This window comes from Paractinoplanes ferrugineus (genome assembly GCF_016862195.1).
Classification (GTDB): domain Bacteria; phylum Actinomycetota; class Actinomycetes; order Mycobacteriales; family Micromonosporaceae; genus Actinoplanes; species Actinoplanes ferrugineus.
This window is the reverse complement of sequence record NZ_BOMM01000067.1, coordinates 56766-114436: the sequence shown is the minus strand read 5'-3', so window position 1 is coordinate 114436 and position 57671 is coordinate 56766. Positions and strand designations below refer to the sequence as shown.

Sequence of the window (57671 nt, the reverse complement as noted above, 5' to 3'; positions counted from 1 at the left end):
TCCGGCCGATGTCCACGCGCGGCAGGGTCGCCGGCTGCGCGGTCTGCGTCTCCGGCCGCCAGCCCCAGGCGTCGATCAGCCAGGCCCGGCCCGATGCCGTACGGGGAATCAGCTCCAGGGTGGCGACCGTGCCCAGACCGCGCAGCGCGACCCGGACCTCCGGGCTCCAGAACGGGCTGTTGTCCGTGGTGGCCGGCATGCTCTCGACCGCGATGTCGTCCAGTACCGTTCGGCGACCGTCGGTGCCGGTCACCGCCACGCCGAAGCGGACCGGGCCGGTGCCCGGCGCGACGACCATGCGCAGCGCCAACGCGTCGTAGCCGGAGACCGTCGCCGCCTGCGCCGGGCGGAACTTGATCGGGGTTCCCGGGGCGTCCCAGGCCATCTTCACGGCGTAGCGGCCCGGTTCGTTCGGCACCCAGTCGAGCGGCGCGAAGTGCGGTGAGACGCCCGCGTCCAGACATGCCTCGGCCGTGGTGTCCACCTGCTTGCACAAGGTCGCGCCGGTCAGTCCCAGGGAGGTCGCCGGTTCGATCACCGGCTGACGGGCGCCGCCGATCGCCTGGTTGTAGACCCGCGCGGGGTCGGCCGACGGTGCCCGCCGGCCGGAGCCGTCGAGCAGTGGCCGCACGCGGTCGTCCCCCTGGATGAACAGCCGGGCGGCGGCGGCCGCGTACGTGGCGCCGACCTGCTGCTGCTGGGCCGCGGTCAACCGCGACGGGGCGGTCTTCTCACACACCGGGTCGGGGCTGTCCGGGCGGCTCGGCCAGTCGTCGCCGATCGGCTTGGCCTCCCAGACCGAGTTCCAGAAGTTGTGGTTGGCACCGACCACGTACAGGGAGCCGTGCAGGGCCCGGCCGTTGCTGACACCGCGGGTGCCGTCCACGTAGGTCTGGCCCTCGAGCCGGTAGACGTCGTAGTCGCAGCCGGGAAGGATCACCGCGGACGGCACGTCCGGCGCCGGGTTCTGCCCGTACGCGGTCGGTGCGATCAGCAGCATGCCCTGGATCTGCCAGCGCGTCGCGATCGGGTCGCCGGGCCCCGGGGCGAGGCTGTCGATCGCGGCGCGGTTGACGCCCTCGCCGCCGCGGGAGTGCCCGACCAGCAGGACCTTGCTGAGGTCGGCCCGCGGGGACTGCCGCACGATCGCGGGGGCGGTGCGGATGTCGGACATCCAGGCCGCCCACTGGGTCAGGTGCCGGCGGATCAGCGCCGACCGGGCCCGGGTGCCGTTGTCGAGGAGCCGGACGTCCTGGGCGCTGATCCCGTTCGCCGAGATCGAGACGGTGACGTAGCCCTGCGAGGCCAGCAGTTCCTGGGACCGCCGGAACCCGCGGTAGCTCGGGATCGGCTCGGTGCCCGCCGGGCACGGCCACTGCTGGACGCCCTTCTGGGCCACGAAACAGGTGTAGTACCGGCCGTGCAGGAACAGGGCGAGCGGCAGCTGACCGCTCGCGCCGGCGGGGGCCACCACGACGGCCTGCATCTCGACCTTGGTCTTGAGGTCGGGCAGCGTGACGTCGTCCAGGTGGTACTCGCCGGTGATGGTCGCGTACGGACCCTTGACGCCCGGGTCGACCGGGTTGGCCGGCAGGGTAGGGGTCACCGGGTCGGCGACCGCCCGCCGAGGCTCCTCGGCGTCGAGACGGCGGCCACCGGCGCGCGCCTGCAGGTCGTTCCGGCGGCTGTCGGCCAGCGCGGCCAGGTCCGCGCGGTCGGTGAGTCGCAGGCGGAACGTCCGCAGGTCCGCCGCGGCGTCGGGCCGGCCGAGCAGCCGGGCACCGGCGTAGAACTCGACCGCGGCGGGGCCGGCACCCGCCGGAGCCGGCGCGTGCCAGGTCAATTCGTTGCCCCGGAGCTGCCAGCCGACGGGCAGGGACCGACTCGAGGCGGGCGCGGGCTGCGGTGTCGCCGGCGCGGCCACGGCCGGAGAGGCCAGGGCACCGGAAAAGAGGACGCCCAGCACAGCGGATGTCAATGCTCTTCGCATGCCGCACTGTCTACCGGAGAATCGACGCGACAACCTATGGTTCAAATCTCATTCCCCGGCAGAAAAGAATTGCCGGTGCATTGACGTTCCTCGCAGCTCGCGCGATATCCGCTGTTACGTCTTTCGGCAAATTGTCAGTACGGGTGGCGGATTGTCAGTGTGGCCAGAACGCGCACTCCCGGCAGAACCGGCACGGCGTACACCGATGTTAGTTAATTGTTTCCACCGTGTTTTTTCGACGTGCTGTCCATCGCGCCTGGCGGGCTTCGGAACTGACCTCCGGCGGTTCCCGCGCACGGACAAGCACCGCGACGGCAACCTACAGAGAGAAGGTTCTAACCTAAAGGGTGTAGGCTGGCGTCATGGCACGTGCGAACCTCACCCCGGCGGCCGTCATCGCCGCGGCGGCCGAGCTGGCCGATCGCGAAGGCTTCGACGCTGTCTCCGTGTCCGCGCTGGCCCGCCGCTTCGGGGTGCAGACCGCCAGCCTCTACTCCCATGTGCGCGACCGCTCAGCCGTACTCGACGGGGTGCACGTGCTCGCCCTCGGCGAGCTCGCCGACCGGATCGCCGTGGCCATCGGCGGCCGCTCGGGGCGGGACGCGCTGGTCGCGCTGGCCGCCGCGCACCGCGCCTACGCCCGCGAGTGTCCCGGCCGGTGGGCGGCCCTGCAACGCCCGGCCGCGGCGTCGACCGTGCGCTCGGCGGCGGCCGCCCGGGTGGTGGCGCTCAACCTGGCGATGCTGCGCGGCTACCGGCTGCCGGAGACCGAACTCGTGCACGCGACCCGGCTGCTCGGCGCCACCGTCAACGGCTTCCTCGCTCTCGAGGCGAACGGCAGCTTCGGTCACCGCGACCCCGCAACCGACGACTCGTGGCACCGCGCGATCGACGCCCTCGACGTCGCGTTCCGCCACTGGCCCGCTGAGAGGAACTCCTGATGTCCGTGCCCGCCGAGCTCATTCACGGCGCCGCTGAGGTCGAGGTCACGCCGCGCGGCATCCGCCCGCACCGGCTGCCCGCCTGGGTGCGCGAACAGTTCCCGGACGGCCAGCTGCTCGCGATGGAGAGCCAGACCTCCGGCGTACGCGTCGTTTTCCACACCACCGCGACCCGCGTCGAAATGGTCACCTGCCCGACCTGGATCGCCTATCCCGGCGCCGATCGGCCGCGCGGGCGAATCGACGTCTACGCCGACGGTGAGCTGGCCGTCCGCGACGAGCTCTCCGGCGGCGACCGGATCGAGGTCGACCTCGCCACCGGCCGCAGCTCGTTGCACCCCGGCCCGCCCCACGCCACGACGATCGAGGGCCTGCCGGCCGGCCGCCACCGGATCGAGATCTGGCTGCCGCACAACGAGAGCGTCGAACTGCTCGATCTGCGCGCCGACGCCCCGATCGAGGTCGACGACGCCGACCAGCCGCTGTGGGTGCACCACGGCAGCTCGATCAGCCAGGGCTCGAACGCGCTCGCCCCCAGCGAGATCTGGCCGGCCGTCGCCGCCCGCCGGGCCGGGGTGCGCCTGCGCAACCTGGGTCTCGGCGGCAGCGCCCTCGTCGACCCGTTCCTGGCCCGGGTGATCCGGGATGTCCCGGCCGACGTCATCAGCGTCAAGCTCGGCATCAACGTGGTCAACCTCGACGGCATGCGGGTGCGGACGTTCGTGCCGGCGGTCCACGGCTTCCTCGACACCATCCGGGACGGCCACCCGGACGTTCCGCTGCTGCTCATCTCCCCGCTGTTCGCCGGCATCCACGAGCACACCCCCGGCCCGGGCGCGATCGACCCCGGCTCGATCGGCACCGGTCAGGTCCGCTTCCTCGCGACCGGCACGCCCGGCGACACCGCGCTGGGCCGCCTGACGCTCGAGGTGATCCGGCGCGAGCTGCGCTCGCTGGCCGAGCGGCGCGCGGCCGACAAGAACCTGCACTACCTGGACGGCACCGGACTGTACGGCCCGGCCGACGCCGCCGGGCTGCCGCTGCCCGACGGCCTGCACCCGAGCCCTGAGGCCCACCAGCTGATCGGCCGGCGGTTCGCCGAGTACGCGTTCACCAGCGACGGCCCGTTCGCCCCCGCCGGAACCGGCCCGCGTGGGGCGGATAACCCAGAAAGCGACCGCCGGGGCCGCACTGTCATTGAGCTGCGAGACATCCCTTAGAAGCTTTGAAGACTCCCACTTGCGCCGACAACGGTGGGGTTCGGTCGGGAAGGTAGGTCGCGAATTCCTCGGCTGTGAGGTCGTGTCCGATCGCTGTGCAGAGGTGGGCTACGGCGTCGCCGATGGTAGGGAGGTCGGTTGCCCACAGGCGGACGGTCTGGTCGCCGCCAACCGTGGCGAGCGTCTTGCCGTCCGGGCTGAATTTCAGCGACCAGACGAAGCTGGTGTGGCCGGTGTAGGTGACCTGGTTGATGCCGGTTTCGACATTCCATAGCCGCGCTGTGTAGTCGTTGGCGGCGGTGGCCAGGGTCTTGCCGTCGGGGCTGAAGGCCACCGTTCGGACCGCTTCGGTATGGCCGGTCAGGATGGTCGTGGTTTTACGGTCCTTCACGTTCCACAGCCGCACGGTTCGATCCTCGCTGGCAGTTGCCAGGATGGCGCCGTCCGGGCTGAACGCCACCGAGGTGATCGCCTCGGCTTGGCCGCGGAGGACGGATTCGATCGCCGCGTTGGCGACGTCCCATAACCGCACAGTGCGGTCTTGGCCGCCGGTGGCGAGTGTCTTGCCGTCCGGACTGAACGTCACCCACCAGACGGCGTCGGTGTGCCCTTTCAAGATCTTGGACGTACCGGTGTGGATGTCCCACAATTGCACCATGTGGTCGGTGTTGCCGGTGGCGAGCATCGTGCCGTCCGGGCTGAAGGCCGCCGAAGTCACGGTAATGCCGGTGCGGCCTGGGAGTACGGCCTTGGTGCGGCCGTCCGCGACGCTCAACAGCCGTACCGTGCCGTTCTCGGCGCCTACCGCGAGCATCGTTCCGTCCGGGCTGAAAACCACGGGCCTCACCCCGACGGATGGCCCCGGGAAACTGGCCTCGGGTTCGCCCGTCGCGGGATTCCACAGCTCTACCGCCCGGTTGGCGCCGTCGGTCCCGGCGGCCAGGGTCTTGCCGTCCGGGCTGAACGCCACCGACCAGGCATTGTGGGTACGGCTGAGAAGAATGGCCCGGGCGGGGCCGTCAGCGGCATTCCACAGTCGTGCCGTGCCGTCTTCGCCGGCGCTCGCGAGGGTCGCGCCCGCGTCGTCCGGACGGTAAGCCAGCGCCCAGACAGGTTTGGTGTGGCCGGTCAAGACAGACCGGGTGGCGCCGGTCGCCACGTCCCACAGGCGTACGGTCCGGTCAAGGGCCGCGCTTGCGAGTGTCTTGCCGTCCGGGCTGAACGCGACTGCCGTCACCGGTTGGGTGTGGCCCTGGAGAACGTTCGTCCTTCGCCTGAGTGCCACCTTCCACACCCATACACTCATGTCGTCGCTGCCGCTGGCCAGCGTCGTGCCGTCTGCGTTGAAGGCCAGCGATCGAATCATCTCGGCCTGGGCGGGCAGCGTCGCCTCGGGAACCCGGCTGGTGACGTTCCACAGCTGAACGATCTGGTCGTCGCCGCCGCTGGCCAGAGTCTTGCCGTCCGGGCTGAACGCCACCGACATCACCGCTCGGGTACGCCCGCGGAGAGTGACCACCTGCTTCCGGGTCGCGACGTCGAGCAAACGGATGGTGTGGTCCGTGCCGCCGGCCGCGAGCGTCGCGCTGTCCGGGCTGAATGCGAGCGAACAGGTGCTCTCCGGCAGCCCCGGGAAGTCGGTCAGCAGCGTCCCGGAAGCCAGGTCCCACAGTCGTACCTTCCAGTCGTCACCGGCGACAGCAAGGAACTTGCCGTTCGGGCTGAACGTCATGGCCGGGTTCGCCCCGACGTCACCGATGTCGAAAACGCTCCGGCTGGTTCCGGAGGCGACGTCCCATAACCGGACTGTGTGGTCCAGGCCTCCGGTGGCGAGCGTCCTTCGATCCGGGCTGAACGCCACCGCCGAGATGGCGCCGGTGTGGCCGATCAGCACCCGGCGCACCGCGCGCGAGGTCGATTCGGCGGCGTAGACGCTGGTCTGTGCCTCGCGGGTGGGGCTCACAAGGTAGGCGTGCAGGGCCAGTAGCGTGCTGCGGTCAAGGTCGGTTCCGGCGAGCAACTGGGACTGGACCGCCAGTCGCCGGGACACAGCGGCGTTTTTCTCGGCGACCGCGGCCCGTTTCTGCGTGAATGCTTGGGCCGTGGCCGCAAGGCTGATGATCGTAAGGAGGGCCATGACCGCGACGGCGGCCCGCGCGCGCCGGGTCCGGCGGGTGGCTGCCCGATGGCTTTTGTTCAGGTAAACGCTGATCGCAGTGGGAAGCCGGCGGCTGCGTGACCATTCGAGCCCGGCGGCGAGGTCGGTGCCACGCAGCAAGTCCGCGGCGTTGCCGTGCGAGATCCAATGCTGTTGCTGGTCCTCCGCGCGGCGCAGCCAGTCGTGAAAGCGGGAATCCTGGTCGACCCAGTTTCGCAGGGTCGACCAGTCCCGGATGAGCGCGTCGTGGATGAGTTCGGCGACCGGTGGCGCGTCAGGCTGGCCGGGTTGAGCGTGGGTGACGATCAGGGGCGTGGTCGTTGTCAGCGCTCTCAGCACGGCGTCGACCATCGGGACCGCCTGCGAAGTGTGGTCGGCCGCGAGGTCGCGTAGCTCGTCGAGAGGAACTTGACGGCGTACCGGCGCAATGTGTCGTGCGACGTCGGCGGGACGCACCAGCGCGGTCAGCATGCGGCGGGCGGTCGGGCGGTGAAGCGGGTCGAGCGCCGCCAGGCTCTGGTCGCATTGGCTGGTTAGGCCGCCGGTGACCCGGCCCATGCGTTGGTAACCGTCCAGGGTCAGCCGGCCGTCCACGCGCCGTTCCCACAGCTGCAGGAGCGCGAGTTCCAGCAACGGCAGCACGGTCACGGGGATCTGACGGGTCGCGGGGTCCGTGTCCACGGTCTCCAGGTCGGCAAGGATCTGCTGAGGGAGCCCGGCTTCGAGGCGAAGCCCGACGGACTCGGCCGGGCGGCAGATGATGGCTTGGGTCTCGGACCGGGTCAGCGTAGCCGGGATATTGATAAGCCCTCGGGTCATGGCTCTGAGCAGGTCCGGCGCGGCGGCCGCCAGCCGGGGGTAGAAGTCGTCGCGCATGACCAGCACGATCCGCAGTGTCGGGGCCGCACCGACCAGCGCGGCCAGGGCCGCCAGTCGCTCCGGCACGTTATCGCCGCCGGCGCCGGCGGCGGCCGGGCCGGTGAACAACTCCTCGAATTGGTCGATCACGAGCAGGAGCCCGCCGCGGGTGTCTTCCTGGGCCAGCCGGGCGTTGATCGCGGCTTCCAGTCCGACGGTGGCGGCGCCGGCGAGTCCGGCGTGGTCGAGCTCCGAGAGCAGATCCTGGCCCGGCCGCGCGGTGATCACCGTCCAGGTGTCCGAGCCGGGCAGGTCCGCCCCGGTGGCGATGGCCGGCAGGACGCCGGCGTGGATCAGCGAGGACTTGCCTGATCCGGAGGGACCCAGCAGCAGCACCGTCCGCCGAGACAGAGCGGCGATCACCTGCCGGACCACTTCGTCGCGGCCGTGGAACCAGGCTGCGTGCCGCTCGTCGAACGGGGCCAGTCCCCGATATGGGCACACCGCCAGCTCCTGCACCCCCGGGATCACCCGCCGCAACGCCTGCGTGGTGGTCGCGTAGGCGACGCCCGAGCCTCGCTGATATCCGTCGGCCTGGTCGATCGAGGTGACCATGCCGATCACCAGCCCGGTCATCTCGTCCATCACCGGCGCACCGCTGAAACCGACGGTGACATCGTTGGCCGCGGTCAGCTGTAGGAGGCCGCCTCGGTCGTGCGGGTCGGGCAGAAGATCACCGGCCTGGGCGTAACCGAACCGGCCGGGCAGCCGTCCGTCGGGCACTCCGAACACCGACACCTGATGCCCGCGGCACCCAGCCGCCGACCCGAGCGAGAGCACCGCGCCGCCGTCGGGGACCCGGTCCAGACGAAGTACCGCAATATCCTCCAGGTCATCCGGACGCCAGCCGGCAGGGTCGACCCGGGCAAGCACCCGCGGCGCCCCGGGCAGATGAGGAAAGGCCAGCTCGAGCTGGCCGCCCGGCGCACCACCGGCCCCGGCCACGACATGGGCGCAAGTGATCACGACGTCCGCAGCGGCCAGGAATCCTGCCCCGCAGGCCGAACCATCCTCGCCCAGCACGACGACCACCCCGGCGGTCCGATTATGGTTCTGATCTCCCGTGAGGGAACGCTCTGCGACGGTCACTGCGTCGGCTCTGCCGACAGCCCGCCTACGGCACCGCGCGACCAGGACAGCACAACCTTCAGGTGACAGGTGCCGTCGCCGCTGGCCAGAATGGCGCCCGCCCTTGCTGTCAGTTTCACCCCGAACTCGACGGTGAGCTCGTCAGGGCGAACCGCCCGCAGCCCGGCCGATATCTCACGGGACGCCTGCACCACCGGGACAAGCGCGGACGAAAGAGTGCCAGCAAACTGCTGGACAGTGGCGTCGATCCTGCCGGCCTTGACCGGACCGGCGAAGGTCGGCTCGGCGGACTCCACCAACAGCAGACCACCATCATCGAGAAGAATCTGCGCGACAGTTGACACAACTTGCCCCCGAGGCGAAGCGCGACATAGGTACGAATCAGATACCGGACTATCGTCGCGTGTCCGTCCGGAGCGAATGCCTCAAGATCAGAGTTGTCGTCCGACCGGGTGCGTCCTCAGTCGTTCGGCCGGCCGCCGAAAGTCGAACTGGGGGTTTCCAAGCGACGCGGCGGATACGGGCGACGAAGGCCGCGAGGTCGGCGGCGCTGTTCGTGCTGACGCGGGCCATGGACCTGCTCCATGGTCGCGCTCGACGGCCGGTCCGACAGCCGCACTCACCTATTCGGGCTACCGCAGGAGCGCAAGATCGAAGCGATGGGGTGACAATCTCGTCGGCACCGATGAGCGGCGCGTCGGACGGACGCAATTCCGCTCGAGACCCCACCAGGCGACGGCGATGGCGTACCCGGCCGAGCGAGCCGTCCGGAACGGTGCCGACCTCGACTTCCGCAACCGCGGTGGACTCGACCGGGACGACCGGTACCGGCGGGAAGGTGCCGGCCAAGTCCGCCGCATGCCGCCCGCAGCTGAAGAGTTCACCGCCGACGACCTGACCGCGCGGCCGATGTCGTCCGCCGCCATGACGGCCGCAAGCAACCTGATCACCGCCGCCGGCGCCGGCCCGTATCCCCTGATCGTATTGCCGGCCCCGCCGGTTCCCCGAAGTGTGCATTTCGCCTGCTCAGGCCGCCCTAGGCTCACCGAGACAACAATTGATCGGTCAGGAGGAACGATGTTCACAACTCGAGTGGCGCGGATCATCGCCGGGGTGGCCGTCGCTAGCGCGGCGTCGGCAGTGATGGTCGCCGGAGGCCCGGCGTCCGCCAGTCCGTCGACCGCTACCGTGGCGGTACGCGACCTCGGCGCACGACCTGACCTCGCCTGCGCCCGCGTGAAGTCGCCGACTCAACCTCAGGTCTACGTCATCGATCCAGAGGGATATCGGCGCTGGATCCCCAACCCGGCCACTTACGAATCCCTCTTCCGGTCATGGGAAGGGATCGTCGTCAGCCTCGAGACGAATCAGATTGCGGAACGGGCGCCGCTCGACGACGGCGCCTTCCTGGGCAAGGCCGAGTCACAACCCCACGTCTACCTGGTCAGCAACGGCATGAAGCGGTGGATCATCAACATGGGCGTCTTCGACAAGGGCTGGTTCACCGGGGCCAGGATGAAGACGCTGCCGGACGCGGCCATGGCGGCGATCCCCACCGGCCCGTACTGGAGCTGCTGATCGAGAGCGACGGCAGAGGGCTTTGCGTTGCCCGGCTCACGACCCGGAGGTGCCGCTCATGCCTGGGCGGCGCTGCCCGTAGCGCCGCCGCCGATATCCTTGCCGCACCGCGCCGCGAACGAGCCCGCGTCCGCAGCGAACGACAACAACGCCGGGGCCGGCCCCGGGCCAAGGCCGCCTGACGGATCAGACCCGGTGAACGTTCATGGACAACGCACTGACGGCGTGGCTTCGCGGCCTCAATCGGCGACGGTCGCGATGTAGACGGTGTTGGCGGAGGTGCCGCCGGTCAGCGGGTTCGCCAACGGCACGACCTCGGCCGTCGCCGCGGCGAAAATCTCCCGCAGAGAGCCCAGGAACGCCTTGTCCGGTGGGTCGTCGGACCAGAGCCCGAACACCCCGCCCGGGCGCAGAAAGCGGCCGAGCCGGCGCAGCCCGGCCGGAGTGTAGAGGTCGGCGTGCGCGGGGTTGAGAACGTTGACCGGGGAGTGGTCGATGTCGACCAGAACGGCGTCGAAGCGACGATCGGGGTCGGCCGGGTCGAACCCGGTGCCCTCGCGCACCAGCGCGAAAAAGTCGCCCTCGAGCAGTGTGGTGCGGGGGTCGCTGGTCAGGGCGTGCGCGCCCGGAACCAGGTCACGGCGATGCCAGTCGATCACCGGGGCCAGCGCCTCGACCACGATCAGCGAAGCGACCCGGTCGTCGGCCAGCGCCGCCCGGGCGGTGTAGCCGAGCCCCAGACCGCCGACCACGACGTCCAGCGGCGCGTCCCGCGCGGCGGCTGCCAGGCCGAGCCGGGCCAGTTCCTCCTCGGCCACGGTGAACAGGCTCGACATCAGATACTCATCACCGAGCTTGACCTCGTACACCTCGATCCGGGTCGTCGGATCGAGGCGCCGGCGCAGGCTGATCTCGCCGATGCGGGTGGGCGCCCAGTCCAATTCGGTGAAGCGTGGATGCATGCGAGCTGCCCTTCCGGCGTGGAGGCGAGAACCCTAGCGCCTGGCTTTGCCGGGGAAGCGCCTACCGAGCGTACGGCGGTGTGGTCCACCCGCCGGTGGTGTCGGGCGGTAGCCGCGGGCAGCCTCGGCCACCGTCTCGTCGGCGTCGTTCGCCAGCGCGTGCCGGATGTGTTCCGGGGTGAGATCGGAGGTGGCCATCGAGTGCCGGACCTCGGCCGACCGGTCGTCCAGCAGGGCTCGAAGGTCGGACTCGGCCAGCGGCAGGGCCCGCACCAGCGCCGCCCGGACGTCGGGCGACGAATCGTGGGCCAGGGTGCTGCGCTGCTCGGCCGTGGTGGCGTCGTTGCCGGCCAGACCCTTACGGACCCGGACGGTGCGGTCGCGCAGCATGGCGGAGATGACCTCGGGGTCGCGGGTCCGGCCGGCCAGCCTTTCCCGGACCTCGGGAGAAACGTCGTCGATGAGGATCGCGCTCAGGTCGGGCTCGAGATCCGGCATCTCGGCCAGCAGGCCGCGGAGCTCCTTGTCCTGCGCCTTCGCCATCAACTCGCGGACCGGGGTGTCGCAGGCCGGGTTGGTCGCGACCGCCCAGCGAACCCACCGGTCGGCGTCCCGTACGAGGCGCTGAAGGTTCCCGGAAGAGGTCGCGGGATTGCTCGCGACCTCCCGGCGAACGGTGCGATCACGATCTCGGGTGAGGCCCCGCAGAGCCTGGGCCGGGGCCCCCGGGTTGGCCGCGACCGCCGCACGAACCCGCTCGGACGGATCCGAAGCCAGCTCGTACAGCGTGTCCGGGCCGGTCGAACGATCTTGCGCCAGGGCGAGTCGTGCGTCGATGTCGCTGTTCAGGCCCTGATTTCCCATCCGCCGATCCTTTCACGACCGGCCGGGCGAGTCAGAAGGGCGGTGCGTCCTCACCCATCAGCGCCAGTACGACGCCGCCTTTCCCGCTCTTGAGACTCTGGACGACGACCTTGCCGGTGCTGCCGTCGGGCAACTCCAGAGTGAAGGTCTGCCCGACCGCGTTCTTGGGACCCCGGCCGGCGCTGTTGGCGGGCCGGAAGTCACCGGCCCACGGCGGAACACCACCCTTACGGGAAGGTTCGGCGAAGAGAGCAGCGGTGCCGGGGGTCCGGGTGCCGTCGGCGGAGAGGAGCACTGAGGCGCTTCGGTAAGTAGCCATATGCGCTCACGATATCCGAGAAAACCCACACCGGCCGGTTTCCGCGCTACCGGCGCCTCCGGCCGGCCGACAGTTTCGGGTGATGGTTGCCGTGACCGACCTACCTGTTCCCCCGGTGGCGCCGCCGGTGGACCTCACCGATCGGGCGGGCGGCTGCGATGGACGCCGGCAGCGCCACCGTACGTGGCGTGGCCGGGTATCGCCCTGGGTGTTGCGGCCGGTCCGCCAGAGGGTCCGGAAGATCTTACGAACCTCTTGCGCCTTCATCCCCGGCTGCGGGTGCCGCGTACCACTGACCGGCAAGACGTGGCGATGGTCCGGTCGGGCTCGTCGCGGCGACACGCGGGATGTCTTGGAGGCCGGCATGCAGGGAATCGGTTCGATCGGGTGGCGCCGGCTGTGCGGCATCGCGGTCTGCTCAGTCAGCTTGCTCCTGGCCAGTCCGGTGCCTGCGCGCGCCGAACCCGACGTCCCGGTGCCTCCCAACGAGCTGATCTCCGACGACGGCGAAGGCCGACTTTCGGCCGCTGACCGAGATCTCGTCGTCAAGGTGCGTCTCGCTGGGCTGTGGGAGATCCCCGCCGGTGAGATGGCGCAACAGAAGTCGCCGGATCCGCGGATCCGGAAGATCGGCCGGGAGATCGCGGCGCAGCATCAGGTCCTTGACGCACTGGATCGCGCTGCCGCGAAGAAGTTGGGGATCGTTGTGCCGAAGACGCCGAACAGCGATCAGCAGGGCTGGCTTGCCGAGATGCGCGACGCCGACGGTGCCAGGTTCGACGAGATCTACATCGACCGGCTCCGCGCGGCGCACGGAAAGATCTTTCCGGCGATCGGGACCGTACGGGCGACCACCCGCAACGACACCGTCCGCAAATTGGCGCAGCAGGCGAACCAGTTCGTGGTGACGCACATGACGCTGCTGGAGAGCAGCGGCATCGTCGACTTCGCCGCGCTGCCGACCGCGCCGAACCCCGCAGCGGCGTCCTGGAGCGCGCCGGCGACTGCCGCACGGCCGTTGGCGGGCGCTGACCGGACCGCGACGTCGACGACGAATCTGCCCGTCGCGCTGCTCGCGCTCGCCGCCGGCCTGGGGATAGGTGTGTTCGCGACGCTGCGTACGGCCGGCAGACGTCGCCGGCCGGATCACGGACGCCGGTGAGTTCGCCGATCGGCGGCCCGGGTCCCTGCGGCGTACGAGCGGCCAGCGGGCGAGCCCCGCCGGTATCCGCAGCGCCTCGGGTGGCAGGACTGGGTCCCGCAACGTCGGCTGGTCGTCGCGCGTCAGCAGGATCCGGTCTGATCGATCGAGTCCTGCCGGATCCCCGCCAGTCGATCCGACTTTTTCAAGTCGTAGTAGCTACGTTACGTGAGTGGGAAAGCTGAACCAGAGCGCCGAACTCATCGGCAGACGTGCGGAGAGGCAGCGGATCGACGATCTGGTGGCCGCCGCCCGCGCCGGTCACGGCGGCGCGTTGGTGATACTCGGCGAGGCCGGGATCGGCAAGAGCGCACTGCTGGCTCACGCCGGCCGCGCCGCAGCCGCCGATCGGATTATCACGGCAACCGGTTCCGAATTCGAGGCCGAGCTGCCGTACGCGGCGTTGCACCAGCTCTGCCTGCCGCTGCTGGATGGGCTGCCCGAACTTCCCGAGCCTCAGCGTGCGGCGATGGAGGTCGCCCTGGGCCTGGTGGAGGGCCGGCCCGATCCGCTGCGGATCGGGCTGGCGACCCTGAACCTGCTCGTCATCGGCGGGCGCGGACAGCCCCTGGTCTGTTTGATCGACGACGCACAATGGCTGGACGACGCGTCGACCAGGGCACTGGTCTTCGTCGCCCGACGCATCGGCGTGGAGCGGGTCGCCGTCGTGTTCGCCGTCCGCTCACCGGCGCCCGTGGGCGGGCTGGATGAACTGCCCTCCTTGACGGTGCTCGGGCTGTCCGATGTGGATGCGCGCGCATTCCTGTCCGCAAGCAGTCATGTGGCTCTCGATCCACAGGTGCGGGACCGGATCGTGGCCGAGGCACGCGGAAACCCGCTGGCACTGCTCGAGTTGCCGAAGGCTGGTGGATTCATCGCTACAGCCACCCTGCCGGTGCAGTCGCGGATCGAACGTGGCTACCAGCATCGGCTGACCGGCCTGGCTGACGAGCCGCTGATGCTGCTGACCATTGCCAGCGCCGACCCCACCGGCAATGCGAGCCTTCTGTGGTCCGCCGCACGACGATTGGGCCTCGACGTCGCCGCCGCGGCCGGAGCGGTCAGCGCAACTGGTCTCGTCGACTTCGCCACCCGTATCCGATTCTGCCATCCACTGGCCCGCTCGGCCGTTTATCGGGCCGCTCCCGCGGACCGGCTTCGGACCGCGCACCGGGCCTTGGCGGACGTGACCGACTCGGTGAACGATCCGGACCGGCGCGCGTGGCACCGGGCGCAAAGCTGCGTCGGCCCGGATGATGACGTCGCCGCAGAGCTGGAGCGGTGCGCCGCGACCGCCACCTCGCGCGGCGGCGTTCCAGCCGCCGCCGCGTTCCTCGAGAAGGCTGCCGCATTGACTCTCGATCGTGGCAGGAGGATCGAACGCACCCTGATTGCGGCTCAGGCCAACCTCGACGCCGGCCACCTTGAGGTCGCCGCAGACCTGATTGCCGTCGTCAACGGCCTCGCTCTCGACGTCAGCCAGCAGGCCCGCGCAGACCGCATCTCCGGCGGGATCGCCTTCGTCCGACACGACGCCCGACTCGCGTCCACGTTCATGCTGCGCGCGGCGCGAAGCCTCGCGGCCGTCGACTCCGGACAGGCTCGCGATTACCTTATCGACACGGCGGAGTTGAGTCTCACAGTCGGCTGTGCCAGCAGCGTCCTACCGGCCGTTCTAGCCGAGGCGGCCCAGGTCGCGCCGACCGGGAGGGAGCCGGATGTGCTGGACGCACTCTCCGCCCAGGCCGAGCGTGGACATCGAGTCGCCGCTCCGCTGATGCGGCGTGTTCTTGACGGCGCCGGCGAACCCCTGTGGGTCCGCCGACCGTCGCTGGCGATCATGATCTCCGCCGAGCTGTGGGACGCGGACGCCTATGCACTGATCGCCACGTCGCTGCTGGCGGCGGGCCGCAGGTCGGGTGCTCCGCTGCGATTGCGAGTGGGTCTCGCCCAGGCCGCGCAGCACGCGATTCTGACAGGTGACATCGACGCCGCGATCACGGCGACCGCCGAGGAGGAAGCGGTGGCCGACGCGACCGGCCAGCCCCCGTTGGCATATCACCGGCTCCAGTTGGCCGCGATACGCGGCCGCCAAGCCGACGCCGTCGAGGTTCGTCGGGCGAGTGCCGCCGCTCCGGTCGCCGGGCAGCTCAGAGCGAACGTCTCATGGGCGGCGGCGGTAATGTACAACGGCTTGGCCGACTACCCCGCCGCGTTGCGAGCAGCCCGCTGCGCCACCTCGTCAGACGACCTCTTCTTGACCGGTATGGCGCTGCCCGAGCTGATCGAGTCGGCCGTACGCTGCGGCGAGGCCGACGAAGCGTCCGACGCTCTGCAACGGCTGGCCGAACGGGCTGAAGGAAGCCGGACACCGACCGGCCTGGGCGTCCACGCGTACGCACGGGCGCTCGTCACCGGGCAGGAAACCGACTTCGCCGAAGCAGTCCAGCAGCTGCGGCAGAGCATTATGTTGACCTACCGAGCCCGCGCCCACCTGCTGTACGGAGAGTGGCTCCGTCGGGAAGGCCGGCGCCGTGACGCCCGCCGCGAGCTGCGTACGGCTCACAACCTGTTCTCCGAACGTGGCATCGAGGGTTTCGCTCGGCGAGCGTCCCACGAGCTTAGGGCGACCGGCGAGAACGCCCGGCGGCGGACCGAGCACAAGTATGACCACCTCACCATGCAAGAGCTCTACATCGCGCGGCATGTCGCCACCGGCGCGACGTCCCAGGAGGTCGCTACCCAGCTGTTCCTCAGCCCTCGTACCGTCGATGCCCATCTCCGCAACATTTATCGCAAGTTGGGTATCTCTTCGCGCCGCCAGCTTCGTGACTTGCGCATCGTCCAAGCCCAGGACGAGAACCCCGGACATGGGTAGGTTTCACCGACGCGAACGCGGATTCGCCGGACATGCTGTTCGATGCAGTTGTTCGTGATGGTGTGGCGTGACGACTTCTGGGCGGTGGTGGCACCGGAGAATGCCCGCATGCTGTCGATAGCGGCGCCATCGGCTGAGATCCGGGATGGGCGCTACAGCTTGTCGTCACGGCAACCCTGATCATGAGGTGGCGATCGCCCCGGACGTCAAGCGTTTACCGATGGCGTTGTCCGCGGACGGCTCGGCTTGACGACCGGACCCGGCCGAGTTCGTGGTCAGACAACTTCCCGGGCCTCTGCCGTAGCCAGCCGATTCAGCTTGCTCCACGCATCGGTGCCGGGCCGCGCCGTCAGCACCACGATCCGCAAATCGCTGTCCTGCGTGGGAAGAATGTTGGCGTCCAGAGCGATCTCGCCAACCTCCGGATGGACGGCGATCTTGTGCGCGCTCTCGTGCGCCGCGACTGTCGGTCCCGACCACAACTCGCGGAACCGCGCAATACGGCTCAGCCGCTCGATCAATACAGCCACGTCGGGATCGTTCGGGTACCGACTGGCAGTGGTCCGTAGGTCAGCAACCAGAGATTGCTCGAACCAGGAACGTTCCGCCGCATTCTGTCGGACCCGCGGGTTACGGTCCTCGAATTGAACAATCATCGCGTTGCGGTCCTCGTCGCCGAACACGCCCGGGTCACCCCAGGTCGCGGTGAACAACGGATTCCAGTAGAGCAACTGCCAGGTGGCGTCGTACACCGACAGCGGGTTGGCACTCAGCTGGTCAATCACCCGGCGCACGCTGACCGGGATCAGCCTGGGCACGCGGTCGGAACTGGCGACATGCCCGGCCAGCCTTAGCAGGTGGCTCTGTTCGTGATCGGAAAGCTGCAACGCACGGGCCAGCGCCATGCACACCTGAGCCGACGGAGTAGCCGCTCGTCCCTGCTCCAATTGCGCGACGTACTCGGCAGAGATGCCGGCCAACGTGGCGAGTTCGCCCCGGCGCAAGCCGGCGACCCGCCGCCGAGACTGCTGAACCAGACCGACAGTCGCAGGGTCCATCCGATCGCGCCAGGCGCGAAGCGCGGCGCCGAAACGATTCATCCCCGCCATGCTCCCCCATCCGGTCGCCCGGATCGTAGTACCACCAGTACGCGCAAGAGCCATGTCTCCCTCCCCGGGTCCGCGGTGTTGCAGCATCGAGGGATGTTCAAGGTGACCCGAATGAACCACATCGGCGTGCCCGTCAGCGACCTCGACCGATCGCTGCGGTGGTACGAAGACGTTCTTGGCATCGCCGCGACCGGAGTGACCATCTCCGCTGACAACGCCGCCCTCGGCGCGGTGCTGGAGCTGGAAAACCCCGCAATGCGGGCGGCATTCTCGCTCGTCGGCGGCAACGTGCTCCTCGAGTTGATTCAATACCACCGTCCGACACCGAAGCCGTTCGAAGGCCGCAACTGTGACATCGGCGTGATGCACCTGTGCTTCGAGGTCGATGACATGGACGCCGCCGTGCGAGACCTCAAAGAACGCGGCGTCCACCTCAACTCCGAACCTGTGGTGCTTGCCAACGGTGAGGGTGTCCACCCGGGAGAGCTCGCCGGCACCAAGATCCTCTATCTGCGTGACCCTGATGGCATTCAGCTGGAACTCTTCGAACTCCCCAAGTAGCGCTCATGCTTGCCGGGTCTGCGACGCATTCGCCTAAACTCGGCAGGCGTCCGTCTCCGCTGTGGTCTTGAGTTCGGTCAGCCAGGCTTCAAGCCCCGCCGCCAGATAGGCGGTGGAGTTGGGCACGTCCGCTTCAACCTGGGCACCGTTCCAGGTTTCCTCCGTGCGTACCAGCACACCCCGTCTCGTCTGCGTGAAATTCCAGACGTGCACGCCCTTGTCGATACTCAACCCGTCGCCGACGGCCGGGCCCGTCCAGCGGATGCACTGCTCGTGCCTCAGCTGCTGGACCGTGGAAGTGATGACCAGAGTCGTGGCGGGCGTCGTGGGAGTTTCGAGTACGGGAGTGGTCCACCGGAACTGCGACCCCGCGCGGAAGCGACCGGAATCGAGCCTCTCACTGGTGGCGACCGCGGTCTGCCATGCCGGCCAGTCGGCGACGTCGGTCTGCAAGTTCCAGATCGTCCGCAGCGGCGCTGGGATCAGGATCTCGGTCCGATAGCGGATTTTCGCCGTCGCATCGACGCCCTGGCCGCCGCAGGTCAGCGGCCTATGAGGGCCGCCGCTGGGGGCTGCGGTCGCCGGCGTGGCCGCACCCAGGACGCCGGCGATCAGCGATGTGGTGAACAGCGCAGCGATTACGCGTCTCCGGAGAGATTGACGTGTCATTTCTTCTTCCCTGTGGCGGCGTGTCGCCGATCCTTTTGCCCGGCGATTCTGGCAACAGCATGGCGAGTCGTCGACCGGCTCGCGTCGGCAAGATCTACGTAGTTGCCGGCTCGGCCTGCGCCATCGGGGTCGAGGTCCGGTGAAGGCGCGGCCCGGGACCGGCACCGGCCGTGCCACCGGACTCATGCCCATCTGCACCCCGGCGGGAGCCGACCGGAGAGCACCTTCCCCGCGCCGCATACCGGCGCGGGGAAGAGCGGCGAACGCGCGCACCCTAGCCGTGGATCAAACCCAGGTAGGCGACTGTGTAACTCGACCCGAATTGCCGTCGGCCAGGTCGTCCTTGACCCAGACGACGTCGCCGACGTACTTCACGCAGACCCTGGTGTGGAAGGAGGTATCCACCTTGCACCGTCGGCGTCAGCGGGCGCCGCTCTGGACGTTCCGGTCTGACAGGAAACGGTGGCACCTCCACATTGGTCCAGGAAGTCGTCGTCGGCACCGCGAGCACGGCGGTTCGGATTCTGTTTCTCAGTGACATTGCGCTCCTCCTCGGTACGGATCAGACAGTTCCGGTCAGACGATCGCGCCGGCTCAGCAGGCCATCGGTGGCGGCGGGATGCTCTCCAGTCGATGACGCCCGCTTCGGCACGACTGATCCGCTGAGCACACCGGCCAGTGACAACGCCGCGCAGGCGACCATCGCCGCGGTGAATCCGTTCACGAAGGCGGGGACGGACAGGTAGCTTCCGGTGGCGGCGAAGACGGCCACGACGACGGCGACGCCGAAGACCCCACCGAGCTGGCGCATGGTGTTGTAGACCCCCGAGGCCTTGCCCACGTACTGCGGCGCGAACGCGCCGAGCGCGGCGCTCTGGGTGGCCGGCAGGGCCGCCGCCACCCCGATGCCGGACACGATGAGCGGTGCGATCAACTGCCGATAGGCGAGGCCCGGCTCGGCGATCAGCCCGATCCAGAGCATCGCCGTGGCATGCAGGCCGAGGCCGGCCACGACGAACGGCCGGATACCCGCCCGGCCGATGAGCGCCCCGGTGATCTGCGGGACGATGAAGGTCATCGCGCCCCACGGCATGAGCGCGAGGCCGGCCCGCAACGGGCTGAACCCGAGCCCGATCTGCAAGAACTGGGCCATGAAGAACAGGGCACCCAGCACCGAGCCCCATTCGAAGAAGATCGCGAGGTTGCCGCCGGTGAATGTCCGCGACCCGAACAGGTGCAGGGGCAGCAGTGGCTCCGCCGCCCGCCGTTGCCACCGAACCAGGCCGAGGCCCAGCAGCACGCCCCCCACCAAGGGCAACAGGACGCCAGGGCGGTCCCAGCCGGCGGTGTTCCCCCGGACCAGCGCCCAGACGACACCGAAGGTGGCCGCGGTGGCCAGCACCAGCGCACCCGGCTGCAGCCGGGTCCTCGGGCCGGTGGACTCCGCGATCCTGGTCAGGGCGAGCGGAATCAGCACCGCCGTGACCGGGATGTTGATCCAGAAGATCCACGGCCAGGAGATACCGGTGACGACCGCACCGCCCAGCAGCGGACCGACCGGTACCGCCAGCCCCGCCACGCCGGCGAAGACCCCCAGCGCCCGGGAGCGCCGGTCGGGCGGCACGGCGGCGCCGAGCAGAGTCAACGCCAGCGGCATCACCAGGGCGGCGCCCGCGCCCTGCACCGCGCGGGCCGCGATCAGGGCACCCGTACCAGGCGCGAGGGCGCAGCCGGCCGACGCCGCCGCGAACACGGCCAGGCCGGCCACGAACATCCGCCTCCGGCCGAACCGGTCACCCAGCGCGGCCGCCGTCATCAGCAGAACCGCAAAGGTCAGCACGTACGCGGTGACCGTCCACTCCAGTTCCTCGATCGTGGCGTGCAACGTGGTGCGGATGGCGTCGAGCGCGGTCGTGACGACAAGCGAGTCCAGGGTCACCATCAGCCCGGCGAGGGCGGTCAGCGCGACCGCCCATCGCTGAGCGGGCGTCATGCTGCGCCCCGGCGGGCAAGCGCACGGAGAATGCCGTCCGGAAACCCGACCAGGCCGTGCGCGAACATCTGCCGATGGGCGATCCGCCAGCCGGCGGGGGTGCGTTCGAGGCGGTCGACATAGCGGGCAAACACCATCGGGTCGACCGGCGCACCCGGCGTCCGGTGCCAGGCGTGCACGTAGGACGTCGTAGTGGCGTGATCGGTGTCGGAGAAGCCGATCTCCACGTTCGAGAGGTGGTGGCTGGTCACCGTACCGTCATCGAGCTGACGGGCGAGCCAGTCGGCGACCGCCGCCGCGGAGTGCAGGGTGTCGCCGTCGCGAAGGCCGTATTCGGCCCGGCAGTCGTCGGTGAACACCGCGGCCGCGGCCACGAAGTCCCGCTCGTCGACGAGCCGGGCGTAGGCGTACAGCACCTCGGTGATGGCGGCACGGTCGGTGAGCTCGCGGACGGTGGCGTCGGTGGGGTGAGACGGGCCGGTCACGTGATCATTCCCCCGCCGGTCGGTAGGTGAGCAGGACCAGACCCTCGCCGACCAGACGCGACGCGACGAGGCGTAGTGGTTTGGCCCCGCCGGTCGTACCGAACAGTTGCTCGCCGGCCCCGAGCACCACCGGGAAGACGACCAGTCGCAGCTCGTCGACCAGGTCGTGGGCCAGCAACGTGCGGACGAGCTGGTAACTGGCGTACACGAGAATGTCGCCGTCGATCTCGTCGCGCAGCTTCGCGACGTCGTCCACCACGTTGCCGTTGAGCACGGTCGCGTCACCCCAGACGGGACGCTCCAGCGTCGACGAGACGACGTACTTCGGCAGGCTGTTGATCCGGTCGGCCAGCACGCCGGCACGCGACGCCCACCGTGTGCCGAACCATGCCTCGCTGCGCCGGCCGAGCAGCAACGCCGCGGCGCGCAGCGCCTCCTCGGTCTCGATCTCGGTCCACGCCTCGAGGTCCTTGCCCCCGAAGCGCCGGAACCAGCCGCCGCGGTCGAAGCCCTCCTCACCGGTCGGGTCCTGAACCACCCCGTCGAGCGTGGTGTTCGTACTGATCACAATTTTTCCCACGTCGGTGGTCTCCTTCGTCGTATTGGTCAGCCACCATCGAGGTAGACACCACGCGGCCGGGAAAGGGGCGCCCGCCGGCCGACCCGTTCACCCCTTCGCCGGTGTCCAACCAGCAGGGACGACGAGGCCGGCTGAGGACGCCGCCCGATGAGACCGAAGGTGGAGCCGTGGCAACCGACTTGATCACCCGGGCGAAGGCCGGCGACGGTCAGGCTTTTCAAGCACTGACCGAACCGCACGTACGCGAATTGCAGGTGCACTGCTACCGGATGCTCGGCTCCTTCCAGGACGCCGAGGACGCCGTGCAGGAGACGCTGCTGGCGGCCTGGCGGGGCCTCGACGGGTTCCAGGAGCGCGCCTCCCTGCGCACCTGGCTCTACCGGATCGCCACCAACCGGTGCCTCAACGCGCGCCGGTCGGCCAGTCGGCGCGTACCCAAGGATTGGGACATGCCGAACATCGCACCGCCCGAACCGACCCGGCTCGGTGACGTCGTGTGGCTCCAGCCCTACCCGGACGACCTTCTCGAGGGCGTCGTGGACGCGCCGCCCGGCCCCGAGAGCCGCTACGAGCAGACCGAAGCCATCTCGCTGGCCTTCGTGACCGCCCTGCAGGCGCTCCCACCTCGCCAGCTAGCCGTGCTGATCCTGCGCGATGTGCTCGGCTTTCACGCCGACGAGGTGGCCGCCATGCTCGACACGAGCGTCGACTCCGTCAAGAGCGCCCTCAAACGGGCCCGCGCCGGCCTGCGGCACCGGCGGCCGACCGGCGATCGCGAGCCCGCCCCACCCGCCGGTTCGCCCGCCGAGGAGGCGATCGTGGCCAAGTTCGTCAGCGCCTACGAGTCCGCCGATCTGGACGCGCTGATCGCCCTGATGACCGACGACATGTTCATGTCGATGCCACCGATCCCGTTCGAATACGTGGGTCGCGAGGTCGCGGCCGGCTTCTACGACGCCATCTTCGCCTCCGGCCGCCGATCCGACCTCGTGCCCACGCGCGCCAACGGCCAGCCGGCGTTCGCGGTCTACCTGCGTGGCGCGAACGGGGTCAGCCACGGCACCGGTTTCTTCGTGCTCACCCTTTCGGGTACGCGGATCTGTGCGGTGACCCGCTTCGAGAACACGGCACTGCCGTGGTTCGGCTTGCCGCGATCACTGCCGAGCCGCACTGTCCCACCGGCCGATCTCCGGTCGGCCGGCTGGCACGGCGCTCGACGATGAGCTGATCTTTCCGACCCGGAGACGCACCGCACGTCCTCCCCCGCACCGCAGCGACGGGTCACGGCCGGCCGCCGGTCGGGCCGGCACCGCGGTGTCTATCGTCGTGATGCCTGGTCCACCGTGTGCAACCCGCCGACGTGCCGGGCGACCGTCTTGAGCCTCGGGGCCCGGAATCAGGCCGGGCCGGAGAGCCGCCGGAAAACCTGACAGGACCGCGTGCCGCTCCACTGTGCGCAACCGAATGAGTAGCGTCTATGCAGGTCAAGGCGGCGTGTGGGGAGCGTAACGCTTTTCCAGGGATGGCTTTTTGACGATCGTGACAATCGAACTAGGAAAACGATTGCCCAGTTCGGGGGATGCTCCTGGCACACTGAGGCCCTGCACCTGGACCAGGGGACAGCCAGGGCATCCGACCTCGGACAGCGTCCCCCGCGCCCTGATCCGCCGCATTCCCTCCCATCCCCAAACACGCCTCGCTTCATGGGCACGTCGACAGCGCTCCGTCGATCCACCGAGTCGGTCCGCGGGGTCGTCCGGCGTTCCGTGCGGCGAGGCCGAACGGAGCAGTTCTGTGACCTCACCTAGTTCTCGACGCCGCTGGTGGATCGCGGCCGGCACCGCCGCCGTCACCCTCGCCGTCGGTGGCCTGGCCGGCACCCAACTGGCGTCGGCTGCCGCCGCCGGTTGCCAGGTCAGCTACACCGTGCCCAGCCAGTGGGAGGGCGGATTCACCGCGAACGTCAACGTCACCAACCTCGGCGACCCGGTCAGCAGTTGGCAGCTCACCTGGGCGTTCACCGCCGGGCAGACCGTCACCCAGCTCTGGAACGGTTCCGTGAGCCAGTCCGGCGGCCAGGTCAGCACGACCAACGCCGCCTACAACGGCAACGTGGCGACCGGCGCGACGGTCAACGTCGGCTTCAACGGTTCCTGGACCGGCAGCAACCCGACGCCGAGCTCGTTCGCGTTCAACGGGGTCACCTGCACCGGCGTCGTGACCAGTTCGGCCAGCCCGACCCTGTCGCCGTCCGCGTCGGTCTCGCCGTCCGCGTCGGTCTCGCCGTCCGCGTCGGTCTCGCCGTCCGCGTCGGTCTCGCCGTCCACGTCGACACCGGGGACCCAGCTGCCCTGTGACCTCTACGCGACCGGCGGGACGCCCTGTATCGGAGCGCATAGCACCACCCGGGCGCTGTTCGGCGCCTACAACGGTCCGCTCTACCAGGTGCAGCGGGCGTCGGACAAGGCTTACAAGGATATCGGTCTGCTCTCGGTCGGGGGTTACGCGAACGCGGCCACCCAGGACTCGTTCTGCGCCAGCTCCGCCTGCACGATCACCAAGATCTACGACCAGAGCACCAACCACAACGACCTCCCCATCTCCTGGGGCGGTTACTGGAAGGGCCCCGGCCCGAACGGTTCCGACATCGGCGCCGACGCCAAGGCCCTCCCGGTCACCATCGCCGGGCACAAGGCGTACGGGGTCAAGGTCAACCAGGGTGTCGGCTACCGCGTCGACCACGCCAAGAACGCACCTACCGGCTCCCAGCCCGAGGGCATCTACATGGTGACCTCGTCCAACTACGTCAACAAGTGGTGCTGCTTCGACTACGGCAGCGGTGAGAACTCGCACACCGACACCGGCAACGCCACCATGAATGCCATCGAGTGGGGCACCGCCTGCTGGTTCGCGGACTGGGGGAACCCGAAGAGCCCGTGCGTCGGCACCGGTCCGTGGGTCGAGGCCGACCTCGAGAACGGCATGTACCACACCACCACCGGCTCCAACAAGGACCCCAACAACCAGGGCGTGCACTTCCCGTTCGTCAGCGCCTGGGAGAAGAACAACGGCACCAGCAACTTCGCCCTCAGGTACGGCAATGCCGCCAGCGGCGGATTGACCACCGCCTTCTCCGGGGCCCTGCCCAGGGGCTACTCCCCGATGAAGCTCGAAAGTTCGCTGCTGCTGGGCACCGGCGGCGACAACAGCACCTCCGGCGTCGGCGAGTTCTTCGAGGGCGCCATCACCGCCGGCTACCCGAGCGACAGCACCGAGAGCTCGGTCCAGTCCACCATCACGGCGGCCGGTTACCGCTGATCGCAGTACGTCGACCCGGCCACGCCGGGTGCCCGGACGCCGGCACCGCCTTCGCGGTGCCGGCGTTTGCGGGTGAGCTCCGGGGCTGTACGCGGAGCGCGAGGGCGTCGGGGAAGAGTGCGGCAACGCACCGAAGCACTACGCCGCGACTCCTCGATCCCCGGCCGGGACATCGTCCCGGTACGCACGGAAGTCCCCGCCAGCGTTCCCGGACCAGCGTTCCCGGACCAGCGTTCTCGGACCAGCGTTCCCGGGGTCTTGCACTGCGCTGGGACGCGCCTCGGTCCTTCTTCGTCACCGACCGAGCAGAGATCGCGACACCGGCCGCCTACATCGCCCGAGCACTGGAAAGGGCACAGCGGCTCGACACGCGGATCGGCGTCGCCGACACCCGGCAGGAGACGATCCAGTCCCGTGCCGCAGTGCTGGTCAGAGCCCGTGGCAATTCTCGACCGGCCTGCGCGTGTTCGCGGCCGGTTACCGGTTCGGGTTCCAGCCGATACAGGCGCTCCAGCGACTCCTCGGCGGCCACTGCGCCGTCTGCGGCACGGAAGGCCTCGGCCGGCGCGACGGATTCGTCAGCCATTTTGGCGGACTGCCGGGTAACCGCTGCACCGGCCACGCTCAAGGCGGTCAAGCCCAATAGGACTGCCGCCAGTGCGAAACCCGGTACACGCCGCCCCCCTGCATTGAACGCTCCACCCTGCGCACCCTGGTACTCCCGCGGCGACATGCCGCCTCTGCAGCGGACCCTACGATGAATCGGTTACCTGGCGCGGGATTTGCCGGCTCCGGTTCTGCGCGATTGAGCCTTTCCGAGTAACGGCCGTTGACGTTGAGTGACGGGTTTATGTCAGGTGGTACGGCCGTGCTCGATGTGCGGGATCACGAGGGCTGCGGCGGTGATCCGGCCGGAGCCAAAGGGCAGAGGCTGGCGTTACGCAGGGCTTTGAAGGTCCGGGCGTGTCCACACCCGCCCACAGGCGACCGCTACCTACAGTGCTCGGACTATTACCCGGAAACCTCGATAGGAGCTGGTAACAAGTATCGAACGTCCGGGCCACCGGACGATCCGTTCAGCGCGATCGATGTCGCGGCCAGGGCAGACGGCGGCGCGGTCTCCTGCTGGCCGATGGTGGCCAGCAGGAGACCGCGCCGCGTCGTCGCGAGAGGCCGGAGCCGGGTCCGCTGGGGCGTTCAGGGTGCGTGTTTCATCTCGATGCCCCTCTTCCGCCGGTCAGGCAACGGTGCACGCCGCGCCGTTGAGCGTGAATGCGGTCGGGGTGGCGGTGTTGCCGGTGTGATTGGCCTGGAATCCGATGACCACCGGCGCATTCGGGGCGAGGGTGGCGTTGTAGTTCACGTTCCGGGCGGTCACCTGACCGGACGCCGGCGAGTACGTGGCGCTCCATCCTGAGGTGATGCTCTGGCCACCGGGCAGGGTGAACGCCAGGGACCAGCCGTTGATCGGGGCGCTTCCGGTGTTGGTGATGGTGATGCTCTCGGTCAGCCCGGTGCTCCACGGGTTGATGGCCGCGCTGACCCGGCAGGGTCCGCTCGCCGGACTCGAAGGGCTCGGGCCGGGCGACGACGGACCGGGTGACGACGGACCGGGCGAGGAAGGGCCGGGCGAGGAAGGGCCGGGCGAGGAAGGGCCGGGCGACGAGGTGCTCGCGAACTGGCTGAAGAACTTCCACACCTCCGGCTTGACCCAGCTCCGCGCGCCACTTTCACAGCTGGCGCACCCGTCCACCGGACCCTGCTGGTGGCCGCCGTCGAACGCCGCCCAGACGACCGGATACCCCGCCCGGCAGCCGGAGTACTGGGTCAGGATGTGAGTGCGGCTGCCGACCGCCGGCTCGGGCGGGTTCTGCCGGGTACAACCGTTGTTGGTGACGAACCGGTCCCGCATCGACCGCCCACCAGAGATCGACAGGGTGCCGTCACTGACCCCGTGGATCCCCATGTACGCGATCGGCTGGGTGCCGCCGTCACAACCGCTGAGCTGACCAACAGCGATCACCGCGACCGCCCGGAACACCGTGGGACGCGCACACGCCAGCGCATAGGTCATCGCCGCGCCATAGCTGAAACCGACCGAGAACAACTGCGTCGTGTCCACACACAACGCGCCCTCGATCTGCTTGATCATGTCGTCGGTGAACCTCACGTCCTCACCGCCGGAGTTGCCCCAACCGTTGTTCAGGCCCTGCGGCGCAACGAAGATCGTGCTGTTGCCGGCCTGCGACTGCATGCCGTAGTAGGCCCACGACGCCCCGTCCGTGCCGCCCCCGGCGACCTGGTCGGCGGTACCGCCCACCCAGTGGTACCCGAAGGCCAACCGGTGCGGGAAGTTCCTGTCGTAGCTGTCCGGGACCTTCAGGATGTAGCTACGGTTCTTGCCGCCGCTCTGGATGGTCTGTTTGCCACTGTTCAGCCCGGGGGCCTTGCCGCATCCGGCGGTGGACGCGAGGGCGTTGGCGGCCAAGGGGGAAGTGCCTGCCGACGCCACGTGGGTGCCGGTCACAGCCAGGCCGACGACCAGAAGTCCGGCGGCGACGGTGGCGAGCAGTCCCTTGCGCCGAGAAGGGGGTTCGGCACGAAACACTAGTTACTCCAGTCCTGAAGAAGTGCGCGAGGGGGGTCGCACCAACCCTAATTGTGCAAAGATCATACGTCTCATGTCAACGAGGATCATCGATGTCTACGGCTGACTGCCGCGGTGGTTGCGTGTCGCCGTCGGGCCCTGCTCACGCATGGCGTCGGCGACCGCTCGCAGCACCGGGACCGACGGCGAGCTCCGGCTCACGCCGGTAACACTGATTGCGGTTAGATTACGAGCCGATGTCGTACTTTCAAGAGTTTCGATGGGTCGGAGGACTCGGACGGGGGTGCCGGCGGCGACTCCGTTAACGCCTTCTTGTAGGCCCGAAACGGGAACTCGCGTAACACTTTTCCCGGCCTCGTGCACATAGTGAGGCTTTCCGGGTAACAGCCCGAACACTGTAGGTGGCGGACACCGCCGGTCGAGTGTGGACACACCCAGATCTGATGCGGTGCAACGAAAAGCGCAGAACCCCGGTATGAAGTGGTCCTTCCACAGATCAACTTCAGTAGGGGCCCTGCGCCGCCATGAGTGTCACATATACCGCCACCCTGCCCGTGCGCGACCACACCGTGTTGTTCCTGTCCGGTCTGTTGCACTGCGAACGGCGACAGCTGGGGACCAGAGCCGGTACGAGGTCGCTGGGATGCTTCAAACAGGCGATCCTGGTGCTGCGCTGGCTGCTGGACGGCACCAAGGTCACCCAGTTGGCCGTCGACAACGCGCTCAGCATCTCGACCGGGTACGCCTACCTGCACGAGGGAATCACCGTGCTCGCCGGCCACGCCCCGAATCTGCACTCGGTGCTGCTGGCGGCGAAGATGGCCGGCTACGCCCACGTCAACATCGACGGAACCTTGATCGAGACTGACCGGTGCCGTACCCCCGGACCGACACCCGGGTGGATTTGTGGTGGTCGGGCAAGCGTGACAACCACGGCGGGAACGTGCAGGTCATCACGGCCCCGCACGGCTGGCCGCTGTGGACCTCGCCGGTGCGCCCCGGCCGCGAGCACGACACCACCGCCCTGCGTGAACAGGGCGAGATCTGCCGCTGCTGGCCGATTGGACCGGCGACGACCTGCGGGTACTCGGCGATCTGGGCTACGAAGGCGAGCAAGCCACGATCACCGTGGCCTTCAAGAAACCGAAGAACGCGACCTGCACCGACGTGCAGCAGCAGTTCAACCGAGCCCACAACGCCGTCCGCGCTCTCGGTGAACGCGGGAACTCGCTGCTCAAGACCACCTTCAAGGCCCTGCGTAACGTCAGTCTCTGCCCCCGGAACATCGGCCGGATCACCGCAGCAGCCCTCGTGATCCTGCACATCGAGCACGGCCGCACCACCTGACGAAAACCGGCTACCCGGCGTCAACGACCGTTACTCGGAAAGGCTCATTGCCCATCTGCATCACTGGGATGATGTTTCCGGAACGCGCGTCTTGCGGCGAAGGGTCTGACAATTGCTGATGGCTTAAACAGGCGTCATCGTCAATCTTTGCTTATTCGCACAAGCAATCAAAATAATTGAAGAAATCAGTTTGCAAGCAGCCCGGATGTATACCAGCCAGGGTTTATCAATCGGCCTCAACCGTAGATCTTCTGACGGCTGACGCGCCGTGCCGTCCTCCGGGTCAGCCGATGTCGTCGGCCAGGGATCGGGCCATGTGGGCCTGCTGTTCCAGCACGGTGTTGATTTCGTTCTGCACCAGGTCGATCTTGCCGATGATCTGACTTGTGGTGGCGATTCCGTCGGCGACGGCTGCGGCGTTCGACTGCAGGCTGAGGACCTGGTCATTGACTCGCATGGTCGCATCCGCGGTTTCCCGGGCCAGTTCCTTGACCTCGCTGGCCACCACCGCGAATCCCCGGCCGACCTCGCCGGCCCGCGCCGCCTCGATGGTGGCGTTGAGAGCGAGGAGATTCGTCTGATCAGCGATCGCTGAAATGATCTTGAGTACATCGCCGATCGACGCCGACGCCTGACCGAGCGCCCCAACGCCGGCGGTCATCGTATCCGCCTGAGCGACAGCCTCGCCCGCCACTTGCATAGCCGTCTCACTCGACGCACGCAGTTGCGCCACGGTCTCGAGCAGAGCCCGGGACTTGCGTGTCACAGCTTCAGCCGCGCGTACCTGGCTGATGCGCTGGGAGACCAACTGACCGACATTTCGCAGGGCAGCTGCCCGTTCCTCGGACAGGATCAGATACTCGGTGGTGAAGAAATCCATCGTGCCGATGACACGACCTGCGACATGGATCGGGAAACAGACCCCCGACCGCACCCCGGCTCGGCCGGCGGCGGGGGCACGTACGCAATCGGTGAGCTCAGCCAGATCACGGACGAAGACCAGGTCGTCGGCGCGCCATGCCCGGCCGGACAGCCCGACACCACGCGCGAAGCGCGCTGACAGAGTCACCTGCCGAAATTCCTCACCAGCCGAACCGGACTCGACGCGGAAGGTGAGAACGTCACCGTCCTCGTCGATCTCCCAATATGATCCGTACGCCCAGCCGAATGCGGTCCGCACCGACTCCAAGGCCGCCCGCAACGCTGATTCCGAATCACTACTCTCACCGATCTTGCGGACCACCTCGTTGACAGCAGCCCGATCGCGAGCGGTCATTGCCAGTTCCGCCACAGCGACAGCGTTGGACCGCGCCAGATCCGCGATCCGGGCGATCGCTGCCCACTTCTCCCGGCGGCCCGCATCCGCCTCCACCGGCCGGCGGCTGAAGTATTCGAACACCGAAACGACAGTGCGGCCTCGCACCACCGGCGTCACGATCACGCCACGCATGCCCGCCTGGGCTGCGGCCTGGCACCGCCGGTCGGGCGCACCGGTGGTACCGCCGCCGATGTTGACGTATTCCGCCCGGCCACTCTGCAGGACCCGGATAACCAGATCCGGGGTGGTCGCCCGTAGATGCTCGATGGCATCTCCCGACTCGTAGACGAGATGCAAACTGCCTCGCTCGTCGGGTGTCCACGCGGCGCCGTAGCCGAGCTCGTACTCCCGGATCATGCAATCGACGGTGATCTGCAACGCCGATCCCTCGTCGGCGGCGGCCGTCAAACTCTCGACAAGCGCCTCCAGCGCCTCGACATCCCGCGGCACCGCCACCGGCGCCGGTTCTGCGGCCCGGATCGCCCTTGCGGATCGGAACATGACCGCCTCCTGTCTCGGCAACTCACCTGCATCAACCAAAGTTCAGACTCGTTTACCTCGCCATGAGTGCCGTGCCGGTGCAGGCGCGGTGCGCTAACCATGGAGAGTCTCTTTCGCAGCATGCATTCTTCGCAGGAAAATTCGGAGCCGCACGCTCCTACCGTGGGACACGGCCCGCGGTAGTGGTGATACGGGGCCTCAGTGCGCAGCTGACTCCAAGAAGGTGGCGAGATCGCTGGTGACGGCATCGGCATGGTGCGCGGCGGCGCTCAGGTCACGGCTGATGCTCTGATTGGTGATTGTCTGTTCCTCGACCGCCGTGGCCACCGCGCTTTGGCTTTCATGAGCGGAGTGCACGATCTCAGCAATTCTGTTCATGTCCTGGGCTGCGGTCTGGCTCAGGTTCTGGATATTCTCAATCATTTCGCCGATCCGTTCGGTCGCCTGCTGCGTGGCACTGGACAAATCCTTGACCTCGCCCGCGACCACGGCGAACCCCTTGCCGGCTTCACCGGCGCGAGCGGCCTCGATCGTCGCGTTGAGCGCGAGAAGATTTGTCTGGCGAGCGATCCGGGAGATGGTGGTCACGACGTCGCTGATCTGTTCTGACGCGACGCCAAGACTGTTCATCGTTGCCCCGGCCGCCTCGACGACGGTAGCCGCGTCGGCAACCACGGCGCCGGCCTGGTTACCGTTGCGGGCTATGTCGTCAATCGTCGCCGACATCTGTTCCATGGCGGTGGCAACCGACCCGATGAGACTGTTCACCTCGCGGTTCTTGTCGACGGCTTCGCTCAGCCTGCGGAGGAGGACATCGGCCTGTTTCTGCGCGGCGACCTTGTCGGAGATGTCCTGCCAGGCGACCACGTAGCCGACCACCTCGCCGTTCGGGTCGGCGATCCGGTTGATGTGTGTGTCAAGGGTGACCCTCCCGAAAGTGAACTGCGCATGGCGGGGAAGAGCCGACGGGTCCTGCAGGATCCGTTCGATCCGGGCCGGGTCGCGGTGAAAGCGGTGGATGCTGCCGCCGAGCAGGTCCGCGGTGGAGACACCGAAAACTCTTTGTATCTCGGCCGCCATGGTGGTGATCGTCTGCAATGCCATCGGGTTCGCGTAGACCAGGTTCAAGCCCCGATCGGCGATGAAAATGTTGGCCTGGACACTGGTCAGGGCTATGGCGGCGGGAACACCCTCGACGACCTCGCCGCCGGTCCACGACCTTGGCGACGTGACCGTCATATCGCCGACCGGCCGGTGCGTCGTGAACATCAAATCGACCACGATACGGGCGGTGCAGCGGGCCGTTGGTACCGCTCACCCCGAAAGTTCTGCCTTATCGCACAGGCGTTACCAACCATTTCGCTCATGTCCTGACTCCTTGAAACCAAAGAACATCTGGCACCGCAGCAGACACTCGTCACAGCTGCCACACTGTCAACGCGTGTCACGAATTTGCAAAAACTTTCAACTCACTATCGGTGCCCGGCCGTGCTGGGCGCAGCCCAAACATCCAAATTATATGTTCGACCTTTTCGATATCGCGGGCTGCCGACTCGCCGCCCGACACAGGCACTGATCGTCCAGGTCGCCCGAATCTCTCTACCTGCGCGCTCCCCTATGGATGGGTGAGACGCCGCTGGGAGCGCGGCTGACCACGCCCGTGAGGATGCCGGTAGAGGCCAAGGTCCCGTCGAGGGGGTCTTTTGAAAAACCCGAAAAAATATGAAAAGCCAGATATTTCGCGTCGCGAAATGTTAGATGATTTCCCGGCGGCGCTCGCCGACCGAAATGCGGTAGTCAATTCTCCGGATCAAGCCTCAAATTTCGGCGCTGGAGCAACAATGCCTTATACCAGGCTGCAGCGGCCCCCGCCACCGCGCCGGACGCCGGCACGGCCGCCGCGCCACCGCCGTGCGGGACATTTGATTGATGGGCAGATCGATGATACCGACGTTGATGATCGTGGACGACGAGCCGGCTAACCGAGACGTCTTACGACTGCTGCTCGAAAGTCACGGGGAGTACCGTATCGTCGCCGCAGCAGACGGCCAGCAGGCACTGGCCGAGATTGATGTCGAACACCCGGATCTAGTTATCACTGATGCACTCATGCCCGGCCTGGACGGGTACCAGCTGACCCAGGAAATACGTCAGAAATCGCAATGCCCTGGAGTTCCCGTGATCATCCTTAGTGCGAACTACAGCGAAGCGGAGATGCTCAGCATTTCGCAGTCCTGCGGTGCGAACGTAGTTATGTCGAAGCCGGCCGAGCCGGAAAAGCTGTTCGCCGCCGTGGATACCTTGTTGTCGTCCTTGCCCGCCGCGGCAGCCGTCCCCGGGGATGCGCATCATTTCCCGGCTGAGCACTTGAAGATGGTGGCCGACAAACTTGTCGCGACCACCCATCGCCTGCGTCTTACCGAGGAACAACTTCAGCGAGTGGCTGATGCTGCGCCCGTCGGGATCGTGCTGACCGACGAATGGGGAAGGACGTTGTACGCCAATCAGGTCATGACCGAGATCACCGGACTGTCGACGGAGGAGCTTCGCGGGGAGGGCTGGACCGCCTGCCTGAACCCGCCGGATCGCGTAGCCGCACTTGAGCGAACACGCACCGGAACCAGTTCGACGCCGTCGACGTCGGCCCCATGGCAACTTTCCGGCTCCGACCGATGGCTGGTCGCCCACTTCCAGACCATCGGTGAGGGAAACGGCAACTATGCGGGAACAATCATTACCGTCAGCGACATCTCCGGGGCCATGGCAGCGGTCGAGAAGGAGCAGGACGAGCAGCGTCGAGATATTCAGAACCGGGCCGAGCGCGACCGGCTGGAAAGTCTGCGACGAATGGCCTCAGGCATTGCTCACGAGTTCAACAACGCCCTTGCCACCGTGTTGTCCTACGCGGAGTTCCTGCAAGAAACCGTCGTCGAGGACACCGTGATCCTGACCGCCCCGACGGGTCCACAACTACTCGACGACCTGAGCCGTTTGACGGCAGCCGCCAAGCGGGCGCGCAACTTGGCCGGCGCCATGTTGAGGTTCGGCAGTCGCATCGTCTCGACGTCGCCCCCCGTCGGCGTCAACGCCATCGTCCGCGACAAAGGACTTTCGCTCGCCGTCGGGCTTCCCGACAGCGTCGCCCTGTGTTGGGACCTCGGCAGCGATCTGCCTGACGCCCAGGCGACCGCCGAAGCGATCGACCAGGTCCTGACCCAAACGGTCGCCAACTCCGTGGACAACATGCCAGGCGGCGGCACGATCTTGGTCGTCAGCGAGGTGGTGACGGTCTCGGACGAGGTGACCGAACGAGGGCTCCGTGTCCCCCTCGACCTCGATGCCGGCCGCTATGTGCGGCTGACCGTCACCGACGATGGTGCAGGTATGCCCGATGACGTACTCGTTCACGCGATAGATCCGTTCTTCACCACCAAAGTCGGCCACTCCGGACTCGGCCTGTTCACCGCTCTGGGGGCGGTAAGGCAGATAGGTGGCGGCATCAGCATCGAGTCCGGGCCGGAGCGGGGGACCTCCGTACACGCCTATTTCCCCGTCGGCGCACCGGAGCCGTCAGCGGGCCCGGCCGCACCCGCACCGACCCCTACGGGCACCCGTACCATCCTCGTCGTCGACGACGATGCCGCCCTGTTGACCGTGATCGTCCGCATGCTCCAACATGACGGCTACTCGGTCCTTTCCGCGAGCAGTGGTCCGGAGGCGCTCGCCGTTGCGGACGCTCACCCGCATCGCATCGACTGTCTGCTGACCGACGTGGTCATGCCGACCATGCTTGGCAATGAACTAGCGGATCGGCTCACCGCCGCCCGGCCACAGATCCGTGTCCTCTACATGTCGGGCTACGCGGACCCCATGGCCGGCGACCGACGAAGCCTGGCTCCGTACCCGATGCTGACCAAGCCGTTCACCCGGGCCGACCTCTACGCCGCGCTCGACCAACTGGTCCCCACCGGCGCTGCGGCGTAGTCGTGAACGATCACGCTGGCGGGCCTCTCGTCGCCATTCACGAGTACCCAACACTCTTCCGGCAGTCGCCGACCCTGATGCTCGTGCTCGATCCCGACCTGAACATCGTCGAGGCCACCAACGCCTACCTCGACGCCACCTTGACCACCCGGGCGCAAGCCATCGGCCGCCTGATTTTCGACGTGTTTCCCGACAATCCCGAAGACCCGCAGGCCACTGGCGTCGCGAACCTGCGCGCGTCGCTGGAACGGGTCCTACGACACCGGAGCCCGGACACCATGGCCGTGCAACGCTACGACGTCCGGCGTCCGAACGACCACGGTCAACCCGAATTCGAGACCCGGTACTGGTCTCCCCGCAACGTGCCGGTGTTCGACCCGTCCGGCCAGATCATCTACATCCTGCACCGCGCCGAGGACGTCACCGACTTCGTCAAAACACCACCTGAGGCTCCGCAATCCCCGGTTGCCGCACCCGGCGCACCCTCGGTGGACCTGCTGCACGCCGAGCTGGTGCGCCGGACGCAAGAGCTGCAAGCCTCCAACCAAGCGCTGCGTGACGCCGACAACGCCAAGACCGAGTTCCTGTCGCGCGCGAGCCACGAACTGCGCACACCGATGAACTCCGTGCTCGGCTTCGCCCACCTTCTCACCATCCAAAATCTGGATCAGCCGTACCACGACTGGGTCGTGATGATCCTCAAAGCAGGCCGGCACCTGCTCGCCCTCCTCGACGACATCCTCGACATCTCCCGCATCGAATCCGGCCACCTCACCGTATCGACGCAGAACGTGCCGGTGGTTTCCATCCTGGGCGACTCAGCCGACCTCGTCCGTACCCTCGCCCAGGACCACGACGTGACCATGCGCCTGCCGCCCGGATCCGACCAGACCCGGGTCACCGCTGATCCCAACCGGTTGCGGCAGGTGTTGACGAACCTGCTGTCCAATGCGGTCAAGTACAACCGGCCCGGCGGTACCGTGACCGTCGACCTGAGCAGCACACCTGGTGGATCGGTCCGACTGACCGTCACCGACACCGGGCGAGGCATCACTCCCGACGGATTGCGGAAGCTGTTCAACCCGTTCGAACGCCTCGACGCTCAGAAGCAGGGCATCGAAGGCACCGGCCTCGGGCTGGCTCTCTCGCGCCATCTCGTCGAAGTCATGAACGGCACCATCATGGCCACCAGTACGCCTGGTACCGGCAGCAGCTTCACGGTTTCCTTGCCCGCCGCCACGGACACGGCCGGAGTCCAGGACCCCGCCGCCGCCGACCCGCGGCCACCGGTGAAACGCGAATACCGGGAAACAAGACAGGTCCTGTACGTCGAGGACGTCACCGACAACGTGATCCTGGTCGAGCAAGCCCTCCGCCAACGGCCGTCGATCACCCTGACCCCCGCCGGCCTCGGTACCACCGCACTCCGGCAGGCCTACGCCGAACTGCCCGACCTGATCCTGCTCGACCTGCACTTACCCGATATCGCCGGCGAAGAGGTGATGCGCCGCCTGCGCACCGAATCGGGGACCCGGCAGATTCCGATAGTCATCCTCACCGCCGACGCGACCCGGAATACGTCTCAGCGTCTACTCGACGCCGGAGCAGATGCCCTCCTCACCAAACCGGTCGACATTCCCCTCCTGCTGACCACGCTTGACCAGTTCCTTGACAACTGATCCAGGCCCGGCGCGGTGGTCCAGCCGGCGCGGCCTTTGACAGCGCGGCGAACAGCGCGGACAGCCCGGGAGCCAGCAGCAGGGCAAGTGCCGGGAACAGGCCGACCGCGACTCCCGAGTGCGGCGCCCAGGTCCTGGTGGTCCGAGAGCGCTCGGGCGGTCGGGGAAGGCGTTACCGATCAGGCCGAGGCGGCGAGCAACGAGCGCCGCGCCGCCCAGCGACCCTGCCGCGAGCAATGGTGAGGGTCAGGAACGTGCGGCGGCGGCCGTAGTCGTCGCCGAGGGCGCCGCGGCCGCGAGCGTGATCGCCCGGCTCGAGCCCTCGCGCACCGGCTGTCGATGACCGAGCGGGTCGGCGCGCTGGGGATCACAGAAGAGTTGGCGTCGCTGCCGGCGCCGGCGCGTCACTTCCCGGGTAGTTTCATTTTGAACAGTTTCTCCGCGTTACGGAACGCAATCTTTTCCTTGTCCTCGCGTGGCAGATCGACTCCGCGGAACCAGTCGGTCTGCTCCTTGATGTCCGCGAACGGGTAGTCGGTTGCGAACATCACTCGATCCACGCTTATGTGCTTCAGCAGGAGAGTGAGTAGATGGGTCTGGGGGAATGCGCTGGTGGTGATCCAGAAGTTGTCCTGGAAGTACTGCGCGAAGGGCTTCTTGAGCGAGCTTTCGGTCGGCTCGCCCATGTCATTGACGATCCGCTCGTAGTAGAAGGGAAGACCTTCGCCCATATGGCCGATGATGATTTTCAGTTTGGGGAATCTGTCGAATACCCCGTACGTGATCATCCGAATGCACTGGGTCAGCACCTCCTGGTGCCAGCCATATCCGGATCCACTGAAGATGTAGGGTTGGAACTCTTTCGCGTACTGCGACCGCGTGGTGTCGTACAGGATCTTGAAGATCTCGCCGGCTGGATAGCCGGGGTGCAGGTAGATCGGCACATCGAGAGCAACGGCACGTGCCAACACCGGCTCGAAATCGGGATGATCGAGATACTTCTTCGTGATGTGTCCGTTGGTCAGTGCGCCCAAGAAGCCATCTTCCTTGACCGAGCGTTCCAGTTCGTCCGCCGCCGCCTCCGGGCTCTGCAAGGGCAGGGTGGCGAAAGCCTTGAAACGGCCCGGATGTTTGGCGATCGGCCCTTCTACAAGTAGCCGGTTGAGACGATAGGCAAAGTCGACGCCCTTCTTCCCAGGAACATTTTGTACGGACGGCGTATGGGCCGAGAGGATTTGAACGTCGAGCCCCCCGGTGTCCATGTCGTCGATGCGGCGTCGTCCTAGATCCGCAAGACCGATCTCCGTAAGGAACGCGATATGGTCCGCATTAATGGAGTTCAGCTTCAACAACTCGGGAGTTGAAAATGTCTCCTCCGCGCCGATGAAGCGCAGGTCCCGGTCTCGCTGGTAGATGTCCGCGTTCCGGTCCGGATCCTTTTCAGGAGTCTTGTCGTCGCTCGCTGCCGAGGCGATGGCATGCGTGGACACGCCGGCGCCGATACCGAGTGCCGTGGCTGCGGCCAGGAAGCTACGGCGTCCCATGGAGTTCATGTCAGTCCCTCTTCCGGTGTGTTCTGTCCGACGCCGAATTCGTACCGAGCGAATCTGAGACGGACGTTAGAAATGCTCAGGGCGGTCGCCCGAGCCAGGCGCCCCGCCGCATGCCTCCGCTACCGCGGCGCGGGCGGCTTGCCCTGGCCGTGGACGTCAGTGCTCGGCCGCCCCTGGATGCCAACGACGAACAGTCACGGCGCTCCTGTCGAGCCTGGTCGACCACGCGGCTGCGCCCTCGTACACCGCACGGGTGAACACCGTCACCACCCGGACGGACCGGTCGAGTCGTCGTATTCCTCATCCGACCCAACCGCTGTCAACCGGTCTGATCAGCACATTAATGCTCGTCTCAGATTCGCTCGGTACGAACTCGGCGTCGGACAAGCGATGTAACGCTGGCGTAGGAGGAAAGATGGCAGTCAATGTAGCGCCGACCAGGGAAACGCCGCCCGGCCGGTTGGCGAGCCGGTGGGTACCGTGGCTGGTGATCGGCTTGTGGGTGGCGCTGGCGGCGGTCATGGTGCCGCTGAGCGGAAAGCTGAGCTCGGTGACCAAAGACAGGGCCGTGGACGCCCTGCCCGCCAGCGCCGACTCCACCAAGGTGGCGGCACTGGCGGACAAGCTTCCCGGTGGTGAGGAAAACACGTTCGTCTTCGTGTATCACCGGGCCGGCGGTGTCACCGCCGACGACCGTGCGGCGGCCGAGCATCACTACAAGACCATGGCCACGCGGTACCCGCCGAAGGTGACACCGCCGGCCATCGAGAACGACGAGGGCCCGCCGACGCAGATCTCCAACGACGGCAAGGCGATGATGTTCACCCTCAACGTGAGCGCGAGCTACGGCGAACCGGCGGTCCTCATCGGCCCGATGCGCGACACCGCGAAGGACCGCCCGGCCGGCCTGGACCTCGACGTGACCGGCCCGGCCGGGATCGACGCCGATATGGACGCTGTCTTCGACGGCATCGACGTGCAGGTCTTCCTGACCACCGTCATCGTCGTCACCATCCTGCTCATCCTCACCTACCGCAGCCCGGTGTTGTGGTTCATCCCGCTGATGGCGGTGGGCGTGGCCGCGCTGACCTCGATGGCGACCGTCTACCTGCTCGTCGAGGGCTTCGGCCTCGTGATCAACAGCCAGAACTCGGCGCTGCTGACGATTCTGGTGTTCGGCGTCGGCACGGACTATGCGCTGTTGCTCATCGCCCGATATCGGGAGGCACTGCACCAGCACCAGAACGTCCGAGTCGCGATGCTCCACGCACTCCGCGGCGCGGCGCCGGCCATCGTCGCATCTGCGGCCACGGTCATCGCCGGCCTGCTTTGCCTGCTCGCCGCGGACCTGAACGAAACCCGTGGGCTGGGCCCGATCGGTGCGGCCGGCATCCTGTGCGCCCTGGTGGCCATGCTGACCCTGTTCCCGGCCGTGCTCGTGGTGCTCGGCCGGCGGATCTTCTGGCCGGCCATCCCACGGTTCGGCACGGCCATGCAGCAGAAGCCAGGGCTGTGGGGACGCCTCGGTGCCGCCATCAGCCGCCGCCGGTGGATGGCGACGCTCGCTTCGCTGGGAATCCTCGGCGTGCTCACCGTCGGGCTGACTGGCAACACCAGCACCCTGCGGGAGCAGGACCAGTTCCTGTCCACGCCGGAATCGGTCGCCGGCTTCACCGTTCTGCGCGAGCACTTCCCGGAGCTCGGGGGTCAGCCGATGACGGTCTTCACCCGGGCGGCGTACCAGAAGCAGGTTCTCGACGTCGTCAAGCACACCCCCGGCGTGGCACAGGTCGAAACGGGTGAGACCAAGGAGGGCTGGGTCGACATCTCGGTGTTCCCGAAGGACGCGCCGGACACCACCGCGGAGTACGACACGATCAGGCGGGTGCGCACCGCCGTGCACACGGTGGACGGGGCGGAAGCGATCGTCGGCGGGCCCAGCGCAGAGCACCTCGACACCGACGTGACCACCAGGCGCGATCAGAAGGTGGTGATCCCGCTGGTACTCGCCGTCGTCCTGATCATCCTCGGGCTGCTGCTGCGCGCAATCGTGGCCCCGCTGATGCTGATGGCCACCGTGATCGTCTCCTTCGGCGCAGCCTTCGGCGGCGGCGTGTTCATCTTCGACACGGTCCTCGGGTTCAAGGGCATCGACTACTCGGTACCTCTGCTGGCCTTCATGTTCCTGGTGGCGCTCGGCGTCGACTACAACATCTTCCTGACCCACCGGGCCCGGGAAGAGACCGTGCGCCTCGGCACCAGAGACGGCATCCTCAAGGCACTCTCCGCCACCGGCGGCGTCATCACCTCGGCCGGCCTGGTCCTGGCGGCCACGTTCGCGGTCCTCGTCTCACTTCCGCTGGTGATGCTGGTCGAGCTCGGATTCCTGGTCGCCTTCGGGGTGCTGCTCGACGCCCTGCTGGTGCGGTCGGTCCTGGTACCCGCCCTCACCCTGCTGATCGGTCGCCGGATCTGGTGGCCCAGCCGGCTGTCCCGGCCGGCTGCGGAGACGCCGCCGCCCGGGCGGCAATCGCTCGCCGCCGACCAGGAGCCCGCACTGCAACGGTGAACGCTGCGGCACGGACTGGATCCAGGACGGGTAGCCGGCCCGTCCCGGATCTTCTCCCGTGCCCGGCGCGGGTCTTCCTCAGTCCGTGACAGACGTAGTAGGCCGGCGCGCAAGCACTCATACGGCGTCAGACGAGCAGCCGGTGCCCACGGCCGGGCCGCGCGCAGATCCAACTACCGGTCGATCAAGCGGCAGTGTCTTTAATACTGACCTCAGGTTGATCAGGGAGGATCAGCGCCGAAGGCATCGGTTAGAGGGGTGGGCCGGCGTGCGGATCATGATTGCGGATGATGAGGCGGCCATCCGTGAGTCGCTGGAGCGCGTGCTCCAGGTCGAGGGGTATGACACCAGCACCGTCGCCAACGGTCTCGCCGTACTCGACGGGGTCGCCGGGGCCGGCGGTGACACGCTGGATCTGCTGATCCTGGACGTGATGATGCCCCGTCTCGGCGGGTTGGAGACCTGCCGGCGGTTGCGGGCGGCGGGCCGGGATCTGCCGGTGTTGATGCTGACCGCCCGAGATCAGGTCGCCGACCGGGTCGCGGGGCTGGACGCTGGCGCGGACGACTATCTGCCCAAGCCGTTCGCCACCGAGGAGTTGCTGGCCCGGGTGCGGGCCCTGCTGCGCCGGCGCGCGCCGGCCGGCGGGGAGTCGCCGGTCCTGTCGTTCGCCGACGTACGGCTCGATCCCGACCGGTTCGAGGCGTGGCGTGGCGGGCGCCCGCTGCGCCTGACCCGGACCGAGTTCTCCCTCCTGGAGGTCCTGGTGCGCAACGCGACCCGGGTGCTGGGTCGCGACGCGCTGTTCGAGGCGATCTGGGGTTTCGACATGAGCACCACCGCCAACAACCTCCAGGTGTACGTGAGCTATCTGCGCCGCAAGATGGAGGCCGAGGATGAACCCCGATTGATCTATACGCTGCGTGGACTGGGATACACGTTGCGGGAGACACCTCCGTGACCAGGTCCGGGGGCCGGAAGCCGCGTCGGTGGATCCGGTGGTGGCGCCGGCAGTCCTTGCGGACCAGAATGACGGTGATCGCGGCGACCGCCATCGCGGTCAGCGTATTCGTGTCCTTCCAGGTCGCCAGCGAGCTGATGGACCGCAAGCTACGGGCCACCGCCGAGGCTCAGCTGCACGCCGACTCCCGCGTCCTGGCAGCCAACGCGGATCGCGCCGGACTGGCGCAGGTTCCGCTGCCGCCGTACCCCGGAACCGGCAGGCTGGTGCGGGTCATCCTGCCCGGCGGTTCGACCCGGACGCCAGTAGGCCAGCCGGCGCTGCCCCCGGTCAGTGAGGACGCCCGGCGCGTGGTGCAAGGCGCCGCTCCCGACCTGCTGGAGTCGACCGACTGGAACGACGGCTACCGCGTCTACACGCTGCGGGTGGGTGACGGCGCGGTTCAGGTGGCCGACCTTGCCGACGACAGCCCGATCAACGAGTTCGGGTTCGGGATGCTGTTGATCGGGCTGTTCTGCGTGGCCGGGGGCGCCCTGGTCGGGCGGACCGTGGCCCGGACCGGGCTGGCACCGATCGACCGGCTGACCGCCGCCGCGGTACATGTCGCGCAGACCCGGAATCTCGACGCCGACATCCCGGACGAGGGCGGCGGGGAGATCCGGCGGCTGACTCAGTCGATCAACGACATGCTCACCGCGCTGCGGGACTCCCGGCAGTCCCAGCGGCTGCTCGCCGAGGACGCAGCGCACGAGCTCAAGACGCCGCTCACCAGCCTGCGCCTCAACGTCGAGCTGCTGATCCGGCTCGATCGGCGCGGCACCCTGGAAAGCGCGCTGCCGGCGGCGAGCCGTAGCCGGCTGCTCCATGATCTCGGCGCCCAGCTGGCCGAGCTGAGCACCCTCGCCACCGAGTTGACCGAGGTGGCCCGCGGCGATGTCAGCGACGAGAGCACCGAGCTTATCGACCTCGCCGACGTGGTGGTGGCCGCCGCGACCCGGGCGCGTTCGCGCATGCCCGACATTGAGGTCATGCTCGACGTGAGCTCCGTGTGGGTGAGTGGGCGGCCCGCCGCGCTGCAGCGGGCTGTGCTCAACCTCATCGACAACGCCGGCAAGTGGTCCCCCGCGGACCAGCCGGTCCAGGTCCGGCTCCTGACCGAGGGCGCGTGGGCGTTGCTCGAGGTCGACGACGCCGGCCCGGGTATCGACGCCGCCGACGTACCGCGGGTGTTCGACCGGTTCTACCGTGCCGACAGCGCCCGGGCGTTGCCGGGATCCGGTCTCGGACTGTCGATCGTGCGGCGGGTCGTCGACGCCCACGGCGGCCGGACCGGCGTCGCCCGCTCCGCCCGCGGTGGCGCGCTGCTTCAGGTCAGTCTTCCGGCCGCCTCCCCGCCCTCCGCGAGCAAGTGGTCGGCCGCCGGGGACGACACCGCGGTGCGCTGATACGCCTCTGGGGGCGCGGTTTGCAGATGGCGAGCTGGACGAGGTCGACATGGATGCCGAGACCATGCCGGCCGGTCGTTCAACCCACCGCATGATCTCTACGATCCTGACCTGGCGCGGTGGGAGACCAGCACGGATAAGTTCGAGCAGCTGTGGCGCAACGCTCGCGGAGAAGGCGAGCACCTCTGACCCACATCGGCACCCGTCGGCCCCATGCACGGCCATGCGCATGCCCGTGAGCCGAACCGGCGAACCGCCCATCACCTTCCGCAACGATCGGTTCGCGGCGATCCTCGAGCGGGTGGTTCGCCAAGCACCTCGGATGGTGGTGCGATTCCTTCGAGCCACGGTGCCGGGCTTCCGATCCGGTCACCGCGTGGACGTCTTTCTCGGCTGGCACGGACGGCATGCGTCTCAGCGATGCAGTGGAGAAAGCTGCCGGATGTCAACGGCCATTTGAACTTCCCCGCTGTGAGTCCCCCGTTCGACGGAGCGGTCCCAGTTCACCGCCGACGCCCCCACCATCGTCAGTGCTGCCTACCAGCAAGATCCTCGCCGTCCTGGGCACAGTGAGATGCGCGACACCATCAACCGCGACAGGCTGCGACAGCCCGTCGACCAGCTCGAACAAGCCATCCGCCCAAGCGATGAAACAGTCATGCACCTCGCCGCGGAACCGCCCCAACTTGATCCTCCTTGAGTAGATTTGAGCGTCTACATCACAGAGTGACCAAGTGGCCGCTTCATACCTATCCCCCCGCTGAGGGACAAAACCGCTACCCGACCTTAAAACGTGAGTCAAATAGAAAAGTCCAGAAATTATCATTACCCATACGGCGGGCACTGCCTCCGACCGACTTGTCGACCGCGATAAAAGGAACTAAGCCACATTTACCGATATAAAATTACGTCTTGTAGTAGCGTGATCGAGATCCACTGTGGTGTCAAGGTAAGGAGTCACGTTGGCGGAAACCGCGAAGCACGGTACCGATTCACGCACGTTCTGGAAGTTCTGGACGGCCTCCGCGATCAGCACGACGGGAACCGGCATCAGCACCGTGGCTCTGCCCCTGGTCGCGCTGAGCACCCTCAACCCGTCGAACTTCGAGATGGGGTTGCTGACCGCCGCCGGCTACGCGGCGATCGTGGTGATCGGACTGCCCGCGGGTGTCATCGTGCAGCGATATCCGCTCCGGGGTCTTCAGGTCGTCACGAACCTGGTGCAGGCGGCGGCCATGCTGACGATCCCCGTCGCCGTCTGGCTTGACCTGCTCAGCCTCGCTCAACTGCTGGTGGTCGCGCTGGTGGTCGGTCTGGCCGGAAGCCTCTTCGACGTGGCGAACTCCACCGCGATGCCGCGCATCGTGCCCCGCGAGCAGCTGGTCGCCCGCAACGGCCTGATCTCCGGCACCTTCGCGACCACTCAGACGGTGGGGCCGGCGTTGGGCGGCCTGCTCGTGCAGACCGCCGGCGCAGCGGCCGGCATCTTGACCGATGCGGTCAGTTACCTCGTTTCCGCTGTGATCCTCGGCCGGACCGATGCGCTGCCCAGCACTCCGCCGCCGGCCGAGCGGGTCTCGCTCTCCCGGCAGATCGGCGAGGGGCTACGTTTCGTGTTCGGCCATCCGGTGATCCGCCCGTCGGTCATCGCCGCCACCGCGGTCAACTTCGCCGCCGGCGCGGTGTTCGCCGTCATGTCCCCGTTTCTCGTTCGTTCGCTCGGCCTGGGGCCGGGACAAGTGGGTCTGATGTTCGCGCTGGACGGCGTGGGCACGGTGGTGGGCGCCGCCGCGGTCGCGCCCCTCAGCCGGCGATTCGGCAGTGGGCGGATGGTGCTCGTCGCCGTCCTCGGCGGAGCATTGCTCTCACTCTTCATGCCGTTGGCCTCCGGCCGGTTCGCGCTGATCTCCTTCGGTATCGGCGTGACCGGCTTCGCGGCGGGGGTCGTGATGCTGTCGGTGCTGACCCGTACGCATCGGCAGACCGTCTCTCCGCCGGAGATACTCCCCCGCGTCATGGCCTCGGTTCGTTTCGTCTCCTGGAGCGCCATCCCGATCGGATCTCTGGTGGCCGGCACCTTGGCGCAGCTGTGGGAGCCCCGCGCCGGTCTGGCCGCGGCGGCGGTGGCCGCGGCGGCGGCGCCCCTGGCCCTGGGGAGCAGCCGGGTGCGGCGGCTTCACCATCTGGAGGACGCCGCGTGAGGTGTGCGGACGAGTCCGGCCACCGGACTCCCGGACTTCCGCCGACGGTTCACCGAAGCGCTCGGCGCCCGAGCGAATAGGAATTCCAGCTACCTTTCGGAGAACACCGAAACAGTGTCCGATATCCGCACGCCGGGTATCGTGCACGGCATGACGATGTCAGCGCATCGCGTGGTTCCCGTTTATCGGAGCGCATTCGAAAGATGGGAAAAGCGCGCCGGCGTACGCGTCAAGCCGCGCCGGGAAATGGCCGCGGACGAGCCGTCGGACACCTATTTCCCGCCGGAGCTCGTGCCGGCGGCCGGGCATCCTCTGGTCGTCGCCCGAGGGCCGGCCGCACCGAAGCGGATTCTCACCTCCCGGTTGTTCCAGTATCTGCACTTCACCACCGAGCTCGAGGCCACCGCGGTGATCCCGGTGACCATCGACATCAGCCTCGGCCGGTCCGGCCTGCACCTACCCGTTCGCATGCTGCGGGACGCGTTCTGCATCACCACCGACGAGGCATGGCACGCACAATTCTCGAACGACCTCATGGAGCAGGTCTCCGAACACACCGGTGTCCCGATAGCATTGCCGGCCCGGCCGCAATTCATCGACCGCTTGGCGAAAGTGCGACACGATCTCGACGGGGAGATTCGCGGAAGCGCGTCCATCGCTTTCAGCGTGGTGAGTGAAACGCTCATTTCGGCCATCCTCTCGGATCTGCCCAAAGACCCGCGCCTGCCCCGCGTCGTGCGAAGCGTGGTCGCCGACCACGCCGAGGACGAGGGCCGTCACCACGCCTACTTCCACTGCCTGCTGGGCGAGTTCTGGACGGCGCTGTCGACCGCACAGCGCCGCGAGCTCGGCCCGGTCTTCCCGGACCTGATCCGGATCTTCCTGGAGCCGGACTACCGGGCGGTGAGCTACGCACTGTTCGAGCTCGGGCTCACCGACGACGAGGTGGCCGAGGTGATGCACGACAGCTACCCGGCCGAGAGCGTCACCCGCGACATCGCCGCCGCCGCCGGCGCGACGGTCCGTTACCTGGGTGACGTCGGCGCACTGGACGACCCGAAGACGCTTGACGCTTTCCACCGCGCAGGTCTGGTCTGAGCACCGGGCCAAGTGCCCGGCGCTTCCGGCCGTGACCGGCTCAGCGTTCGCCGGTCAGCTGCGGCACGCCCTCCCAGGGCGTGTCACCGAGCACGTCGTTCATCCCGACCAGCTCGAAGAGCTCACCGAGGGTGGTCATCGACGACTCCACCTCGGCACTCGAGTCGTGCTTGGCGATGGAGGCCAGCGTCTCGGTCACGGCCTTGGTGGACGCCCGGATCGCCTGGTTCGCATAGATGATGCCGCTGATGCCCATCGCGCTCAGTTCCCGGGCGGTGACGTCGGCGTACGTGGTCGGCACGCAGAACACCGGGGCGCCGCGACCGGTCTGTTGCCAGCGCTCGCAGAACCCCCTGATCTCCCCGGCGTGTGCCGCCCGGCTGTGGATCAGCAGCGCGTCCGCGCCGGCCTCGTGGTAGAGCTCGGCCCGCGACAGCGCGTCGTCCATGCCGGCTCCGGCGATCAGCGACTCCAGCCGCGCGATCACCATGAACTCGGTGCCGCCCTGGGCTGCCTTGGCGACCGCGATCTTGCGCGCGAAGACACCCGGGTCCTCCAGCTCGTTCCCGCCCCGGAAACTGTTGCGCTTCGGGTACTGCTTGTCCTCGATGCAGATCGCATCGATTCCCGCCGCCTCGTAGAGCTGCACCATGCGGCGCACGACATTGACGTCGCCGAAACCGGCGTCGACATCGGCAATGATGGGCAGGTCGCACGCCGCGCGCATCTGAATGGCGGCGTTGAGGAACTCGGTCATGGTGAGCAAACCGGCGTCGGCTACCCGGAAAGACGACGAAATGCCGAGACCACCGGCCCAGATGGCGTCAAATCCCGCATTCTCGGAGAGCGTTGCCGTAAGCCCGTCATGAGCACCCATTACTCGCAGGTATGCCAGAGTTTCGAGCTTGTTACGAAGACGACCGTTCACCATTGCGAACTCCCCCGCGTACTTCGGAATAACGTTCCTACGTGCAGTTTTCCGCACCGTGCGACGGCGGACGTCGCGGAACACAGAATTGATTTTTGCCACTGCAATTCCACCACACGAACCGCGCCCTCACAAGGCCGATTCGCGACCGGAACAGCCGCTCCGGCCATTTGCTGCTGTCGTCACGGTTAATTAGCCGAAATTCTAAGCAAAGTCCGGCGCGGTTTATCCGGGCCGGCGCCGCCCGATTCTCCGGGCGGATCGTCAGCCACGGCCCAGCAAGGCCGGCACCGGGGCCAGAGCCACGGCGGGAGGGCCGCTGAGCACGCGGCACTCGATCGTCAGCCACCCCTCGTAACCGCTTTCCTCGAGCGCCGCCAGGGTTCCGGCCCAGTCGTAGTGACCGGCGCCCGGCTCAAGTCGGTTGGTGTCGGAGACCTGGACATGCGCGAGCACACCCGCGTGCCGGCGCAGCGCCGCCGCGGGATCCACCTCCTCGATGTTCATGTGGAACGTGTCGGCCATCAGCTTCACCGAGGGCAGCCCGACCTCGTCGATGAGCGAGGCCCCCTCCGCCAGCGTGTTGACCATGTAATCCTCGTAGCGGTTGAGCGGCTCGAGAAGAAGGACGGCACCCACCGCCCGGGCGTGCTCGCCCAGCTCCGTCAAGCCCTCCAGGAGCACCTTGCGGTCCTCGGCGGCCGAGCGGGGCGGGTCCGACCGCGACAACCGCTTGGAGAAGATCCCGAACGAGGCCGGCGTGATCGCACCGAAGCCGCCGGCCTCGACGATCACCGAGAGCAGCGTCTTCATGGTCCGGATGGCGATCCTTCGCCGGTCGGCGTCGAAGTCACCGATGAAGTGGTCGTCCGCCAGGCAGACCGTGGGCATCACCACTCCCGCCCGGCGCGCGCGCTCGAGCTCGTCGACGCGGCCGGCGAACTCGGGGCCACCGCGCAGCTCGATGCCGTCGAAGCCGAGCTCGGCCGCGAACTGCCATTTCTCCTGCAACGACCGCCCCTCCAGCGATCGGTCCTGCACACCCAGCCTCATCCCACCGCGCATCGGCCACCGTCCTCGAATTGGAGCACCATCTGCAGGCCACGCTCCGACGGGTCGTCGAGCCGGGCGAACGCCTCCGTGGCCCGTTCCACCGGCAGCACGTCGGTGACCAGAGGCTCGAGCTGGAGCCGGCCGGAGGCCGCGAGGCCCATCACGGTGCGCTGCAGCCGCTCGTCGTTCCACCGGTGACTCAGCCCGGGAGCGACCCCGGAGATCTGTGAGCACCGCAGGTCGACGCGGTTGTGGTGAAACTCCTCCCCGAGCGCGAGTCCGCCGCCTCCGCCCTGGAAGAACCCGGCCGCCACGACCCGGGAGTTGTAGGCGACCGACCGGATCGCCTCGTGCAGGGCCTGGTACGAGCCGGTCACCTCGAGCGCGACATCGGCTCCCCGCCCGCCGGTGAGTTCCCGGACGCGCTCGCTGATCGCACCGTCACCGGCGTTGATCGTGTGCGGGGCGCCGAGCGAGACGGCCGTCTTCAGCCGGTCGTCGTGCGGGTCGACGGCGATGACCTCGGCGCCGTTCAGGCGTGCCAGCTGGGCCACGATCTGACCCGGCACCCCGAGACCGAAGACGGCGGCCGTCTCGCCGACGTGGAGATCGGCGTCGAGCACCACGTTGAGGGCGATGGCGCCGATCTGCGAGAAGACGCCGAGCAGCGGGTTGCTCTGCGCCGGCAGCTTGCGCACCCGCGCGTACGCATCCGGTTTGACCACCGAACTACGGTGTCCCCACTTCCCCCAGACGACATCGCCCGCCGCGACCCCCTGCGCCGCGGGGCCCACCTCGACGATCACGCCGACCTCTTCGTGGCCCTTACCGACGATCGGGTACGTCAGGGTGCTCGCCCTCCCGTCGTCACCCACCGGCCGGAACAGACGCTGGTCAGCATCCCACTGCTTGCCGAGGTACGGGTTGGTGCCTCGGTAGTACGACATCTCCGTACCGGCGGAGATCCCGGAGAACAGCGTCGCGATCCGTACCCCGGACGGGCTCAGTTCCTCGTCCGGCTCCTCGCCGACGGTCACGGTGCGGGGCGCTTCGAACTTCACGACGAGGCCCACGTCTTCCCCTTTCTCCTGCCGTCGCCATCAACTCGCGGAGGACTTCGCGCCGACCATGATGCGCAGCATCTCCCGCCGGCCCGAGTACGACCGGCGCCCGTGGAACCAGAGGTCGTTGCGCAACGCGTACCCCTTGCCCGGCTCCAGCGCGAACGCCAGCTCGGTGTCCGCGAACGCCCGGTCCAGCGCCGGCAGCGCGCGGGCGGCGTTCGGCGCGAAATAGATGTACGGGTCGAAGCGCAGCCGCACCTCCTGCACCACTCCGTCGTGCATCCGGAAGACGGGGCTCACCATCTCCTCGTCGCCGGTCCGGAAGATCGCCGCGTCGTCCTCGCAGAACGCCTGGAACGCCTCGGGGTCGATCTCGTTCAGCCGGGCGGCCACGTCCGCGCCGCGCAGGACGGTCGCCTCGCCGCCCTCGCTGCTCGTGCCGCGGCACCACAGCAGCAACACCCGCGGTGGCTGCTTGGCGGCCGGTCGGTCGGTGTGCGGCAGAAGGGTCTCCCGGGTGAAGCCGACCCCACGCTCCACGCCGAGCCCCGGGGTGTCCCGCAGATAGGTGATGCCGCGGGCGTCGGCGTCGCGGTGCGGCAGCACGACGCCGTACTCCTCGGCCGCGGCGAGCAGGGCCTCCTCGCCGTCGCACTCGAAGGTCGCGAAGCCGTCACCGTTCTCCATCGCGTCGTGCAACAGACTGCCGGAGAGGCGTCCCATGTGCTTGGGCAGGCTCAGGCTTGGCAGTGTCATAGGAGTCTCCTTCACGAGGTGATCCGGGTCGCCCGGGATCGTTCTCCCGGTGCATCGGCGCGACCGGCCGGCACGATCCAATAGCTGACCGTCCGGCGGCTGCGCCGTCGGGACAATGGGTCATGCAGGAGTCGACTCAGCCAGCCGATCGGTGTGGCCAGCAGGAAGTAGACGACTCCCAGAAGCAGGGTTGCCATCGATTCGCGTCCTTCACGGTGACAGGGTCCGGTGGGCGCTCAGTCCAGGGGAATCTCGGATCGCCAGTCACTCTCCTCGGACCAGGGCGGCTGCTCACTCTTGTGGAGCACGAAGTCGCCCATGACGAGCGTGTCGATGTTCGTGCGCATGAAGCAGGTGTAGGCGTCGTGCGGCGAGTTCACGATCGGCTCGCCGCGGACGTTGAACGAGGTGTTGACCAGGACCGGGCAGCCGGTCCGCTCCCGGAACGCGGTCAGCAGCGCGTGAAAGCCCGGATTGCCGTCGGCCGTGACCGTCTGCACCCGGGCCGAACCGTCCACATGGGTGACCGCGGGAATCGTCGAGCGCGGTACCCGCAACAGGTCGATGCCGGTGGCGCCGGTGTCGGTGACCGGCACCTGCCGGGCCGCCGCCACCTGCGCCACCAGCAGCATGTACGGGCTCTCCTGGCCCAGATCGAAGTAGTCCTTGACCTCCGAGGCCAGCACCGCGGGGGCGAACGGGCGGAAGGACTCCCTGAACTTGATCTTCAAGTTCATCGCGGACCGCATCGACGGGTCGCGGGCGTCGCCCAGGATGGACCGGGCGCCCAGGGCCCGCGGACCGAACTCCATCCGGTCCTGGAACCAGCCGACGATCCGGCCCGAGGCCAACTCCGCCGCGACGGCGCCGGGCAGGTCGCCGGGCTCCAGCCGCTGGTGCGGGATCTGCCGGCCGTCCAGGTAGGCGGCGATCTGGGCCGAGGTGAACGACGGGCCCAGCAGCGCTCCGGACATCGCGTCGCGGCCGCGGCCGGTGTGCTCGCGTCTCGCCCCGTTTGTCATCGCCACCGCGAGCGCGGCACCGAGCGCTCCGCCGGCATCACCGGCCGCGGGCTGGACCCAGACCTCGTCGAAGATCCCGCTCTCGACGATCTTCCCGTTGGCGACGCAGTTGAGGGCGACGCCGCCGGCCAGGCACAGGACGGACTCCCCGGTGCGGTCCCGAGCCGTCCGGGCCAGGCGGAGCATGACCTCCTCGGTGACCTTCTGGACCGACGCCGCGAGGTCGAACTCGCGCTGGGTCAGCGGCCCCTCCGCGGTCCGGCGTGGACCGCCGAACAGCTTCTCGAACGCCCGCCCGGTCATGACCTGCCCTCGCAGGTACGCGAAGTAGCCCATGTTCAGCCGGAACGAGCCGTCCGGTTTGACGTCGATCAACCGCTCGAGGATCAGCTCGGCGAACCGCGGCTCGCCGTACGGGGCCAGCCCCATCAGCTTGTACTCACCGGAGTCGACCTTGAACCCGCAGAAGTATGTGAACGCGGAGTAGAGCAGGCCCAGCGAGTGCGGGAACCGGATCTCGGCCAGGGACGTCAGCTCGGTGCCCCGGCCGTGCCACAGCGTGGTGGTCGCCCACTCCCCCACACCGTCCACGCACAGCACCGCGGCCGAGTCGTACGGGCTGGGAAAGAACGCCGAGGCCGCGTGGGACTCGTGGTGCCGGCGGGCGACGATGCCGGGCACCGGGCCGCGACCCAGCGACGCCAGCTCGCGCCGGACGTTGCCGAGCGCGTCGAGTTTGCCGCCGGTGCCCAGCCAGCCCGGGATCGTCTCGCGGAAGGACGCGAACCCGGTCGGCGCGGCGCCGATCAGGGTGGCGAGCACCCGGCGGAACTTGAGCCGGGGATCCTCGTAGTAGGCGATCGCGGAGACGTCGGGCAGCGAGACGCCCAGTTCGTCGAGGCAGTAACCGACCGCGCGGGCCGGGAACGACGAGTCGTGCCGCACCCGGCTGAAGCGTTCCTCCTGCGCTGCCGCGACGGGAACGCCGTCGCGCACGATCGCCGCCGCACTGTCGTGGTAGAAGGCCGAGACGCCGAGGATCAGCTCAGACACCCGCGTCCTCCCGCGTCGGTGCGGCGGCCGGGCCGGCCGGCTGCCACCGGGTCCGGCCCCGGCGAGCGCGGCGTTCGGCCCGGCGGGCCAGCAGACCGCCCGGCGGGTTGAGCGACCGGAACCCGGTCCGCACCCGTTCCCAGGCCTCGGTTCGGCTTCCCGGCCCGGACGAGTCAGGCAGCCCCGCCATCAGCGTGTCGATGGCGTCGGCGGCCCACGCCGAATGCCCCGTGGCGACGTTGTCGATGGTGTTGTGGATGTCGACGAACCGGGTGCTGAAGCCGTACTCGCGCAGGGCCTGACCGGCACGGCGGTAGGCGCCGCCCACGCCGGACAGCTCCATGGCCAGGTTGAGACCGAGTACCTCGGGCAGGAACGTGCGCGGGAAGCGTCCGACGCACAACCAGTAGACGGGCAGTTCGAAGGACTCCGCGCGGAAGCCGGGCCACTGCGCGAACTCCCGCGACGCCGTGGGTGGCAGGTCGACGTCCATCTCCTTGAGGACCGCGCGGTAGATGAGTGGGTGGTTGAGCACCGGCTCGCCGTTGCCGAGCTCGTCCCAGTAGGTGTCGAACAGCGAATGCCCGATCTCGGAGGCGGCCAGCTCGTAGTCGGTGAAGCCCTGCAGCCAGCTGCCGTCGATGAGGGTGAGCAGCGCCGTCTGCACGGCGTCGTCGATCACCGCCGTACGTGCGGGCAGTGGCGTGCCCGCGGTCGACTCGAAATCCCCGCTGTGCCGGTCGTGCTGCACCTGCAGCCAGGGTCGCAGACCCTCCGCCCCCCACTGCCGGGGTAGCGGCATCGCGCTCGCGTCGAGGCGGTGGCGTGACCGGGCCAGCCACCCCTGCGTGTACCGCAGGGACCAGTCGCGCAGTCGCGGGCCGAGCGTGCGTCCCATCAGCAGGTGGTAGGCCTCACGCAGGCTCGCCGGCTCCGGGCCGGGCGGCTCATCGTGGTCCAGCCGAGCCAGCACCTCGCCCGGCCGGCGAGGGTTCGTCGGGTGCGGCCCGGCGATCGGGGTGCGAGCGGCGTTCGCGTCCCCGGCGGGGAGCGTCTCGATCCAGCGGCTGATCACCGCGAGGTCGTCGGGCGAGAAGATCCGGAACATCGGGCCGCGCTCGCTGACCAATCCGCTGACCAGCGGGCTGCTCAGGGGGCGGCCGGGCCTGACCAGCTTGCTCCGCGCGAGGACCTCGAGGAAGGGCCGTGGATCGTCGCGGCACTCGGCCAGCCACCCCGCCAGCGGCCGCCCCTCGACCATGAAGTCGTGGTGATAGACCGAGCCCTCCCGGGACCGGAGCCGGATCAGCTCGGCCATGTCGTACGCCGGGTCGAAGGACGCCCGTAGCTGGTCGAGCAACGTCTCGTGCTGCTCGCGCAGCGCGGCCAGGGTCCAGGCGAAGCCGGCCCGCACACCGGTCGCCGCCGGCGCGCTCTCCCCCGCCAGGGCCTCGGCCACGGCCCGGCACTCCGCGGCCGGCGCGGCGCCCCCGTCCCGGGCGTGCGAGTAGTCGATCGCGGCCCAATCGGCCGGGGTGTGCGGCCGGACCAGCGTGAGCGGGGGCGGCAACCCCACGGTCCGCAGGCACAGGTCCGCGCCGATGAGCTCGGGGCAGAACTCGGCCGGTCGCCGGCTCATCAGCAGCAGCATCGCCGGCAGGCGGAACGCCGTGTCGCCGATGCGCGCGTCGCCGGCCAGGCGCGCCGTCGGCACGGCGTTTTCCGACGCCCGCAGTTGCCGCAGCAGCGCCAGGTAGGCGCTGCCCCGGGCGGCGCCGGGATGACCGGCGCCGACGTCCGAGGCGTAGAGCCGCAGGATGCGCAGGAACAGCGGCTCGTCCGCGGTACCCGGGCTGGTCAGCCACTGCAACCAGGCGCCGGCGGCCAGCCCGAGCGGAGCCCCGTCCAGCACCACCCGCCGGATCAGCCGCCGGTGGCCCTCGTCATCGGCGGGCGGGTCCAGCTCTTGAAATCGTCGTGCCGCCTCGGCCGACCAGCCGGCCGCATCCTCGATCAGTTCGTCGAGAGTCCGATCGAGGCCCTCGGCGCCGCCCCGTACCTCCGCACGGATCGCCGCGGGCAACCCGCCGCCCGGGATGGCGGCTTCCGGATCGGCGGCTCGGGCGTAGATCGTCCGGAACGCGGAGTCGATCCCGGCTCCGGGCGGTCGCGGTGTGTCGGTCACCGCGCCGGCGCTCGTCGCGACATAGTGCATAGTCACTCCCCCGTTCATGGACTCTGCCCACCTGCGCGGTGGCCGCGTGAAGGTCAGAACATCGGATAGATCGATGCGTCCTTCTTCCGGTTGCCGCGGCCCTTGCGCCGGAACAACTTGTCGATGATCTTGCGGATGAGGGACATGTCGCTGACCTCCTCGGGCAGTGCACGGACCGCGCGGTCGTGGCCGCCGGCGCCTGGCTAAGAGAGTCCGAGTGTCTCGGCGGTGACCCGGGCGACGATGTCGTGGCCGGCGTCGCTGTAGTGGACCCGGTCGACGAACATCCAGTCCTGTTCGGTGGCGACCTGCGCCACGACCGGGTTCAGGTCGAAGAACTGGATGCCTTGCTTCGCACAGCCGGCCCGCAGCGCGTCGGCGTAGGCCTGGCCGAACTCGATCGTGGCGAGGTCGGCGTAGACGTCCTCCCACGGCCCCAGCTCGGAGAGCCGGTCATTCTCGGCGAAGAGAACCCGCTCTTGCGGGGCGAGGGCGTACGGCATCCACCTGGTCATCGGCTGCAGGACGTACGAGATGCGGGTCCGCGGCCCGGCGATGCGCCGCCACAGGTCGAGCTGGCGCAGGGTGGTCTCCACCCCGGCGCCGATCACCGTGGGAACGTCATGGCGCGCGTCGTCGAGCGTCGCGATGGTCGGGGTCACGCCGCGGCGGCCGAAGAGCCGGGAGCCCTTGCGGTGGCGTCCGCGCAGTTCCGCCATCTTCTCGTAGTAGTCACCGCAGAAGAAGAAGGCACCGTGGTCGCCCTGCTGCCACTCGGGGAACCGGGCCACCATGACGGCATTGATCCCGGACAGGATGACGACCTCTTCGATCTCGCCGAGCAGGTGCCGGTACAACGCCAGGAGCAGTACCTCCTGCGTGGGGTTGAAGCAGTAGCTGCCGAAGTTGAGCCACGGCCCCGAGGGGGCATACGAGCTCCACAGCAGGGACGCCAGGGTGGCCGAGTCCGCTGAGGCTCCGACGCCGAGCGCGGTGGAGCCGCCCGCGAGGATCCGCACCGGTCCCGGCGGAATGTGGCCGGCGGCCGACGCCCTCGTCCCGTCCGGCCCGGTGCTGATCCGAAATCCGGACCTGTCGGTGTTGACCGCCGGCGAGGCGAAATCGGTCCGGTGGAAGTACATGAGGTACGGGACGTAACGACGCTCGGCCGGATCCTTCATCGCGTCGTAATCCCGCATCTGCGGTGTCAGCTCGTATCGTTTGAGATTCACGAATACTCGTCCGCCATTTCCTCACGTCGTGCGCCGGAATGCAGCGCCACGACACCGGAGGACCGTCGTTTTCACGGTAAAGGTAAGTCCATACGACTTCGCCAGCCTGCCACACCCCGTTACGCATCGGCAAGCCCCTATTCCTCGGCCGCCGGAGACTCCACGTTGGTTAGACAGATGTTGCGCCGATGTTGCCGGTTTTCGCACCACCGGAAGCGCGCGGCGCTCGCCCGCCAGGCCCTGCATTGCCCGGCCCGCCGCGCGGCAGGGTCTCCCGACCACCGAGCCTGATCCAGGGATTTACGCAGGCCAGCGTGGCTGGTACCGGCCCCGGTCAAGACATCATAGTCCACTGTGGCGCTCATCACTCGCCCGCGCGGCAACCCGGGCCGGCTCGGCCCTGATCCTGGATCCAGGTGCCGTACCGCATCCCCGGAAGCACCCGAGGCAAACACTTGGACAAGGGAAATACCACCGGGGAAACGGGGTAGCGGTAGTGATGACCGTCGCTTACAGTGCGAGCATGGAGATCGACCGGGACGAGCCGTTTACTGACACGGCGGACAGCGACGGAGAAACCGGAATAGCATTCTTCAGCACTGCTTCCGACGAGTCGGCGACTCGGCCGCAACAGCGGTAGCGCATATCACCGTGCGCATTCTCATCGCCAACCACACGCCCATTCACGGATCCGGCAGCGGAACCTATGTTCTGGCCCTGGCCACCGGCCTCTCCCGGCGCGGTCATGAAATCGCATTGCTGACGCCGCCCGGCGGGACAAAGGTCGAACTACCGCCGGGGATCCGGCACTTCGAGGCGGACGAACTGGCCGGCGAGTTCCCCTCCTTCACCGGGCACCCGTGCAGTTCCCGCCTCTACAGCCAGATGTCGCCGGACAGCCTGGCCGAGGTCACGAGCATCTGGGAGCGAGCTCTCGACAGGGTGATCGGCGCGTGGGGCCCGGCGCTCGTCCACTCCCAGCATCTGTGGTTGCTGACCAGCGCGGCGTTGAAGCTGGGGCAGACGGTCGTCGCCACCTGCCACGGATCCGAGGTGCCCTATCTCGACGCCGAGCGGTCTCGCCGGCACCGGTTCCAGGACGACCGCTCCCCAGCCGCGGTGATCTCGATCTCGCGGTTCGTGTTGGAGAACACCAGCCGGCACCTGCTCCCGGACACGGCCCACGTGGCGATCCTGAACCCCTACGACGCGCGGCGCTTCGCACACCGCCCGCGGACCGCGGCCGCCCACCGGCCCCGCATCGGCTTCGTGAACCGGCTGGTCTCGTACAAGCGCGGGGACCGGTTCCTGGAGATCACTCGTGACCTCGCCGAAGAGGTGCCCGGCCTCGAAGCCCGGATCGTCGGCGACGGCACCGAGCGACCGAAGCTCGAGCGCCTCGCGGCCTCGCTAGGCGTGCACGAGCGCACCCGGTTCCTCGGCTTCCAGCCCTTGGCGGTGATGCCGGAGGTCTTCCGTGATCTCGACGCGGTCGTCATGTGCAGCCCGTCCGAGCCCTTCGGCCTCGCGGCCATCGAGGCGGCGGCCTGCGGAACCCCGGTGTTCGTGCCGAACTCGGGTGGGCTCGGCGAACTGGCGGTCCCCCCATACATCCGCGCGTACGCCCTGGAGTCGCCGGACGTCGTCACCGAGCTCGCCCGTTTACTGGCCGAGCCGGAGACCGAGGCAAGTCGCGAGGAGCGCAGCCGCCACATCGAGGGGCGCTACTCCCTGGACGCTTACCTCGACCAGCTGGAAGACGTCTACGCCGGAGCAATCGGACACGGCCGGAGGCCACCGTCATGAGCATCGCCGACCAACCCGGTCCGGACCCGGCCTATGCCGCCCGCGCGGCCGCACTGCTGCGCGCGGCCGCGAACGATCTCAAACGCAACGACGTGTCCGCGGAGGCGGACCTCGGACTGCCGGCCGGCAGCTTCGCCGACTACACCTCCGGCCGGCTCCCGATCACCTGGGACCTGGTCGGCCGGGCCACCCGCGCATGGCCGCTCAACGAGCGCGACCTGCTGCCCATCCACGACGACACCGAGCACGGGCTGCGCGTGGTCCGGGCCAAGGAGTCGCTGGCGAGCTCGCGCATCATCGAGCGCGGCGGCGGGCCGTACTACGAGTACCGGGACACCGCGATGTCCCGGCTGGCATCCTATCGGCCGGAGTGGATCAAAATGCTCCGCGTCGTCGGCGACAACGACCCCGACAATCCCTCGGTCAACTGGAACAAGGGGCATCT

The 57671-nt window shown here is 68.2% G+C and carries 41 protein-coding genes and 1 pseudogene (2 of these 42 cut by a window edge); 18 read left to right on the top strand and 24 right to left on the bottom strand.

Features of this window, described 5'->3' with window-relative positions:
* Positions 1–1990, bottom strand: the 5' portion of a protein-coding gene (locus tag Afe05nite_RS36520) for an alpha/beta hydrolase (RefSeq protein ID WP_203821873.1). Its footprint begins 701 nt before the window's first position; the window shows 1990 of its 2691 coding nt (coding positions 1–1990); the start codon lies at positions 1988–1990; its stop codon lies off the left edge, out of view.
* Between the two features lie 362 nt (positions 1991–2352).
* Between Afe05nite_RS36520 and Afe05nite_RS36515 the strand changes: the two genes are divergently transcribed.
* A complete protein-coding gene (locus Afe05nite_RS36515) occupies positions 2353–2931 on the top strand; it encodes a TetR/AcrR family transcriptional regulator (protein WP_203821872.1) in 579 nt (192 codons plus the stop codon).
* Positions 2931–4151 (top strand): GDSL-type esterase/lipase family protein, encoded by a 1221-nt coding sequence (locus tag Afe05nite_RS36510; protein ID WP_203821871.1) that lies wholly within the window; start codon positions 2931–2933, stop codon positions 4149–4151. Before Afe05nite_RS36515 ends, Afe05nite_RS36510 begins: the two co-directional genes overlap by 1 nt.
* Here the strand turns inward: Afe05nite_RS36510 and Afe05nite_RS36505 are convergent.
* Complete coding sequence (locus tag Afe05nite_RS36505) at positions 4126–8250, bottom strand: nSTAND1 domain-containing NTPase (protein ID WP_203821870.1); 4125 nt, start codon at positions 8248–8250, stop codon at positions 4126–4128. The genes Afe05nite_RS36510 and Afe05nite_RS36505 overlap by 26 nt on opposite strands.
* 62 nt (positions 8251–8312) lie before the next feature.
* The gene (locus Afe05nite_RS36500) at positions 8313–8660 is read right to left on the bottom strand and encodes a CU044_2847 family protein (protein ID WP_203821869.1); all 348 of its coding nucleotides are present in this window, start codon (positions 8658–8660) and stop codon (positions 8313–8315) included.
* Between the two features lie 397 nt (positions 8661–9057).
* On the opposite strand from Afe05nite_RS36500, the gene Afe05nite_RS36495 reads away from it, so the two are divergent.
* A complete protein-coding gene (locus tag Afe05nite_RS36495; protein WP_203821868.1) occupies positions 9058–9894 on the top strand; it encodes a hypothetical protein in 837 nt (278 codons plus the stop codon).
* 239 nt (positions 9895–10133) lie between these two features.
* On the opposite strand, the gene Afe05nite_RS36490 is transcribed toward Afe05nite_RS36495, so the two are convergent.
* From Afe05nite_RS36490 to Afe05nite_RS36480, 3 genes are read right to left on the bottom strand one after another with little or no spacing between them, the layout of a single operon-like run.
* Entirely contained in the window at positions 10134–10856 is a 723-nt protein-coding gene (locus Afe05nite_RS36490) for a polyamine aminopropyltransferase (RefSeq protein ID WP_203821867.1), read from the bottom strand.
* Positions 10857–10889: 33 nt separating this feature from the next.
* On the bottom strand, positions 10890–11720 hold the full coding sequence (locus Afe05nite_RS36485) for a hypothetical protein (protein WP_203821866.1): 831 nt from the start codon (positions 11718–11720) through the stop codon (positions 10890–10892).
* A gap of 31 nt (positions 11721–11751) precedes the next feature.
* Positions 11752–12039, bottom strand: a complete 288-nt coding sequence (locus Afe05nite_RS36480) for a hypothetical protein (RefSeq protein WP_239118463.1) — start codon at positions 12037–12039, stop codon at positions 11752–11754.
* A gap of 364 nt (positions 12040–12403) precedes the next feature.
* Here Afe05nite_RS36480 and Afe05nite_RS36475 point away from each other — a divergent pair, with 364 nt between their 5' ends.
* Both Afe05nite_RS36475 and Afe05nite_RS36470 read left to right on the top strand, forming a co-directional pair.
* Entirely contained in the window at positions 12404–13201 is a 798-nt protein-coding gene (locus Afe05nite_RS36475) for a DUF4142 domain-containing protein (protein ID WP_203821865.1), read from the top strand.
* Between the two features lie 211 nt (positions 13202–13412).
* Positions 13413–16118, top strand: a complete 2706-nt coding sequence (locus tag Afe05nite_RS36470; protein WP_239118462.1) for an AAA family ATPase — start codon at positions 13413–13415, stop codon at positions 16116–16118.
* Positions 16119–16393: 275 nt separating this feature from the next.
* On the opposite strand, the gene Afe05nite_RS36465 is transcribed toward Afe05nite_RS36470, so the two are convergent.
* Positions 16394–17218 carry a helix-turn-helix transcriptional regulator gene (locus tag Afe05nite_RS36465; protein WP_239118461.1) on the bottom strand — a complete coding sequence of 275 codons (825 nt, stop codon included), beginning with the start codon at positions 17216–17218 and terminating at the stop codon, positions 16394–16396.
* 102 nt (positions 17219–17320) lie between these two features.
* Here Afe05nite_RS36465 and Afe05nite_RS36460 point away from each other — a divergent pair, with 102 nt between their 5' ends.
* Entirely contained in the window at positions 17321–17788 is a 468-nt protein-coding gene (locus Afe05nite_RS36460; RefSeq protein ID WP_203821863.1) for a VOC family protein, read from the top strand.
* 33 nt (positions 17789–17821) lie between these two features.
* Here Afe05nite_RS36460 and Afe05nite_RS36455 read toward each other — a convergent pair whose 3' ends face one another.
* The 4 genes from Afe05nite_RS36455 to Afe05nite_RS36440 form a co-directional block, all read right to left on the bottom strand.
* The gene (locus Afe05nite_RS36455) at positions 17822–18457 is read right to left on the bottom strand and encodes an SRPBCC family protein (RefSeq protein WP_203821862.1); all 636 of its coding nucleotides are present in this window, start codon (positions 18455–18457) and stop codon (positions 17822–17824) included.
* Between the two features lie 562 nt (positions 18458–19019).
* A complete protein-coding gene (locus tag Afe05nite_RS36450) occupies positions 19020–20450 on the bottom strand; it encodes an MFS transporter (protein WP_203821861.1) in 1431 nt (476 codons plus the stop codon).
* On the bottom strand, positions 20447–20935 hold the full coding sequence (locus Afe05nite_RS36445) for a nuclear transport factor 2 family protein (RefSeq protein ID WP_203821860.1): 489 nt from the start codon (positions 20933–20935) through the stop codon (positions 20447–20449). Before Afe05nite_RS36445 ends, Afe05nite_RS36450 begins: the two co-directional genes overlap by 4 nt.
* Before the next feature lie 4 nt (positions 20936–20939).
* On the bottom strand, positions 20940–21515 hold the full coding sequence (locus Afe05nite_RS36440) for a dihydrofolate reductase family protein (protein ID WP_203821859.1): 576 nt from the start codon (positions 21513–21515) through the stop codon (positions 20940–20942).
* A 167-nt stretch (positions 21516–21682) separates the two neighbouring features.
* Here Afe05nite_RS36440 and Afe05nite_RS36435 point away from each other — a divergent pair, with 167 nt between their 5' ends.
* Entirely contained in the window at positions 21683–22738 is a 1056-nt protein-coding gene (locus Afe05nite_RS36435; protein WP_203821858.1) for a sigma-70 family RNA polymerase sigma factor, read from the top strand.
* A gap of 571 nt (positions 22739–23309) precedes the next feature.
* Complete coding sequence (locus tag Afe05nite_RS36430) at positions 23310–24833, top strand: arabinofuranosidase catalytic domain-containing protein (RefSeq protein WP_203821857.1); 1524 nt, start codon at positions 23310–23312, stop codon at positions 24831–24833.
* Between the two features lie 328 nt (positions 24834–25161).
* On the opposite strand, the gene Afe05nite_RS36425 is transcribed toward Afe05nite_RS36430, so the two are convergent.
* Entirely contained in the window at positions 25162–25419 is a 258-nt protein-coding gene (locus tag Afe05nite_RS36425) for a hypothetical protein (RefSeq protein WP_203821856.1), read from the bottom strand.
* Between the two features lie 651 nt (positions 25420–26070).
* The gene (locus Afe05nite_RS36420) at positions 26071–27441 is read right to left on the bottom strand and encodes a CE1 family esterase (protein ID WP_203821855.1); all 1371 of its coding nucleotides are present in this window, start codon (positions 27439–27441) and stop codon (positions 26071–26073) included.
* Between the two features lie 524 nt (positions 27442–27965).
* Between Afe05nite_RS36420 and Afe05nite_RS36415 the strand changes: the two are divergent.
* Positions 27966–28788, top strand: a pseudogene (locus Afe05nite_RS36415) (transposase family protein).
* A 283-nt stretch (positions 28789–29071) separates the two neighbouring features.
* Here Afe05nite_RS36415 and Afe05nite_RS44740 read toward each other — a convergent pair.
* Both Afe05nite_RS44740 and Afe05nite_RS44735 read right to left on the bottom strand, forming a co-directional pair.
* A complete protein-coding gene (locus tag Afe05nite_RS44740; RefSeq protein ID WP_203821854.1) occupies positions 29072–30607 on the bottom strand; it encodes a methyl-accepting chemotaxis protein in 1536 nt (511 codons plus the stop codon).
* Positions 30608–30805: 198 nt separating this feature from the next.
* On the bottom strand, positions 30806–31876 hold the full coding sequence (locus tag Afe05nite_RS44735) for a methyl-accepting chemotaxis protein (protein WP_203821853.1): 1071 nt from the start codon (positions 31874–31876) through the stop codon (positions 30806–30808).
* A 687-nt stretch (positions 31877–32563) separates the two neighbouring features.
* Between Afe05nite_RS44735 and Afe05nite_RS36400 the strand changes: the two genes are divergently transcribed.
* Both Afe05nite_RS36400 and Afe05nite_RS36395 read left to right on the top strand, forming a co-directional pair.
* Complete coding sequence (locus tag Afe05nite_RS36400; protein ID WP_203821852.1) at positions 32564–34591, top strand: ATP-binding response regulator; 2028 nt, start codon at positions 32564–32566, stop codon at positions 34589–34591.
* 2 nt (positions 34592–34593) lie between these two features.
* Positions 34594–36270 carry a PAS domain-containing sensor histidine kinase gene (locus tag Afe05nite_RS36395; protein ID WP_275407538.1) on the top strand — a complete coding sequence of 559 codons (1677 nt, stop codon included), beginning with the start codon at positions 34594–34596 and terminating at the stop codon, positions 36268–36270.
* Positions 36271–36674: 404 nt separating this feature from the next.
* On the opposite strand, the gene Afe05nite_RS36390 is transcribed toward Afe05nite_RS36395, so the two are convergent.
* The gene (locus Afe05nite_RS36390; protein ID WP_203821850.1) at positions 36675–37823 is read right to left on the bottom strand and encodes an amidohydrolase family protein; all 1149 of its coding nucleotides are present in this window, start codon (positions 37821–37823) and stop codon (positions 36675–36677) included.
* 415 nt (positions 37824–38238) lie between these two features.
* Here Afe05nite_RS36390 and Afe05nite_RS36385 point away from each other — a divergent pair, with 415 nt between their 5' ends.
* The 5 genes from Afe05nite_RS36385 (at position 38239) to Afe05nite_RS36365 (ending at position 46097) form a co-directional block, all read left to right on the top strand.
* A complete protein-coding gene (locus Afe05nite_RS36385) occupies positions 38239–40392 on the top strand; it encodes an MMPL family transporter (RefSeq protein WP_203821849.1) in 2154 nt (717 codons plus the stop codon).
* A 277-nt stretch (positions 40393–40669) separates the two neighbouring features.
* On the top strand, positions 40670–41353 hold the full coding sequence (locus Afe05nite_RS36380; protein ID WP_203821881.1) for a response regulator transcription factor: 684 nt from the start codon (positions 40670–40672) through the stop codon (positions 41351–41353).
* Positions 41354–41421: 68 nt separating this feature from the next.
* Positions 41422–42798 carry a HAMP domain-containing sensor histidine kinase gene (locus Afe05nite_RS36375; RefSeq protein ID WP_239118460.1) on the top strand — a complete coding sequence of 459 codons (1377 nt, stop codon included), beginning with the start codon at positions 41422–41424 and terminating at the stop codon, positions 42796–42798.
* A gap of 962 nt (positions 42799–43760) precedes the next feature.
* Positions 43761–44999 carry an MFS transporter gene (locus Afe05nite_RS36370; protein WP_203821847.1) on the top strand — a complete coding sequence of 413 codons (1239 nt, stop codon included), beginning with the start codon at positions 43761–43763 and terminating at the stop codon, positions 44997–44999.
* Positions 45000–45149: 150 nt separating this feature from the next.
* A complete protein-coding gene (locus tag Afe05nite_RS36365) occupies positions 45150–46097 on the top strand; it encodes a diiron oxygenase (RefSeq protein WP_203821846.1) in 948 nt (315 codons plus the stop codon).
* A gap of 40 nt (positions 46098–46137) precedes the next feature.
* Here Afe05nite_RS36365 and Afe05nite_RS36360 read toward each other — a convergent pair whose 3' ends face one another.
* The 8 genes from Afe05nite_RS36360 to Afe05nite_RS36325 all read right to left on the bottom strand — a co-directional run bounded on the left by Afe05nite_RS36360 (position 46138) and on the right by Afe05nite_RS36325 (position 55420).
* Entirely contained in the window at positions 46138–47109 is a 972-nt protein-coding gene (locus tag Afe05nite_RS36360) for an isocitrate lyase/phosphoenolpyruvate mutase family protein (protein ID WP_203821845.1), read from the bottom strand.
* A gap of 180 nt (positions 47110–47289) precedes the next feature.
* Positions 47290–48066, bottom strand: a complete 777-nt coding sequence (locus Afe05nite_RS36355; RefSeq protein WP_239118459.1) for a sugar phosphate isomerase/epimerase family protein — start codon at positions 48064–48066, stop codon at positions 47290–47292.
* 8 nt (positions 48067–48074) lie between these two features.
* Positions 48075–49151, bottom strand: coding sequence for a zinc-binding dehydrogenase (locus tag Afe05nite_RS36350; protein ID WP_203821844.1), 1077 nt, complete (start codon positions 49149–49151; stop codon positions 48075–48077).
* A 27-nt stretch (positions 49152–49178) separates the two neighbouring features.
* The gene (locus Afe05nite_RS36345) at positions 49179–49898 is read right to left on the bottom strand and encodes a TauD/TfdA family dioxygenase (protein WP_203821843.1); all 720 of its coding nucleotides are present in this window, start codon (positions 49896–49898) and stop codon (positions 49179–49181) included.
* 11 nt (positions 49899–49909) lie between these two features.
* Complete coding sequence (locus tag Afe05nite_RS36340; protein ID WP_203821842.1) at positions 49910–50095, bottom strand: hypothetical protein; 186 nt, start codon at positions 50093–50095, stop codon at positions 49910–49912.
* A gap of 39 nt (positions 50096–50134) precedes the next feature.
* Complete coding sequence (locus Afe05nite_RS36335; protein WP_203821841.1) at positions 50135–51973, bottom strand: carbamoyltransferase family protein; 1839 nt, start codon at positions 51971–51973, stop codon at positions 50135–50137.
* Positions 51966–54188, bottom strand: coding sequence for an iron-containing redox enzyme family protein (locus tag Afe05nite_RS36330; protein ID WP_203821840.1), 2223 nt, complete (start codon positions 54186–54188; stop codon positions 51966–51968). The genes Afe05nite_RS36335 and Afe05nite_RS36330 overlap by 8 nt, the downstream gene beginning before the upstream one ends.
* 203 nt (positions 54189–54391) lie before the next feature.
* Positions 54392–55420 (bottom strand): SGNH/GDSL hydrolase family protein, encoded by a 1029-nt coding sequence (locus Afe05nite_RS36325; RefSeq protein WP_203821839.1) that lies wholly within the window; start codon positions 55418–55420, stop codon positions 54392–54394.
* A gap of 651 nt (positions 55421–56071) precedes the next feature.
* On the opposite strand from Afe05nite_RS36325, the gene Afe05nite_RS36320 reads away from it, so the two are divergent.
* Positions 56072–57226 carry a glycosyltransferase family 4 protein gene (locus Afe05nite_RS36320; RefSeq protein ID WP_203821838.1) on the top strand — a complete coding sequence of 385 codons (1155 nt, stop codon included), beginning with the start codon at positions 56072–56074 and terminating at the stop codon, positions 57224–57226.
* Positions 57223–57671, top strand: partial view of a helix-turn-helix domain-containing protein gene (locus Afe05nite_RS36315; RefSeq protein WP_203821837.1) — the 5' end (the start) only. The gene runs 904 nt beyond the window's last position; 449 of the gene's 1353 nt are visible here — the first part of the coding sequence; it begins with the start codon at positions 57223–57225; its stop codon lies off the right edge, out of view. Before Afe05nite_RS36320 ends, Afe05nite_RS36315 begins: the two co-directional genes overlap by 4 nt.

Bases quoted from the DNA above. Each gene is read 5' to 3' on its own strand.
- Afe05nite_RS36385 (WP_203821849.1), top strand. From the start codon at position 38,239: ATGGCAGTCAATGTAGCGCCGACCAGGGAAACGCCGCCCGGCCGGTTG.
- Afe05nite_RS36485 (WP_203821866.1), bottom strand. From the start codon at position 11,720: ATGGGAAATCAGGGCCTGAACAGCGACATCGACGCACGACTCGCCCTG.
- Afe05nite_RS36425 (WP_203821856.1), bottom strand. From the start codon at position 25,419: ATGGCTGACGAATCCGTCGCGCCGGCCGAGGCCTTCCGTGCCGCAGAC.
- Afe05nite_RS36515 (WP_203821872.1), top strand. From the start codon at position 2,353: ATGGCACGTGCGAACCTCACCCCGGCGGCCGTCATCGCCGCGGCGGCC.
- Afe05nite_RS36510 (WP_203821871.1), top strand. From the start codon at position 2,931: ATGTCCGTGCCCGCCGAGCTCATTCACGGCGCCGCTGAGGTCGAGGTC.
- Afe05nite_RS36330 (WP_203821840.1), bottom strand. From the start codon at position 54,188: ATGCACTATGTCGCGACGAGCGCCGGCGCGGTGACCGACACACCGCGA.
- Afe05nite_RS36365 (WP_203821846.1), top strand. From the start codon at position 45,150: ATGACGATGTCAGCGCATCGCGTGGTTCCCGTTTATCGGAGCGCATTC.
- Afe05nite_RS36390 (WP_203821850.1), bottom strand. From the start codon at position 37,823: ATGAACTCCATGGGACGCCGTAGCTTCCTGGCCGCAGCCACGGCACTC.
- Afe05nite_RS36450 (WP_203821861.1), bottom strand. From the start codon at position 20,450: ATGACGCCCGCTCAGCGATGGGCGGTCGCGCTGACCGCCCTCGCCGGG.
- Afe05nite_RS36455 (WP_203821862.1), bottom strand. From the start codon at position 18,457: ATGACACGTCAATCTCTCCGGAGACGCGTAATCGCTGCGCTGTTCACC.
- Afe05nite_RS36480 (WP_239118463.1), bottom strand. From the start codon at position 12,039: ATGGCTACTTACCGAAGCGCCTCAGTGCTCCTCTCCGCCGACGGCACC.
- Afe05nite_RS36345 (WP_203821843.1), bottom strand. From the start codon at position 49,898: ATGACACTGCCAAGCCTGAGCCTGCCCAAGCACATGGGACGCCTCTCC.
- Afe05nite_RS36460 (WP_203821863.1), top strand. From the start codon at position 17,321: ATGTTCAAGGTGACCCGAATGAACCACATCGGCGTGCCCGTCAGCGAC.
- Afe05nite_RS36495 (WP_203821868.1), top strand. From the start codon at position 9,058: ATGGCGTACCCGGCCGAGCGAGCCGTCCGGAACGGTGCCGACCTCGAC.
- Afe05nite_RS44735 (WP_203821853.1), bottom strand. From the start codon at position 31,876: ATGTTCACGACGCACCGGCCGGTCGGCGATATGACGGTCACGTCGCCA.
- Afe05nite_RS36340 (WP_203821842.1), bottom strand. From the start codon at position 50,095: ATGGCAACCCTGCTTCTGGGAGTCGTCTACTTCCTGCTGGCCACACCG.
- Afe05nite_RS36380 (WP_203821881.1), top strand. From the start codon at position 40,670: ATGATTGCGGATGATGAGGCGGCCATCCGTGAGTCGCTGGAGCGCGTG.
- Afe05nite_RS36490 (WP_203821867.1), bottom strand. From the start codon at position 10,856: ATGCATCCACGCTTCACCGAATTGGACTGGGCGCCCACCCGCATCGGC.
- Afe05nite_RS36475 (WP_203821865.1), top strand. From the start codon at position 12,404: ATGCAGGGAATCGGTTCGATCGGGTGGCGCCGGCTGTGCGGCATCGCG.
- Afe05nite_RS44740 (WP_203821854.1), bottom strand. From the start codon at position 30,607: ATGTTCCGATCCGCAAGGGCGATCCGGGCCGCAGAACCGGCGCCGGTG.
- Afe05nite_RS36375 (WP_239118460.1), top strand. From the start codon at position 41,422: ATGACGGTGATCGCGGCGACCGCCATCGCGGTCAGCGTATTCGTGTCC.
- Afe05nite_RS36465 (WP_239118461.1), bottom strand. From the start codon at position 17,218: ATGAATCGTTTCGGCGCCGCGCTTCGCGCCTGGCGCGATCGGATGGAC.
- Afe05nite_RS36400 (WP_203821852.1), top strand. From the start codon at position 32,564: ATGATCGTGGACGACGAGCCGGCTAACCGAGACGTCTTACGACTGCTG.